46 protein-coding genes and 11 pseudogenes are annotated in these 42,585 nt (G+C 68.0%); 29 read left to right on the top strand and 28 right to left on the bottom strand.

The window, feature by feature from the left end; genetic code table 11:
• The 3 genes and pseudogenes from ACZ6C1_RS35635 to ACZ6C1_RS35625 all read left to right on the top strand — a co-directional run.
• A pseudogene (locus tag ACZ6C1_RS35635) lies at positions 1-351 on the top strand (transposase); the annotation flags it as partial.
• Positions 352-405: 54 nt separating this feature from the next.
• A complete protein-coding gene (locus ACZ6C1_RS35630; RefSeq protein WP_469246990.1) occupies positions 406-669 on the top strand; it encodes a transposase in 264 nt (87 codons plus the stop codon).
• A gap of 640 nt (positions 670-1,309) precedes the next feature.
• On the top strand, positions 1,310-2,377 hold the full coding sequence (locus tag ACZ6C1_RS35625) for a ferritin-like domain-containing protein (RefSeq protein ID WP_469246989.1): 1,068 nt from the start codon (positions 1,310-1,312) through the stop codon (positions 2,375-2,377).
• Positions 2,378-2,865: 488 nt separating this feature from the next.
• Here the strand turns inward: ACZ6C1_RS35625 and ACZ6C1_RS35620 are convergent, their stop codons facing one another.
• Together ACZ6C1_RS35620 and ACZ6C1_RS35615 are read right to left on the bottom strand one after the other, a co-directional pair.
• Positions 2,866-3,030 (bottom strand): hypothetical protein, encoded by a 165-nt coding sequence (locus tag ACZ6C1_RS35620; RefSeq protein WP_469246988.1) that lies wholly within the window; start codon positions 3,028-3,030, stop codon positions 2,866-2,868.
• Positions 3,030-3,671, bottom strand: a complete 642-nt coding sequence (locus tag ACZ6C1_RS35615; protein WP_469246987.1) for an alpha/beta hydrolase family protein — start codon at positions 3,669-3,671, stop codon at positions 3,030-3,032. Before ACZ6C1_RS35615 ends, ACZ6C1_RS35620 begins: the two co-directional genes overlap by 1 nt.
• 152 nt (positions 3,672-3,823) lie before the next feature.
• Between ACZ6C1_RS35615 and ACZ6C1_RS35610 the strand changes: the two are divergent.
• Positions 3,824-4,651, top strand: a pseudogene (locus ACZ6C1_RS35610) (IS5 family transposase).
• Positions 4,648-5,070 (top strand): hypothetical protein, encoded by a 423-nt coding sequence (locus ACZ6C1_RS35605; RefSeq protein WP_469246986.1) that lies wholly within the window; start codon positions 4,648-4,650, stop codon positions 5,068-5,070. Before ACZ6C1_RS35610 ends, ACZ6C1_RS35605 begins: the two are co-directional and overlap by 4 nt.
• A 199-nt stretch (positions 5,071-5,269) precedes the next feature.
• On the opposite strand, the gene ACZ6C1_RS35600 is transcribed toward ACZ6C1_RS35605, so the two are convergent.
• Complete coding sequence (locus ACZ6C1_RS35600; protein WP_469246985.1) at positions 5,270-5,584, bottom strand: hypothetical protein; 315 nt, start codon at positions 5,582-5,584, stop codon at positions 5,270-5,272.
• 296 nt (positions 5,585-5,880) lie between these two features.
• On the opposite strand from ACZ6C1_RS35600, the pseudogene ACZ6C1_RS35595 reads away from it, so the two are divergent.
• A pseudogene (locus ACZ6C1_RS35595) lies at positions 5,881-6,509 on the top strand (transposase family protein); the annotation flags it as partial.
• 162 nt (positions 6,510-6,671) lie between these two features.
• Here ACZ6C1_RS35595 and ACZ6C1_RS35590 read toward each other — a convergent pair.
• Positions 6,672-7,431: pseudogene (locus ACZ6C1_RS35590) on the bottom strand (metallophosphoesterase family protein).
• A gap of 344 nt (positions 7,432-7,775) precedes the next feature.
• A complete protein-coding gene (locus ACZ6C1_RS35585) occupies positions 7,776-8,219 on the bottom strand; it encodes a hypothetical protein (RefSeq protein WP_469246984.1) in 444 nt (147 codons plus the stop codon).
• Between the two features lie 329 nt (positions 8,220-8,548).
• Between ACZ6C1_RS35585 and ACZ6C1_RS35580 the strand changes: the two genes are divergently transcribed.
• Together ACZ6C1_RS35580 and ACZ6C1_RS35575 are read left to right on the top strand one after the other, a co-directional pair.
• Positions 8,549-8,692: a hypothetical protein gene (locus ACZ6C1_RS35580; RefSeq protein WP_469246983.1), complete on the top strand. Its 144-nt coding sequence runs from the start codon at positions 8,549-8,551 to the stop codon at positions 8,690-8,692.
• A gap of 215 nt (positions 8,693-8,907) precedes the next feature.
• Complete coding sequence (locus ACZ6C1_RS35575; protein ID WP_469246995.1) at positions 8,908-9,225, top strand: relaxase domain-containing protein; 318 nt, start codon at positions 8,908-8,910, stop codon at positions 9,223-9,225.
• Positions 9,226-9,254: 29 nt separating this feature from the next.
• On the opposite strand, the pseudogene ACZ6C1_RS35570 reads toward ACZ6C1_RS35575, so the two are convergent.
• The 10 genes and pseudogenes from ACZ6C1_RS35570 to ACZ6C1_RS35525 all read right to left on the bottom strand — a co-directional run.
• A pseudogene (locus tag ACZ6C1_RS35570) lies at positions 9,255-9,695 on the bottom strand (transposase); the annotation flags it as partial.
• A gap of 393 nt (positions 9,696-10,088) precedes the next feature.
• Positions 10,089-10,622 carry a VOC family protein gene (locus ACZ6C1_RS35565; RefSeq protein ID WP_469246982.1) on the bottom strand — a complete coding sequence of 178 codons (534 nt, stop codon included), beginning with the start codon at positions 10,620-10,622 and terminating at the stop codon, positions 10,089-10,091.
• Positions 10,623-10,663: 41 nt separating this feature from the next.
• Complete coding sequence (locus ACZ6C1_RS35560; RefSeq protein ID WP_469246994.1) at positions 10,664-10,996, bottom strand: transposase; 333 nt, start codon at positions 10,994-10,996, stop codon at positions 10,664-10,666.
• 254 nt (positions 10,997-11,250) lie between these two features.
• The gene (locus ACZ6C1_RS35555) at positions 11,251-11,370 is read right to left on the bottom strand and encodes a hypothetical protein (RefSeq protein ID WP_469246993.1); all 120 of its coding nucleotides are present in this window, start codon (positions 11,368-11,370) and stop codon (positions 11,251-11,253) included.
• Positions 11,343-11,570: a hypothetical protein gene (locus tag ACZ6C1_RS35550; RefSeq protein ID WP_469246981.1), complete on the bottom strand. Its 228-nt coding sequence runs from the start codon at positions 11,568-11,570 to the stop codon at positions 11,343-11,345. The genes ACZ6C1_RS35555 and ACZ6C1_RS35550 overlap by 28 nt, the downstream gene beginning before the upstream one ends.
• A 64-nt stretch (positions 11,571-11,634) precedes the next feature.
• Positions 11,635-12,272: pseudogene (locus ACZ6C1_RS35545) on the bottom strand (aminotransferase-like domain-containing protein); the annotation flags it as partial.
• 213 nt (positions 12,273-12,485) lie between these two features.
• Complete coding sequence (locus ACZ6C1_RS35540; RefSeq protein WP_469246980.1) at positions 12,486-13,127, bottom strand: DUF998 domain-containing protein; 642 nt, start codon at positions 13,125-13,127, stop codon at positions 12,486-12,488.
• Between the two features lie 176 nt (positions 13,128-13,303).
• Positions 13,304-13,750: pseudogene (locus ACZ6C1_RS35535) on the bottom strand (ATP-binding protein); the annotation flags it as partial.
• 113 nt (positions 13,751-13,863) lie between these two features.
• Complete coding sequence (locus ACZ6C1_RS35530) at positions 13,864-14,643, bottom strand: SDR family NAD(P)-dependent oxidoreductase (RefSeq protein WP_469246978.1); 780 nt, start codon at positions 14,641-14,643, stop codon at positions 13,864-13,866.
• On the bottom strand, positions 14,640-15,131 hold the full coding sequence (locus ACZ6C1_RS35525) for a YbaK/EbsC family protein (RefSeq protein WP_469246976.1): 492 nt from the start codon (positions 15,129-15,131) through the stop codon (positions 14,640-14,642). Before ACZ6C1_RS35525 ends, ACZ6C1_RS35530 begins: the two co-directional genes overlap by 4 nt.
• Positions 15,132-15,251: 120 nt before the next feature.
• Here ACZ6C1_RS35525 and ACZ6C1_RS35520 point away from each other — a divergent pair, with 120 nt between their 5' ends.
• Complete coding sequence (locus tag ACZ6C1_RS35520; protein WP_469246974.1) at positions 15,252-15,770, top strand: helix-turn-helix domain-containing protein; 519 nt, start codon at positions 15,252-15,254, stop codon at positions 15,768-15,770.
• A 32-nt stretch (positions 15,771-15,802) separates the two neighbouring features.
• On the opposite strand, the gene ACZ6C1_RS35515 is transcribed toward ACZ6C1_RS35520, so the two are convergent.
• Complete coding sequence (locus ACZ6C1_RS35515) at positions 15,803-16,195, bottom strand: hypothetical protein (RefSeq protein WP_469246972.1); 393 nt, start codon at positions 16,193-16,195, stop codon at positions 15,803-15,805.
• 295 nt (positions 16,196-16,490) lie between these two features.
• On the opposite strand from ACZ6C1_RS35515, the gene ACZ6C1_RS35510 reads away from it, so the two are divergent.
• From ACZ6C1_RS35510 to ACZ6C1_RS35500, 3 genes are all read left to right on the top strand, one after another.
• On the top strand, positions 16,491-17,300 hold the full coding sequence (locus ACZ6C1_RS35510) for a TIGR04222 domain-containing membrane protein (RefSeq protein ID WP_469246970.1): 810 nt from the start codon (positions 16,491-16,493) through the stop codon (positions 17,298-17,300).
• 516 nt (positions 17,301-17,816) lie between these two features.
• Entirely contained in the window at positions 17,817-18,164 is a 348-nt protein-coding gene (locus ACZ6C1_RS35505; protein ID WP_469246969.1) for a hypothetical protein, read from the top strand.
• A gap of 81 nt (positions 18,165-18,245) precedes the next feature.
• Positions 18,246-18,794, top strand: a complete 549-nt coding sequence (locus tag ACZ6C1_RS35500; protein ID WP_469246992.1) for a DUF6745 domain-containing protein — start codon at positions 18,246-18,248, stop codon at positions 18,792-18,794.
• Positions 18,795-18,837: 43 nt separating this feature from the next.
• On the opposite strand, the gene ACZ6C1_RS35495 is transcribed toward ACZ6C1_RS35500, so the two are convergent.
• The 5 genes from ACZ6C1_RS35495 to ACZ6C1_RS35475 form a co-directional block, all read right to left on the bottom strand.
• Entirely contained in the window at positions 18,838-19,497 is a 660-nt protein-coding gene (locus ACZ6C1_RS35495; protein ID WP_469246967.1) for a DUF4158 domain-containing protein, read from the bottom strand.
• A 414-nt stretch (positions 19,498-19,911) separates the two neighbouring features.
• Positions 19,912-20,055 (bottom strand): hypothetical protein, encoded by a 144-nt coding sequence (locus tag ACZ6C1_RS35490; protein ID WP_469246965.1) that lies wholly within the window; start codon positions 20,053-20,055, stop codon positions 19,912-19,914.
• Positions 20,056-20,289: 234 nt separating this feature from the next.
• Positions 20,290-20,583 carry a hypothetical protein gene (locus ACZ6C1_RS35485; RefSeq protein ID WP_469246963.1) on the bottom strand — a complete coding sequence of 98 codons (294 nt, stop codon included), beginning with the start codon at positions 20,581-20,583 and terminating at the stop codon, positions 20,290-20,292.
• 309 nt (positions 20,584-20,892) lie between these two features.
• Positions 20,893-21,339, bottom strand: a complete 447-nt coding sequence (locus ACZ6C1_RS35480; RefSeq protein ID WP_469246961.1) for a VOC family protein — start codon at positions 21,337-21,339, stop codon at positions 20,893-20,895.
• 305 nt (positions 21,340-21,644) lie between these two features.
• Positions 21,645-22,616, bottom strand: coding sequence for a DUF1353 domain-containing protein (locus ACZ6C1_RS35475; RefSeq protein ID WP_469246959.1), 972 nt, complete (start codon positions 22,614-22,616; stop codon positions 21,645-21,647).
• 822 nt (positions 22,617-23,438) lie between these two features.
• On the opposite strand from ACZ6C1_RS35475, the gene ACZ6C1_RS35470 reads away from it, so the two are divergent.
• The 13 genes and pseudogenes from ACZ6C1_RS35470 to ACZ6C1_RS35410 form a co-directional block, all read left to right on the top strand.
• On the top strand, positions 23,439-23,960 hold the full coding sequence (locus ACZ6C1_RS35470) for a putative phosphothreonine lyase domain-containing protein (RefSeq protein WP_469246957.1): 522 nt from the start codon (positions 23,439-23,441) through the stop codon (positions 23,958-23,960).
• A complete protein-coding gene (locus ACZ6C1_RS35465; RefSeq protein ID WP_469246955.1) occupies positions 23,873-24,547 on the top strand; it encodes a zinc-ribbon domain-containing protein in 675 nt (224 codons plus the stop codon). Before ACZ6C1_RS35470 ends, ACZ6C1_RS35465 begins: the two co-directional genes overlap by 88 nt.
• Positions 24,442-24,672, top strand: a complete 231-nt coding sequence (locus tag ACZ6C1_RS35460; protein ID WP_469246996.1) for a hypothetical protein — start codon at positions 24,442-24,444, stop codon at positions 24,670-24,672. The genes ACZ6C1_RS35465 and ACZ6C1_RS35460 overlap by 106 nt, the downstream gene beginning before the upstream one ends.
• A gap of 293 nt (positions 24,673-24,965) precedes the next feature.
• Entirely contained in the window at positions 24,966-26,792 is a 1,827-nt protein-coding gene (locus ACZ6C1_RS35455) for a hypothetical protein (RefSeq protein ID WP_469246953.1), read from the top strand.
• 54 nt (positions 26,793-26,846) lie between these two features.
• Entirely contained in the window at positions 26,847-27,650 is an 804-nt protein-coding gene (locus ACZ6C1_RS35450; RefSeq protein WP_469246952.1) for a hypothetical protein, read from the top strand.
• Positions 27,643-28,965 carry a radical SAM protein gene (locus ACZ6C1_RS35445; RefSeq protein ID WP_469246949.1) on the top strand — a complete coding sequence of 441 codons (1,323 nt, stop codon included), beginning with the start codon at positions 27,643-27,645 and terminating at the stop codon, positions 28,963-28,965. Before ACZ6C1_RS35450 ends, ACZ6C1_RS35445 begins: the two co-directional genes overlap by 8 nt.
• On the top strand, positions 28,962-30,017 hold the full coding sequence (locus ACZ6C1_RS35440) for an NAD(P)/FAD-dependent oxidoreductase (protein WP_469246947.1): 1,056 nt from the start codon (positions 28,962-28,964) through the stop codon (positions 30,015-30,017). Before ACZ6C1_RS35445 ends, ACZ6C1_RS35440 begins: the two co-directional genes overlap by 4 nt.
• A gap of 137 nt (positions 30,018-30,154) precedes the next feature.
• Positions 30,155-31,533: pseudogene (locus ACZ6C1_RS35435) on the top strand (IS1380 family transposase).
• Positions 31,534-31,693: 160 nt separating this feature from the next.
• A pseudogene (locus ACZ6C1_RS35430) lies at positions 31,694-32,439 on the top strand (Tn3 family transposase); the annotation flags it as partial.
• Between the two features lie 208 nt (positions 32,440-32,647).
• Positions 32,648-32,815 (top strand): hypothetical protein, encoded by a 168-nt coding sequence (locus ACZ6C1_RS35425; RefSeq protein ID WP_469246946.1) that lies wholly within the window; start codon positions 32,648-32,650, stop codon positions 32,813-32,815.
• Between the two features lie 377 nt (positions 32,816-33,192).
• The gene (locus ACZ6C1_RS35420; protein ID WP_469246944.1) at positions 33,193-33,768 is read left to right on the top strand and encodes an RNA polymerase sigma factor; all 576 of its coding nucleotides are present in this window, start codon (positions 33,193-33,195) and stop codon (positions 33,766-33,768) included.
• On the top strand, positions 33,765-33,992 hold the full coding sequence (locus ACZ6C1_RS35415) for a hypothetical protein (protein WP_469246943.1): 228 nt from the start codon (positions 33,765-33,767) through the stop codon (positions 33,990-33,992). Before ACZ6C1_RS35420 ends, ACZ6C1_RS35415 begins: the two co-directional genes overlap by 4 nt.
• Before the next feature lie 205 nt (positions 33,993-34,197).
• Positions 34,198-34,308, top strand: a pseudogene (locus ACZ6C1_RS35410) (NAD(P)H-dependent glycerol-3-phosphate dehydrogenase); the annotation flags it as partial.
• Positions 34,309-34,682: 374 nt separating this feature from the next.
• Here the strand turns inward: ACZ6C1_RS35410 and ACZ6C1_RS35405 are convergent.
• Positions 34,683-34,967 carry a hypothetical protein gene (locus ACZ6C1_RS35405; protein WP_469246941.1) on the bottom strand — a complete coding sequence of 95 codons (285 nt, stop codon included), beginning with the start codon at positions 34,965-34,967 and terminating at the stop codon, positions 34,683-34,685.
• Between the two features lie 444 nt (positions 34,968-35,411).
• Between ACZ6C1_RS35405 and ACZ6C1_RS35400 the strand changes: the two genes are divergently transcribed.
• Entirely contained in the window at positions 35,412-35,726 is a 315-nt protein-coding gene (locus ACZ6C1_RS35400; RefSeq protein ID WP_469246939.1) for a hypothetical protein, read from the top strand.
• 266 nt (positions 35,727-35,992) lie between these two features.
• The gene (locus tag ACZ6C1_RS35395) at positions 35,993-36,604 is read left to right on the top strand and encodes a DUF6233 domain-containing protein (protein WP_469246937.1); all 612 of its coding nucleotides are present in this window, start codon (positions 35,993-35,995) and stop codon (positions 36,602-36,604) included.
• Here the strand turns inward: ACZ6C1_RS35395 and ACZ6C1_RS35390 are convergent.
• The 4 genes from ACZ6C1_RS35390 to ACZ6C1_RS35375 form a co-directional block, all read right to left on the bottom strand.
• Positions 36,544-37,035, bottom strand: a complete 492-nt coding sequence (locus tag ACZ6C1_RS35390) for a hypothetical protein (RefSeq protein ID WP_469246936.1) — start codon at positions 37,033-37,035, stop codon at positions 36,544-36,546. The two genes, ACZ6C1_RS35395 and ACZ6C1_RS35390, sit on opposite strands and share 61 nt — an antisense overlap.
• A gap of 4 nt (positions 37,036-37,039) precedes the next feature.
• Positions 37,040-38,179 (bottom strand): hypothetical protein, encoded by a 1,140-nt coding sequence (locus tag ACZ6C1_RS35385; RefSeq protein ID WP_469246935.1) that lies wholly within the window; start codon positions 38,177-38,179, stop codon positions 37,040-37,042.
• The gene (locus ACZ6C1_RS35380; protein ID WP_469246934.1) at positions 38,179-38,739 is read right to left on the bottom strand and encodes a hypothetical protein; all 561 of its coding nucleotides are present in this window, start codon (positions 38,737-38,739) and stop codon (positions 38,179-38,181) included. Before ACZ6C1_RS35380 ends, ACZ6C1_RS35385 begins: the two co-directional genes overlap by 1 nt.
• A 514-nt stretch (positions 38,740-39,253) precedes the next feature.
• Positions 39,254-40,126, bottom strand: a complete 873-nt coding sequence (locus ACZ6C1_RS35375) for an alpha/beta fold hydrolase (RefSeq protein WP_469246933.1) — start codon at positions 40,124-40,126, stop codon at positions 39,254-39,256.
• Positions 40,127-40,250: 124 nt separating this feature from the next.
• On the opposite strand from ACZ6C1_RS35375, the gene ACZ6C1_RS35370 reads away from it, so the two are divergent.
• Positions 40,251-40,670, top strand: a complete 420-nt coding sequence (locus tag ACZ6C1_RS35370) for a MarR family transcriptional regulator (RefSeq protein ID WP_469246991.1) — start codon at positions 40,251-40,253, stop codon at positions 40,668-40,670.
• A 5-nt stretch (positions 40,671-40,675) separates the two neighbouring features.
• Here the strand turns inward: ACZ6C1_RS35370 and ACZ6C1_RS35365 are convergent, their stop codons facing one another.
• A complete protein-coding gene (locus ACZ6C1_RS35365) occupies positions 40,676-41,035 on the bottom strand; it encodes a hypothetical protein (protein ID WP_469246932.1) in 360 nt (119 codons plus the stop codon).
• A gap of 470 nt (positions 41,036-41,505) precedes the next feature.
• Between ACZ6C1_RS35365 and ACZ6C1_RS35360 the strand changes: the two genes are divergently transcribed.
• Positions 41,506-41,937, top strand: a complete 432-nt coding sequence (locus tag ACZ6C1_RS35360; protein WP_469246931.1) for a hypothetical protein — start codon at positions 41,506-41,508, stop codon at positions 41,935-41,937.
• A gap of 367 nt (positions 41,938-42,304) precedes the next feature.
• On the opposite strand, the pseudogene ACZ6C1_RS35355 reads toward ACZ6C1_RS35360, so the two are convergent.
• Positions 42,305-42,585: pseudogene (locus ACZ6C1_RS35355) on the bottom strand (transposase); the annotation flags it as partial.

Raw genomic sequence — 42,585 nt, 5'->3', positions numbered from 1 at the left:
GACCTCGCACGACACCGACGCGGGTGCTGGGCGACAAGGCATATTCCAGCCGGGCGATACGCCACCTGCTGCGGCGCCGGGGCATCGTTGCCACGATCCCCGAACGCCGCGACCAGGTGGCCAACCGCCTGCGACGTGGAACCCGCGGCGGCCGCCCACCCGCCTTCGATAAGGAGATCTACCGCGATCGCAACGTGGTCGAACGATGCTTCGCCCGCCTCAAGCAGTTCCGTGCGATCGCGACCAGGTTCGACAAACTCGCCACCCGTTACCGGGCCGGAGTCGTTCTGGCCTCGCTGATCCTCTGGCTTCGCGAAGCAACCAGGTGATCATTTGTCAGACAGGCCCTAGGCCGTGTTTTAGATCGGGGTTCCGGACTGCGCCTCGTGCCGTGATGATCATGGTGTGGGGCGTGGGGATCTTTCTGATGAGCATTGGTCGGTGCTGGAGTCGTTGCTGCCTGCGGCGGGTGTCAGCCACAAGTCTGGGAAGCGGCGGTTGATCGATGGGGTTCGGTGGCGGGTGCGGACCGGTGTTCCGTGGCGTGATCTGCCGCGTGAGTACGGCCTTGGCAGACCGTGTACGGGCTCTTTCGGCGCTGGCAGCGCGAGGGCGTCTGGGCCCGGCTTCTCACCTTGTTGCAGGCGCGGGCGGATGCGGCCGGGCTGATCACGTGGAGGTGAACGTCGACTCCACGGTCTGCCGGGCCCATCAGCACGCGGCCGGTGCCCGCCGGGACGCGACCGGGCAGAAGGAGCCCCCGGGAGGGGTCGGGACCGAACCGGAGGATCACGGGCTGGGCAGGTCGCGGGGTGGGTTCTCCACGAAGATTCATCTGGCGTGCGAGCAGGGTCAAAAGCCGTTGTCGTTGCTGGTCACGGCGGGTCAGTGGGGTGACAGCCCGCAGTTCGAGCCGGTCCTCGAAGCCATCCGGGTGCCCAAGGCCGGCGGGCCGCTGCTTCGGCGGCCGTCGGCGGCCTGCGCTGGGGCGCTCCTTGTGCGGACACTCCCAGTCTCGCCCTGGGCGCTGGGGCCCGCAAACGCGGTCCGCGCCGGGCTCGGCTCGCTCGGCGCGCCGCCACCGGTCTCCTGTCGTACGGTGGAAGACGCCTGCTCGGCTCGGTCGTGCCCGCCAACGCACCCGGGGAGAAGGGCAGATGTCGACCGTGATTCATGAGGCCTGTCGATGACAGCCCATCGCTGACAGCCCATCGACGGCGGCCCCAAAGACGACAAGGCGCTGACGGCGCCGATCTATGCCCTTCCTCATGGACGAAAGGGCATGAAAGCGGCACGGAAGGATCTATCCATGACGTCGCTTCTCGAATACCGGAGCAACCGGATCGTCGAACTGATGGAGGAGCCCGCCGAGCGCCGCGACGCCGACTGGCTGAAGGAGTCGCTCCAGCAGGCGATGATGCTGGAACTGGCCACACTGCCCCCGTACTTGTCCGCGATGTGGTCCATCGAGCCCCAGAGCGGGGACGTGCTCAAGGCGATCAGGCGGATCGTCTTCGACGAGATGTCCCACCTCGCTCTCGCCGGGAACATGCTCACCACCATTGGCGGCGTCCCCCGCCTCGCCGACGCGCATACGGTGCCGAAGTACCCCGGTCCGCTGCCCGGCGGCGTACGTCCCTCGCTGACCGTCTTCCTGAGCGGTCTTTCGAAGCAGTCCCTGGATCTGTTCGCGCAGATCGAGAAGCCCGACGACCCGATCGCGGAGGCCCGCTCGCACACTTCCATCGGCGCGTTCTACACCGCGATCCTGGAGACGTTCCAGGACCACGCGGAGCTGATCACCGGAGCCCATCAGCTCACCCTGGACATGGAGCACCACGGCGCGGGCAACAGCGTCGCGCCCCTCACCTCGCTCGCGGAGGTCGAGGCGGCCATCGACGTGATCAAGGAGCAGGGCGAGGGCACCTCCGCGTCGCCGGAGAACCCGCACCCCCAAGCGAGCGGCGAGCTCGCCCACTTCTACGTCTTCCGGGAGCTCTTCCACGGCCGCAAGCTGGTCAAGGTCGCCGAGAACCCGGACCGGTGGGAGTTCACCGGGGACGTCATCGCGATGCCCGGCACCCGCCCGATGGGCGCGGTGCCCGACGGCGGCTGGGGAGCGCCCGGGCAGCCGACACCCGACCCCGAAACGCAGGCCCTGCTGGACCAGGGCAACCAGACGTACAGCAGGATGCTGCGCTTCCTGGAGGACGCCTGGCAGGCGGACGACCCGGACACGGCGAACGCGCTGCTCGCGGACGACGCCGTCGGCGAGATGAGGGGCCTCAGGGGACCGGCCCGGGCCCTGATGCTCCGCGAGGTCCCGGGCGGCGGCGGCAAGACCTACGGACCGGAGTTCCGGTTCGTCGACACATAGGCCGAGCGGTCGGCCTGGTGAGGAACGAGTGCCATGAGCGAACAGGGCTTGGGCTCAGGTGAGGGCCCCTTCGAGGTCCCGCCGGATCTGCCCGCCGAGGGGACTCCGGGCCAGGAACCGGAAGGCTTCCGAGTCCCTCCTTATCCGCCGCCGGAGGACAGGGGGTCCCAGTAGTTCTCGCCGAAAAACAACGGAGTGGCCTCTGGCCTGAGCAGATCCGTAGATCAAGCAGTGGGGGCGGTGGGCCGGGGAAGTTCTGCGGCGGATGCGTCGGCGAGCGCGACTCGGCCGTCCCTCAATTCGGGTACGTACTTGTAGATCGTGTTCCTGCTGACACCGAGGAGCTAACCCTCCGTCCCGTGGGTCGAGGCCGAGCGAGAAGCGGGCATCGGACATGATCACGACTTATCAAGAGTCGGCCGTGCTCACGCCGGGGCCCGGTGTCGGCCGGCCCCGGCTCGCCCGCGTGTCACCCGAGGCCCGAGGCCTCACTCCCCTTCCGCCAGCACGCCGTCCGTGTCCATGACCCAGCTTCCGCGCTCGACGCCATACACCTTCTTGCCTTCGAGCCACTTCCAGGACATGTGCTGCAGGACCTGGGAGGGCTTTCGTTCCCAGACCGGGTCGTGGTCCCAGCCCTCGACACGGAACATCAGTGGAGCACCGGCCCCATCTCCTCCGGCGTGTTGGCCGCTCTGTCCTGGTCCCCGTAGACAATGCACACCGGCACGGCGTTGCCGAGCGTGGAGGCGTGCGGCACGGTGCTTGTGTTCCAGCCCCACCAATAGGAGTTGCGCCACCGCATGACGCCTTCGGGTGCCCCCGCGGTCGGGCCGCCCCACTTCTTGCCGATGCTGTCGCTGTCCATGATGGCCCGCCACAAGTGGTCGGCCAGCTCCTTGTCACTGATGGTGGCTTGGAATGCCGCCTTGCTGGTCAGGTTCATCGGGAAGCCGAAGACCGCAGGCGGCTTGGCCTCGGGCTGCGTGGGCAGGGGCGTTCCGGGAGGCGGATCGAAGGGTGCGGCGGTGTTCGTCGACCATCGGCCGTTCGGGGGAAACACGGGTGCGAGAAGGAACAAGCTCGCCACGTCCTCGGGATTCTGCAGCGCGTACGGACCCATCACGTACGCGGCCGCGGACCAGCCGATGAACGCGACCTTCTCGTTGTCGCACAGCCCCCTGATGTATTCCACGACGGCGCCCAGCTCGTCCCATTCACTCCTGGAGTTGCCCAGTTGGTGCGGGTAGTCCGCTGTCGGGGAGCAGTGCCCCGTACCGGGATTGGTCTTCATGCAACAGCGAGTCCTCATCAAGCAAAGCCACTGGACCGAGAGAGCTTCTCAGAGTGCCGGATGTGGCGTTCTGTCAGTCTTGCCATCGCTCGATGGTGTGACGTTGGGGCATCGTCGCCGGTCAGGCGTTCGGGGTTCGCTTGAGTTGTGGCATGAGCATGCGCAAGCCGTACCCGAGCGATCTCACCGACGGGCAGTGGGAGCTTGTCGAACCCGTGATCACGGCATGGAAGGCCCGGCATCCGTCGGTCAGCGGGCAGGGGGAAGTACGCGATGCGGGAGATCGTGAACGCTATCCTCTACCAGAACCGCACGGGTTGTCAGTGGGAGTTCCTGCCCCATGACATGCCCCCGCCCGGAGCGGTGAGGTATTACTTCTATCTCTGGCGTGACGAGGGCACCGACCAGGACATTCACGACCTGCTGCGCTGGCAGTTGCGGGAGAAGCGGAAGCGATTAGCCGACCCGAGCCTGATTGTCCTGGACACGCAGAGCGTCCACGCTTCCGTCGGAGTCCCGGCCACGACGACGGGCCGGGATGCCGCGAAGAAGGTGCCGGGGAGGAAGGGTGCCTGGCCGTGGACGTGTTGGGCCTCGTCATTGACTGCGTCGTCCTGCCCGCCTCCGCGCATGAGAACACCGCCGGCATCGCCCTGCTGGACGGTGTCGCCGGGCAGTGAGACACGGTGAAGAAGGCCCTGGTCGGCCAGGGCTTCAAGAAGAAGGTCGTCGAGCACGGCAAGAACGTGGGCATCGACGTCGAGATCGTCGAGCGCAACCCGGACGATAAGGGCTTCGTTCCGCAGGCCAAGCGGTGGATCGTGGAGCAGACGAACGGGATCCTGATGTTCTACCGCCGTCTCGTACGCGACTACGAACACCGGCCCGCCTCCTCCCGCTCCCGCGTCTTCTGGGCGATGACCTCCGTCATGAGCCGCCGCCTCACCGGAGCCACCATCGCCTCCTGGAGGACTGCATGAGCGAGAACCCACAGGTCAAAGTCATCCTGGAACACATCGAGACCCGTGAGCGTGAACTGGCCGACCAAGCCGGGCAGTTCCGGGTCCGCATCGAGGAGCTCACTCGGCAGCTCGGCGAACTCGACGCGGAGAGCGAGAAGCTGCGCATCACCCGCAAGACCCTCCTCACTCTCCCGGTGCCCTCACCCACCACCGGGCCGGACCGCCCCGGCATCCCGGACCACCCCGCCTACCAGCAGATCCTCACCGCCCTGGCCGACGCGGGCCGGCCGATGCGCGCCCGCGACCTCTGCCAGGCCCTCGACCTGCCGCTCCTTTCGAAGAACACCGAAGGCATCCGCTCCAAACTGAAACGTCTGGTCAGCCGGGGCATCCTCATCGAACCCGAACCCGGCCTGTTCGCCCGCCCCGACGTCTGAGGACCATCCCCCACCCGCGACCAGCGATCCTTCCCCAACCTCAACCACGAAACGGACAAGAGCCCACGTTCCGCACTCTCACAGCCCCGGTTGGCCATTGAGCGGTTCGGTCACCCGCTCCTGCGCTCAAAGTTAACCGATGTGGCCCGGGCGCCGGCAGCACCCGAGAATCTCGAGGCTGCTCGCCCCCTGGTCCGCGTCACATCGAGAATGCCAAGCTCAGGATCAGCGCGAGGGGAGGCAGGAGCAGTGTGGCCAGGTGGCTGAACAAGGTCCGCATCATCCGCAGCACGGAGAACAGCATCAGGCCACCCGCGAGCCAGTATCCAAAGATCTGGGCCACAAGGTGCTGAGCGGCGGTCTCCTGCTCCCGGGTGGTGGCCTCGAAGATCAGTACTCCTCCGATCATCATCAGGAGGAGCAGGCTGCACAACAGAAGGTTCCCGAGTCCGACGATGACAGCGGCCGACTGGTCTTTCTCACGTGCTCGTTTCCACAACTGGGCTGCGTTCATGGGCACGAAGCGTATCCGTACGGTCTACCGACGACGGGCAGCCAATACCAGCGGTGTCGGGCATCGCCCCTGGCCGCTGGGGCGCGGGCTTGCCTCCGTGTCCGTACCCGACCCGGCTCCCTTCCTCCCACTCCGGAAGGAGGCCTGGTGAACCGTGTGTCCGCTGCGGGGGCAGCGGGGGCAGGTGTCGACGCGGATGACGAAACCGATCAGGACGAGCTGGTCGCGGCAAGCAGGACGTTGCGCGGTCCCCAACGCCGGGCAGGGCGGGGACGATTATCGCGTCACGGCGTAGGGCCGTCGCCTGCTCGACGCGGGTGCGGATCAACCACGGCCGCACCCCTGTCCGCGCGGACACGGTCGCCAGCCGCCTGCCCTCCACCGCCTGGCAGCGGCAGAGCGCCGGAATCGGCGCGAAAGGCCCGCGCTACTACGACTGGGCCTGGATCCACATCGGCACCGACGAGCACCGCCACCTGCTGATACGCCGCAACCGCACCACCGGCGAACTCGCCTTCCACCTGTGCTGGTCACCACCGAAGTACCCCTGGCCGAACTGGTCCGCCTCGCCGGTATCCGATGGAGCGTCGAGGAGTGCTTCCAGGCCGCCAAGGGGCAGGTCCGATTCGACCACTATCAGGTCCGCAACTGGACTGCCCGGCACCGGCACATCACGCTCGCCATGCTAGCGCTGGCCTTCCTGGCCGCCGTCGCCGCCGACGCCGCACCGAAACGGCCCACCGATTTGTGCCACCCAGCTCGCAGCAGCGACGCGATCCCCTTGACCGTCCCAGAGATCCGCCACCTACTCGCAGCCGCCTTCGGCCCACCAGCCCTGTCAGTGGTCAGTCTGCTGCACTGGTCAATCTGGCGCAGACGCCACCAGGCAACAGCCCACCGCAGCCACTACCGACGACGGTCGACTGACGAACCCATCGGACAGATCGCTAAACCAGACTGGAGTACTAGGCGATGTTTCTCGGATCTCCTGACGTCAGTGGGGTGGTGGGGTGCCGGACACATGGTCGTACGAGACACCTCCACCGGCCGAGACGCGCTGCGGCGCGCGCACGGACACCAGCTAGTGTCATGGGCTGTGGTCGCGTCCGTCCCGAGGGGCGAAGGCTGCGAGGGCGTCGGCGTCGGTAGCGCGAGCGTGCAGGAAGTAGTCGGCCCACTCGGTGATTTCAGGGTAGGACGATTCCTGGGCGTTGGGTGGCTGCGGCCTGAAGGTCGAAGTGCGTGGTGCGGAGTTCGACGCCCGGGCCCAGCAGGGCCCAGTGTGCTCCGGTTCGTCCGTAGGGCATGCCGATGCCGCCGGGGTTGATCACGAGTCGGCCGTGGGCGAGGCGGACGAACGGCATATGGGTGTGGCCGTAGACCACGGTGCGGATGTCGGCATCGAGTCCACTCAAGACTTCCTTCCAGCGGCCGAGGTGGGAGTCGACCAGGACGACCTCCTCCTCGTCGCCAGGGGTGGCGTGGCAGAACAGCACCATTCCCAGGCCATTCACGGACAGGGAGAGTGATCGTGGAAGCAAGCCGAGAAGATCGAGATGGTCCTCGCGCAGCTGTTCGGCTGCCCAGGGGGTGATCGGATCGGGGATCGCGTCGCGTTGCCCGCAACGGTATTCGAGGAGTTCGCGGTCGGCGTTGCCACTGATCCAGATGACGCGGTCGCCGAGACTGGTCAGCAGGTCGAGAACCTGGGCCGGTTGCGGGCCGGCGGTGATGTCGCCGGTGAGCACGACGTGATCGGCGGTGCTGACGTCTGGTTCGGCGAGTACTGCCTCCATGGCCGGCAGGACTCCGTGGATGTCGGACAGGACGGCTACTCGGTTCAGCATGGTCACCACTGTGGGGTAGAGGCAGCCGAGTGGTGTCGTCTTTCGCCCGGCGCGTGGTTCAAGGGGGCCGTTCGGTATGTGTGGTCGCCGGATGCGTGGTTCTTCCAGGGGGCTCCGGCTTCGGTGTCGATGCGCCTGGTGCTCTTGTCGTGGTAGCCCGGTGCCGGGGCGATGACGGGCGCCGGGACCCGGAGGACGAGTCGGCGGATGGCCGAGGCGCGGCCTTTCTCGACCGAGATGCCTGAAACGCTCAGTCACACGTATGCGTGAGCCGAAGCGCGATGGTCCTCACCAAGGCAGACGTGATGTCACGAGGCGCGCTGAAGGGCGCGCACGTAGGCGCTTCACCGGCGGGGATGACGTCGACGCACTGTCACGAAAGCTCCTGTGACGAAGGCCAGCAACAGCAGCGCAAGGCCGGTGAAAACTACTGGATTCACCCAGCCCGGGACCAGCTCGGTACCCACACCGTTTGACGTGACGCACTGAGCGCTGACCGGCAACGTCCATCGCGTCACCACATGATCGCCCGATACGCCCACCGACGCGCACATCTGACCCGGGTCCAGGACGTAGGACCCCGACATCACACCCCACGAGTACGCGCCGTACGCCGCCGCGCCAGCCAGGACCTCTACCAGAACGCAGGTGGCGACGTTGGGCAGGTGTCCGACCAGGACCGGCTGCTGCTTACAGACCCGGCGGCCGAGCGCGACGGCTGCGCCCAGGCCAATGCAGGGAGCCAGGAACGGCCCGAAGGTTAGGGCGATAAACAGAAGATCATGCATGCCTGTCCAGACATCACCCGGACAGGCCCGGTTCCACGATCCGTCCGAACCGAACTGCCTGAGCGTTCTACGTGGCGACCGTCTCAACTGGACTGCTCAGCCACACACGAGGCTGGTTTGCCGGGCTGGCGACCAGCAGAGGGTGGGAGCCGGTGACAACCACCATGCTTCACACGCCTCGGATACAGGTAGCGGGCCGACTTTGTGACAACCGCTGTGCTTCACGTGATCAAAGCTTCAGGTCAGTGGACCTACTGGTGAGACCTATCGTGCTTCGGCACAATTCGCGGGCTGTCATAGAAGCGCTCTGGCGGCGGCTCGCACCCTCTTTGACGCTCCGAATACCCGCCGCCGCGCCGGGCACCGTGTACGCCCCCGACACCGACGCCGTCGTTCAGGCCGAGCTCGCCGCCGAACGGGAGGCCGCCGTACGCGAAGCTGCCCGGATCGCGGCCCGCGCCGACGAGCTCTAGGCGCTGCGCGAGCTGGGCACGCTGGAGCAGGCCGGGCCCCGCGAGGGCGACGAAGCCGTCCGTGACGGACTGACCCGCCGTACGGCTCGAGGCCGACCGGCTCGCCGCCGGGAAGAAGTCCGCGGCCGCGAGCCGGGGCCCTGGCGGCTCGGGGATGAGGAGACGCTGCGGGCGATCGAGGCCGCGCACGAGCGGGCGTTCGCCGCCGTGCTCGCCTGGATCGAGGACGAGGCCGCGATCACCGCGTCGGCGCCCAGGGCGTCTACAAGGTCCGCCCGGTGCACGGTCTGGTCGCCGCGCGGTTCCGCCACTACGAGGCGCGCTCCGGGATGCCGCTCCTGCACGACCATCTCCTCCTGTCCGTCAAAACCCAGCGTCCCGATGAGCAATGGGGATCGGTTCACTCCGAGGTCCTGTACGAGCGCGCGGTGGCCGCATCCGCGCTCTACAACGAGCTCGTGGCCGCTGAAATCTGCGAGGCGCTGGGCTGGCCTCGGAGCCGCGTACCGCCACCCCGGGGCGCCGCCGCGTGATGGACGTCGCCGGGGCGTCACACGAGCTGAAGTTCGGTCTGGCCGGGTTCATGCCGGTGCAGGATGACCAGGCCGGTGCTGCGGTAGCCGCCGTCCGCGATGACCGTGGTCCTGCCAACGGCGTCCTTCGAGCCGGACAGCTCCCACGCCTTGCAGTCGTTGCGGTTGCCGGGGCACGGGCCAGCCGACGGCGACGACGAGGCGGGTGTCGGCGTCGGCGACACCTAGTGGTTGGTGGATTGTCGGTAGTTCTTCGACTGCTCGGCGATCGTGTGATCCCGCGTGGGGACCAGGGTGCCGTCGACGTTCAGCACGGTCTCCTCGCGGAACCGCTTGCGGGACTGAAGGGCGAGCGCGGAGCCGAGATGGTCGACGATGCGGTCAGCCGCCAACTTTGAGAGCTGGAACAGCGGAGCGAGCTGCCGCAGTGTCAGGTTCGTCCGCCAGTAAGCGGCGACCAGCAGGACCCGTCCTCGAGCGGCAGGCCTTGCTCACCGAATCCCCGCGCTGGTCGGCCGGACCCATTGCGCCCAGCAGAGCTACTGGTACTGCACCCCGGCGGGCCTCGCTGAAGCCGCCGCCTCGGGCGAGCTCGCGCCAACGGCCAGCCGCACGCCGCCCTGTATGGAAAACTCGAACCTCTCCACCACGCGGCGCCCGAAACGCCCTGATCACAGGTGACCGACCCCGCCAGGACCGGGACGCGGCGGAGGCCGGACGCAAGGCGCGGTGAACGGCCGAGGCAACAGACGGTTGGAGCGCGAGCCGCAGCACACGGCTCCCGTCGGCTGCCGCCGCGAACCTCATGAAGGCTCAGTGTGGATGACCGAACCCAGCCATCTGCGGTCAGGTCGGAAAGGTGCTCAGTGGGCCGGGCGTCGTGGGGGACTTGCCACCCCTGACCTCCGGCCACTCAGCGCGGCATCCAAAGTCTCTTGGGCCATGCGCATCGCTTCGGCGTACTTCGGCTCGGACATGCGCTCCCAAGCCCGGTCCGGTGCGACGTCCTCGACCCGGTTCATCACCCACCAGATGTTGCCGAACGGATCCCGCACCCGGCCGCCGCGATCCCCCCACGCGCTGTCAGCGGTCGCAGTGATCACCTGCCCCCCATGCATGACCGCGGCCGCCATGGCGGCGTCCGCGTCCGGAACGTAGACCCGCAGCAGCGAGGGCATCACCGGCCAGTCGGGCCGTCGGTCGAAGGCCAGCACAACCGTGTCGCCGACACGGATCTCGCCATGGCCGATGGTGCCATCCTCGACCGGCACCCGTGCAAGTTCCTCGCCATTGAACGCGGCGGTGATGAAGTCGAGCAGTGCGCCGGTGTCCTCGGTAACCACCCACGGTGCAACGCTGGTGTAGCCCTCGGGTGCAGTCTGACTCATCGATCTCATCCCCTCGTCTGATCCTGCGATGTGGCGACCCTAGGATCCAATTAGGACAACCACGGACCTAGATCACACACAGGTGTGTGGCTGATGCGTTCGCGCGGGTCCTGACCGGCTTGGTGGCGAACTGCTCCGTCTCGGGTCTCCCGGCCGCATTGCGGCGGTCGGGATCCGTGTACCAGGACTGCTGTGGGAGGTAGAGCCGCCGGTCGATCAGGCCCGTCCCTGCTGGCGGCCAAGGCGAGGAACACGCCGACCTGGGCGTTCTCGATGCGTCCTGCGGTGTCGGTGTACTGCCGCCGTACCCCGGCCGAGGTTCGGCCCTTCTTCAGGAAGCCTGTCTCGTACCCACATGTCGTGCCAGCCGGGTCGCTCTGCACGCTCACGAATGACCACAACGGAAGGTGTGCGAGGAGCTCGGGCTGGCGACCGTGCCGCGCGAGGTGACGCCGGGGAACGTGCCCTCTCGGATCCACCCTTGATCAGACACCTTGCGGAGGCCGTCTTCCCGATCGCGAGCAGGCCGGATGCTGTCCGGAAGCCCGTGGCTAGAGCGGGTGGGGGCATGGCGTAGGTGACCGTTGCGGTGACGGCCAGGATGCCGGCGCTGTCGCGCAGTTCAGTGAGGACGACGTCAGGAGCGGTTGCCGAACTTGGCTATTTCCGCGTGGGTGCGGAGCAGACCGGGGTGGGGGCGGCTGAGGTAGTTGATGTGGATGGAGCTCGTCAGCGCCATGAGGGTTGGGGGGCCCAGGCGGGCGTTGACAAGGAGGAAGGCGGCCAGGTCGACGAGAGCGGCCTGTTCGGACCGGAGATCGTTCCGCCAGGGCGGGTGCGGAGGAGGGCGCCGTCGGCTTCCATGGTGAGGCTGGTTCCGGTGGCCTCGGTGACGTGGCAGGCGGCGTAGTCCTGGAAGTCCCGCGCGATCATGTCGTTGAGCGCGGCCGTTGTCATCGGGGCGTCGTCAACCAGGGTGGCCCACTCGGGTGGGCATGGGAATCCCTTCTGTGCGCGTGGGCTACGCGAACGTCTTGGCCAGACGGCGCAGGCCCTCAGTGATCTCCTCGGGGGAGTGGGGGGTGAAGGAGAGGCGCAGGGCGGCGGGGAAGGGGGTGCCGGCGAAGAACGGGGCTCCGGGGACGTAGGCGACCTCGTGGGCGATGGCGACTTGGACAAGCTGGGTGGCGTCGTGGCCCGCGGGCAGGCTGGCCCAGATGAACATGCCGCCGGCGGGATGGTTCCAGCGGCTGCCGGCGGGCAGGGTGGTGGGCAGGCCGTGGAGGAGGGCGTCGCGGCGTTCGCGGTAGGCGTCGCGGATGGTAGGTGCGTCCAGGTCGTTGTCGCGCAGGTACTGGGCGACAACGGCCTGGTCGACGGTGGAGGTGGGAGGTCTGCGGCCTGCTTGGCGATGAGGCAGGACCAGCGGATGGCCGCGGGGGCGCGGAGGTAGCCGAGGCGCAGGCCTGGGGCCGTGATCTTGGAGAAGGATCCGAGCAGGATAGTGCGGTCGGACGCGGCGGGGGATGCGGCGATCCAGGGCAATTGCTCGCCGTCGTAGCGGAGTTCGCCGGAGGGGTCGTCCTCGGCGATCCAGAAGCCGTGCCGGGCGGCGGCCTCGGCGACGGCGGTGCGCCGGGCGGCCGGGAGTGTGCGGCCGGCGCTTCCTCGGCGGCTCGCTCGGCGCGGGCCCCGGCACTGGTCTGGTGTGCCGGTAGTAACCGGAGTGGGAGACGCCCAGGACCCTGCATATCCGCTTGACGCCGAAGCCGGCGCCGTTCTCGGAGCTGAAGTCCCAGCGGCAGGGGCTCACGCCACCCCCGGGCAGAGTAGGCGGCCGCCAGGCGCAGTAGTCGGGCCCATTCCTAGGCGTTACTCGCTGAGGTGTCGACCCGGGTGAGGGGCACCGTGACGCGTGAGGTTGCTCAGACCATGCGTTGCGATGAGCAGCGTCCACACTAGGAGAGGAAACGCCGCGACCCTCTCCATACCCCCCATGCCGAGGCCCAGGTAGTGATGGGAAAGGAAGAGAGCGAAGGCTGCGATCGCTGTGACGCCAAGCGGACTGGTCAGTCGGCGCAGGGGTCCCCGGATCCAGCGCGCGAGGGCGATTCCTGCCACCAGAAGGCCGAGGTTGCCCACCCCCATGACGAGCAGAGCGCCGATGAAGTGCTGGTTTTCATCCACATCGGCGGGCGCCAGCCCGACCAGTACGAACCCAGCGCCAGCGCTGGCGATCAGGAGTCGTGAGACGGTCCCGGTGATGCCCCTGCTCCAAGTGTGGCCGAGGACTGCGCCGACCACGAGCAGTATGCCCAGCACGACGAATGACGCGTTCATCATCTCGTGCGCGGGCGAACAGACGTACCGCGGCTCGGGTTCTGCCTGCATGGCGCAGTGAACGTTGCCTAAGTCACTGATGTTGTTCCGCGCCCAGCTGTAGGGTTTTGCCCACGCGGATTCAACGATTCCATGGAACACGAAGAACTGTGCCGCACCCACGATCCATGCCAAGTACCCGATTCGGTCCCTCAACTGCTCGCCCTTCCGGTCGTTCCAACGCGACCAAGTCGATCACGTGGTGGCATGCGCGGGCATTAGGGCAAGCCACCGGATAGGGGGTGGGGTAGACCCCCCGTCGGCGTACGATCTCAGCTCCCCAGCCGCGTACGTTTGAAAACCCCCACCTGTCAGGCCAATTCGGTCTCCCGCTCGATGACCTTGGGGCGGTTGTTCAGCCGGTAGTTCGGCCGTTGATGGCAACCACGTCGCAGTGGTGGAGGAGCCGGTCGAGGATCGCGGTGGCGAGGACCTCGTCACCGAAGATCTGTCCCCACTCGCTGAAGGCCTTGTCGACGTCAGGATGATCGAGCCCTCTTCGTAGCGCTTGGAGATCACCTGGAAGACCAAATTGCCCTCCGCCCGTTCGAGGGGCTGGTAGCCGACCTCATCGACGACCAGAACGCTCGGCCACAGGTAGGTGCCGAGTTTGCTGGTCAGACGCCCGGCGGTTTTGGCTGCTTTGTGGTTGCGGATCATGTCGTCGAGGGTGGTGAAGTAGATTGAGTAGCCGGCCCGGCAGGCCGCGACCGCCAGCACGACGGGATATGCGTCTTGGCGACTCCCGGCGGCCCCGCAGGCCCCGGCGACGACGTCGCCCTGCTCGCGCTGTCCGTACCCCTGGAGCCGGCCACCGGGCAACCGCCCACCGCGTCGCGGCTTGGGCCGGGGCAGCTGAGGACCGTCGCTGTCAGTGGGCGGTCCAGCCTCCGTCGACCGGAAGTACGGCACCCGTGAGGTAAGAGGCCGCTGGGCTGGCCAGCAGGACTGCCGCGCCGACCAGTTCTTCAGGGTCGGCCCAGCGCCCCATGGGGACTTGGTGATCGAGGAAGTCCCGTACGTGCGGGTCGTCATCGATGCCGTCGTTCAACGGTGTGCGAAAGGGACCTGGAGCCAGCGCGTTGACACAGATACCGGTGCTGGCGAGTTCGGCACCAAGGCTGCGGGTGAGTTGGACGACCGCGCCCTTACTGGCTGCGTAGCCTGCCCGACCTGCGGCACCGACGAGCCCGAGAGCACTGGCCAAGGTGACGATGCGGCCATACCCGGCACTGCGCATCACCGGCACGACCGCCTGGCATGCGAGGAAGGTTCCGACGACATTGACATCCAGGCAGCGACGCAACGTGACAGCGTCGAGCGCCCCGAGCTCGCCTCGCGCCTGGATCCCGGCGCTGGTCACCAGCACGTCCACACGACCGTACTCGGTGACGATCTCCTCGACGAGGTGGTGAACCTCGTCCTCCTCGGTTACGTCGCAGGCGAGGCCCAAGGCAGCATTGCCCGTCTGGGCAGCGATCTCGGTCGCCGCCTGACGGCACACCTCTGGCCGCCGGCTGGCCACCACCGTCGTGCATCCGGCGGACGCCAGGCCCAGCGCGATGGCCCGGCCGAGCCCGGTCGAGCCCCCGGTGACCAGAGCCACCTGCCCGGACAGATCCGTCCCCGGACCGACGGAGCCCTTCGTCATGGGCCTACGGGGAGCAGAAGTCCACCTGTGAGCCGGACGAGTTCGCCAGCGGTGGTGGGGAAGACCGTGCGGGGAGTTCCGGCGGCGGCCCAGACCCGGGTGTAGTCGGCCAGCGCTGCATCGACCACGGTGGGAAGCGCACGGGGGTGGCCGACGGGTGCCACACCTCCGATCGCCTGTCCGGTGGCCTGGCGTACCTGCTCGGGGGTGGCGCGCCGGAGCTTGCCACGCCCCCACCGGGCGGCGAGTGCCGTGGTGTCCACCTTGTGCTGACCACTGGCCAGAACCAGAACGGGTTCATCATCGGAGATGAACACGAGACTGTTGGCAATCGCACCCACGTCGCACCCCAGGGCCGATGCAGCCTCGGCGGCCGTGCGCGTCGACTCCGCCAGCTCGCGCACCTGACCCGCGACGCCGGCCGCAGCGAGGACGCGGGCCACCTGCATACTGCGAACGGGCAGGGACGCGTTTTCCTGAGGCCCCATGAGACTCCTTCATACGAGGTCGCATCATCACGTGTTCCATGTACAGAACGTTCCGTATGTGGAACGATAGAGCTCGCGTGGCATCGGATCAACTGGCCTCGGCAACAAGGAGGGCTCACCATGGACCTGGCCACTCGCGTCGGATTGCGCCTGCGGGAATTGCGCGAAGCGCAGGGGATGTCACTGTCCGAGCTGGCCCGCAGGTCCAAGATCGGCAAGGGGACGCTCTCCGAGCTGGAGAGCGGCCGACGCAATCCCACCCTGGAAACGCTCTACGCTCTGACGACGGCCCTCAAAGTGCCCCTCAGCACAGCGATGCACAATCTCGCGTTTCCCACCAAGGTCTCTGGTCACGCCGTGGACGCCGTCCTCACCGAGCGATTTGAGACTGCTGCTGCGGTCACGGAAACCTACCGAGTGCGCATCCGCGCGGGAACGACGCAGGAGTCCGCCGCCCACACCCCCGGCACAACAGAGCACATCGTCGTCCTCGCCGGCACCGCGCGCGTCGGCGTACTCTCCGCTCCTGCCCTGATCGGCCCCGGCATGCACGGCAGTTGGGACGCCGACGTTCCGCACTTGTACCAAGCACCGTCCGGAGACGTCGAGGCTCTGCTGATCGTGCGCTACCCACAGTGAACCTTCATCGCCCTACACCGGACCGACAGCGGTCAGCGCCTGCTGTCGCCGGGCGCGAGCGGCTGGCCGACCGGCTCATCGCCGCGGGCAAGGACGTCGACCTGCTCGTCGTGCCTCCCGGTCATACAGGCAACGAGATTCCAGTGCCGTGTTCCCACCCCCCGGGCGGGCACGGCAAATGAGGAAGGGCATGCAATGACCCACACGATCAGCGCCGCCTCGGCCGCACCCACCGCGTCCGCATCCGTGCCCGCGGCCCGGTCGGCGGGGTGGGTGCTGCTGGCCTGCGGTGTCGCGGCGGAGCCTGCGGCTCCAGCGCAAGGACGGGGGACAACCCGGCCGCGCTGCACCGCAACGACATCGTCGCCTTCTGCAACCGGCTGGCCTTCCTGGCCGAGAACGGCACCATCAGCGCGCGCACCCACAGCCACATCGTGCGTGACGTGGCACTCGTCCTCACTCGGATCCGCACCCTGGGCCTGACCCACCCGGGCCAGGTGATTGGAAGGACTGCCCCCGGACTTCCGGCTGCAATGAGAGAACACTCCGGACGAACCCGGGACCGGCGGCCACGGCCGGATGCCGGGCCTTCGCGGTCTTCCGGCACGTGGCCCGGCAGCAGGCGTCTGCCTCCGTCTCCCCCTGATTGGCGCGCCGTGCGTGGGGGTATTCCCAGCGTGTCCTGAGAGGCTCCGCCGCTGCATGCTGAGGGGGAAGGCCATGGTGTGGTTCGGGGTGCTCGCCGTGCTGTGCCTTCTGGTCGGTGCGGCCGCCGTGCGTTTCCGCCGGGCCTATCGGCGCCTCGTCGACGCACCGGTCACCCCGCGCCCGCAGCACGAGGAACTGAGCCTGTACGAGTTGGCGTTCCTCCACGGACAGGGTTGGCGCGTTGTGCTCACGGCCCTGTCCGCCATGATGCTCGGCGGGCGGTTGACCGCGTACGGCAAGGAGGTCACCATCACCGGCCCCGTCCCACGTGACGAGGTGGAGGCCGATGTCATCGAGGTCATCGGCCTGGGACCGCGCTGGGGCGTGTGGGACCGCATGCACCGGCTCAGCGAGAGCGCCAGCGTCGACGCCATCGGCGACCGGATGGCCGGACAGGGGCTGGTGGGCAGCCCCACCCGTTGCCGCGCCGCGGACGCGGCCTTCGTCACTCTGCACGTCTGGCTGTGGTGCACCGTCGCCTTCACTCTGGTCGCCGCCGTGTTCGCCGCTTTGGGCGACCGTGCGGCCCTGATCGCCCTCGCCGCCGCCGTGCCCGTGCTGGCCGGTGGTTTCCTCGCCCAGCGGCACTCCGAGAAGTGGGATCCCGGCGTGACCGAGGCGGGACGCCGGCTGATGGTTTCGGGCCAGAACGGTGACCGCTTGGTGCCGCGTACGAACGACGACCTGTCCCTGTACGACGTCAGATGCCTGGGAAGAGTCCTGTACGACGGGGTGTTGACCGGGTCTCTGAGCAAGCTCCACGACGCCCTGATCGCTCCCCCGGAAACGTGGGACGACCCGCCGGGCCTCGGCGGTCTGTAGAGGGCGCTCCGCCCGGCTGTCGCCGTGCCGGCAGGTATCAGTCACCACCGCCGCTGCCGCAACCGTCGCCGCCACCGTCACACCCTCGGCCACCCTCGTCGGTCACCCAGGCGCTCTCCGCGTGTCCGCGTGCCGTGGGTGGCGAGGCGTACCGGTTCGAACGGCCGGTCAGGTACCAGAAGAGGCAGGTCACGAGCGCGGACACTCCGATAAGTCCGATCGCGGCAGCGACTCCCTCTTCGCGCACCCAGCAGGGTCTGTTGATGTCCTCGCCCTGACCGGGGCCGGAGGGCGTTCGTGTCTGTTTGAGCAACGCGCCGGATGTGAACCATGCTCCAACCGCACCATCAACGGTGTGTGCAGGCTTGCGAAAGCGCCCTGAAGGTCCGTTGACGACGCCGGGCCATGTGAAGGATGCTGCCCGGGCAGGTCCTGCCCGGGGCGGGGCGTCTGTCCGTCACGGAAGCACGGTCGGCCGTGCGGGGGCACGGACGGGGTGGGCGGGAGGGGGAGTGCGTGAACCAGGACGCCAGGGCTCGGTTGCTGCCGGAGCAGGAGGCCCGGCTGCCGGACCTGTGCGCGCCGTGGCGGTCCGCGGCGGCCATGGACACACCGGTGGATACGGCTCTCGCCGAGGCGGCGCTCGCCGACATGTACGACCACCTCGGCCTGGTGATGCCGCGCGTGGTGTGGGGGGACTCCCCGGGAGCGGCCGCTCGGGTGCTGCGCGAGGCGGGTGTGGAGGCCGAGGAGCCGGTGCAAGCCCCCAACGGTTACAAGGGACAGCTGGTCGGTGGTCGAGCCCGTTTGGGTGATGCCGGGCGATCAGTGGCTGGTCAGTGCGTTGGGATGGACGCTCGGTGAGGACGTCCACGAGTCGGCGCTGCGGCGGGTGCCGGCGAACTCGGGCTGGCGCTCTCCAGTTGGTATGCGCCGCCGGTGGAGATGTGTGAGGGCTGGGAGGCGCGGTCGCTGCCGGGGGAGTCGCTGCGAATCTGCCTGGACGCTCACCGCGAGGTGCCGCGAGGCTACGGGGCGTGGAGTGCTGCCCAGTGGATCGGCTTCCACAACGAACTGCGGCAGTTGGGGCTGCTGGACGTCGGCGATCACGTGCACCACCAGCTCGACCTGCTGGCTGGTATGGCCCGGTCCGGCTGCGGGTGGTGGTGGCCGCGCCGTCGCCTGTGCGTGGTGTCGCGGCGACCGGTGGCGATGGCCGCCGAGGAGGCGCCCGGTCGACACCGGGGCACAAGGCTGCACGGCGCGGACGGCCCCGCGCTGACGTTCGCCGACGGCTGGACGTGCCACGCCTGGCACGGGAAACAGGTCAGAGATCCGACCTCAAGGTCCGTACTCAACGAGTACGTCCCGCCACGGAACATCGGTCCGAATCCGGAACCGTATGCCGTCGATCAGCCGCCGCCGCGGCCAGAACGGCGGTCGGCCCACCTTCGCCCCCCACGGCCTCCGACACCGCCCACTGTTCATCCGTAAGATCTCCCCGCCCGATGAACCCAGATCACTCAGTGCTGAAGAGCTACTTTCCATACACGGCCTGGACGCTGTGGCGGACCCATCGGCCAACCATGTTGAACGAACGGATGTGTGGCATCTGCTTGAGCCCATACAGTTCGCCCTGGCGCAGCATGCGTATCCGCTCGCCATCCGGCAGAAAGGTTTCCATGGACTTGAGTCCCACCGACCGCAGGGAACTACGGTCAATCGCCGACGACATCATTGGCTGCGCTGCCCTCCTTGAGTACGCCGGCGGCTCGATGCGGTCGTTGCGGCACCGGGCCACCACCGCGCCGCCCGCCGCGAGTCGGTCACGCGACGGCTCCACCGGGCACAGCTCGGTCGCCAGCCACGCGGCCAGCCGGTCCTGGTCCTCCTCGGTGTTCGCCCGAAACCCGTACGCCGCCCGGATCTCACCGCGGTGCCGCTGGATCGCCTTGCTCTGCCAGTCGTAGTCCCCCCACGCTCCGGCCGGAACCTTCACCTGCTGGGCCACGTACTCCACCGCGGCAGCCGGCACCTCCTTGGCCGACTCCGGGAACCGGGCCTCCACATCGAAGAACTTCAGCAGCAGCGCGAACCCAAGCCGGGTCGCCCCGGACTTGTTCCGCACCCGCTTCATATCGTCTTCGAGCAGCGTCCAGACCTTGATCAGGTCCTCCGGCTCCCAGGCCTGCCGCACCTGCGCTCCTCCGGCCCGCCCGCGATCACCCGTTCAGCTCAACGAGACGTCCAGCGAGGGGAAACGATGATCCCAGCAGTCACGCAGGGCTACATGTCCGTTCGCCGTAGCTATACGAACAGGGCCTTGTCAGGGCAGCTGGTTCCCAGACTGGGAACGCGAGATCGCCAAGGGCGACGGAGAAGACCTGGCTGGTAGCCGTCAGTCGGCCGAGCGGCCGCCGCGTGTCCGGCGCCGTCCGCGCTGTGCTCGGTTCCCAGATTGGGAATGCTCGACCTGGCGTGGGATCGCGGGGCGCTGCTGGTAGGTGAACTCGGTGGCCAGCGCGAGAGCTCGGCGGGCTTCTTCCGTAGTGGTGGAGGGCTGGTTGCGCTCACGGGCGTGCCCGTGGACGGCCCTGACGAAAGCCTCGACTCACCCGGTGAACCGGGCCCGCTTGGCGGCGTCGTCGCGGTTGTCGATGGGGCCGGCCAGCTCCCCGAGCCAGTACCTTGCCATGCTGTCCATGACGAAGCCGTCACGGTGCTCCAGGAGCAGCCAGCCGATCTGCCGGGCCATCCGGGAAGCGGCGTTCCTGCAACAGGATCTGCGCGCGCTCGGCCCGTTCTTCGGCCGCGGCACGTTCCTCATGCTCGCAAGCCACCTCCGGCGTCCGTCGCTCACCCGGCTCGCGGACCTGCTCGGCCTTCGACCTCCTGGCCTTCTAATAGGCGCCCTGCTTCGACGCCACGCACAGCGCTTCGCTGAAGTGGTGCCACGGCACCCCGGCGGCCCGGCCTGTCTCGATCGCCTTCAGCTGCCGGAATCGGCCTGCTCGCGCAGGTACTGCCACAGCTTCGCCCGCAGCACCGCCGTCTCACCGACCACGTTGACCGGGCACTGGCCGGGCTGCTTCAGCTCGCTCGCCATCCGCTCCACGTGTCGCAGCACCAGGAACAGCTCGGCCGGATCCGGGAACCGCTCGAACTGAGGATCACCGCCCACGCGGTGCAGCTCACGTAGACGCTCAGCGATTCCCACCACATCGATCGCCCCCAGACGGATCGACAGCCGCTTCCTATGGGCCTCGCCCGCCTTCTTCGCCACGCTCGAAGTCTTCGCCACCAGCGGGTTCCCAATCCGGGAACCCGCTCGAACCACCCACACCGGTGATCAGCCGGAGCCTCAATGACTGGTTCCACGACGACGTCCTCACTGGCTGCGTCTCTCCAGGGAATCCGACGGCCTCAGCACGGGACCCTCACCAGCTCAGAGCCACAAACCCGCGGGTAGACGCATTTCGTCGGTAGCCCCCTGGCTACGGGCGGGGCTTACGCGCGCCCCGCGCACCACAAGAAGGGAACCAAACCACGACGCGCGGGGTGAACAACACCAGCGGCCCCGAGGACCCTGCTGTCATCTCTCGTCGATCACAGGCATTGAGCCTCCGTCGCGATGCCACTTCTGAAGGAAGCTCGCTTGCCGTGTCACATCCACCAGCTCGACGCGGCCGCCGATGCTGTCCAGGCGGTGGTAGGCGAAGGGCCAGCCATAGGGACAGCCGGAGAAGTCGGTGGCGAAACCATGGTCCTCCAGCCGCTGAGAACCCCGCTCGACAGAGCTGGTCCAGTAGCCCAGATGGTCGAACCGAGCTCCGTGCGACGCATCCCAAGGACTCCCAGCAGGCCCCTCGATCAGCTCTATGAACGGTGGTCCGCCGTGGGTGAAGGCGATGCGATAGTCCCACTCGCCAAGCCGATCAGCTACAGGAGCACTCCAGTCGGCTCCCACGGCCCTCCCAAGATCCTCCATAGCCCTCTCGATGTCCGGCACGACGAAGCACACATGGTAGAAGGCAGTCATCAGTTCATGATCGCGCAGGTACCGAAGCCGTGTCTGCTGGTTTCATGGCCGGACGTTAAACGACAAGGTAAGTGCCTGTTCGGGCGCTTCGGCTCCGCCGCCCGCTCCAGCAGCGCCGCCTTCGACCCCAGCGCGTACCGGGCGCGCCGACAGCCGGTTCGGCCTTTACACCGCCTCCTGCACCGCGTGCGGCGGCTCGTACGACAAGCCGTGGCGCCGCACTCAGCGCCCAGGCAGTGAGGAACATCAACGTCAGAACGTGCGCCAGGCCCTCCTGGGCCGATGCAGCAGATGACAGGGCGGCATCATCGCTCGAAGAACGCCCAATCGACCCCTAGCTGGTAGTACGCCAAGACGAATAGGACGAATAGGAAGAGCAGTCCAGCTACTGCCACGCCGGCCAACAGCTTGGCCACCTTCGGCACACACGACGTGAGCCCCTCCACCGCCAGGTAGATCCCCGTAACGAGGAGCACCGCGAGCGTGACCGGCAGCAGCACCGCCAGGCTCACCCCCACAACCGCCCCGGCGATCCGGAAGCGTCCCCAGAACACCAGCGCCAGCACTAGCGAGATCACGACCGCACCCGACAGCCCCCCGACGAGCTCGATCCACCAGGGCCGGTCGCCCATCCAGGGCAGCTCAGTGATGCAGGTGACGTCGAAGAGGTCGAGGCCCGCCCAGATGCCGAGGCAAAAGATCACTCCGAGAGTCCCACCCGCGATCAAGCGGTAGACCCACTCCCGTGTTTTCGACCAGCCCGTTCCCTTGCCGTGGAGCATCGTCATCAGCGCAACCCCCGACCACACCAGCCACCGCCGGATTGGCGCGGTGCCAGCGTCCGCCATCGCGTCGCGCAATACGCGGTCGGCCTCCACACGCAGCACCTTTTCGCCCCTGACAGAGGTGTACGTCAGGTCTGCTGTTTCGTGGACCAGTCCGTCGTGCAGCAACGTGGCAGCAAGATGCCTCCCGGTCTTCGGTACGAGCCAGGTGAAGCAGGCGGGTACCGAGGTCAGATCGCTCTTGAAAGTGCGGGTGGCCGAGGGCACCAGAAGAACGCCGACGTGCCGGTCGTCGTAGGCGATGCGGCGCTTCATCTTGAATCGCTCGCGGTCGCCATCGTAGGTCCGGATCAGCTCGATCCGGACAGGGGAGCCGGGGTGGGGTGGGACTTCCTCTTCCTGTTCCTCTTTGCAAGCGTCGATGCCACCGTCGTAGAACCGCGACGGGTCCGGGGTCAACGGTTGCGTGCCATCCCGCCTCACCTCGCGCATGCACCTCTCCCTCTCACCACACCGGGTTCACCCCCCCTTCCCTTCCGCCGATTGCTGCCGCTATCCATGCTCCTGGCGCTTTGTCACCCATGTGCCTCACCGCCGCTACTTGTCACTTCGCCGCAGCTTCGGGAGAACAGGGCCAATTCAACCGCCGGCCGCAGCGCGCCAGCGGGACGGGGACCTCGCTGCGGCCAAGCCCTTCCGGCTGGTCCCGCCTCCTTCTCGACGAGGGCCTGGCCGACGCTCTGCGGCAGAGGTCGTGATCGAGGCCCCTACTCCGGGCGGCGCCCACAGTTCGGGCAGGGGAGGGAGAGCTCTGGCTGTAGACGGTACGAGAACAGGGCCGTTCAGGACGAGGTCGGTGATCGTGCTGGCGGTGTGCAGCATGGGCGCCCCTGGTGTGCTCCGTACAGCGGGGTCACCATCGCTCACTGGGTGGGCCCCGAAGGGCGTCAGCCTTCACTCGATAGAGACGCACCAGCGTGGGGTTCAATTACATTGCCCCAGCTCTGCGCAGTCTCGGACACCGTCCCTGAAACGGCGCGGTTTCACGGCCCCGCCGTTCAGTGGCCTAACCAGTGCTGGGCAACTGCGGCTCGCCCGCCCTCCAGAGGAGGCTCATGACTGCCTCACAGCGCATCGAGAGAACGGCGCAGGCTCTATTTCGGTGGGTCAGAAGAGAGACACAGAACCTCTAACGTGCTCGGCCATTACAGCTTCACCCCGTCCGTCCCGGCCGACGGCCTGCGCCCGCTGCGCGACCCGGACGCCCCCGGGCTGGACGACGAGGACGACGACGGAGCGGAGGACTGAACGCCGATGCCCTCGCCGAGTGCTGACGGGCCCGCGAGCCGGGCCGGCCTGCCGCCCCCGAGGGGGCCGGGGTGGACTGACCGGGTCCGTGCCCCCGACGATGTCGACGAGGGCCTGGACGAGTTCGGCAACCGGGTCACGGGCAAGTGGATGCCCAAGGGCATCGACCAGGACCTGTGGGAGCGGATCCGGGGCGCCACGATCGCGGGCTGCCTCGGCTTCGGCGCGAAGGTGCTGAAGGACTTCACCCGCGCCTGCATCTACACCCGCGACTACCGCGACCTTGACGACCTGCGGCGCGTCCTGACCGTGCTGCGCGAGCTCGGCGTGAGCGGCTGGCTTGACTACGAGCGGGACTGCGACACGGGCAGGGGGCTGTACGGGCGTGGGGCTCTGTACTGGTACTCCCCGCCGGGCACCGCCACCATCGAGGCACCGCGGTGGTCGGTCGGCCGGGAGATGGACGCCGAGTCGGCCGCCGCGCCCGGTGGCGTCGCTTTGGGGCCGTCGGGATCGTTCACCCGGTGAAGGTGCCGGGCCGGGGAGGGTCTGGCCGTGAGCTGGGAGGGGGGACGGGTGTGGTTAGGTGTGTCGCTGGCCGAGGCGTATCCGCAGGTCGCCGCGATGTGGTTGCAGCTGCGCAACGGAGGGCTGACACCGGAAAGGCGACGCCGAAGATGCAGGTCGCGGTGTGGTGGCGGTGCGCGGCTGGCCACGAGTGGCAGGAGAACATCTTCACCCGCACCACGCTGCCGAAGTGGAAGAACGGCGACGTCGCGGCCTGCCGGGAGTGCGTCGGCTACAAGGTCTTCCCCGGCGACTCCGGGGAGCTGGCCCATTTCTATTGCTTCCGTGAGCTTTTCCACGGCCGCAGACTGATCCGCGTGTCGGAGGACCCTCAGCGGTTCGACTTCCAGGGGGACGTGATTCCCTTGCCGAGCACTTTCCCTATGGGAACGGTGCCTGTGCAGGAGGCTGGGCTCAGGGCGGGCTACCGGTCTCCGGTGAGGTGCAAGAGCTCCTTGAGTTCTTCAACCAACGCTACAGTTCGCTGCCGTGTTTCCTGGAGCAGGCCTGGCAGGCGGATCAGCCGAGCACGGCGGCGCAGCGATTGAACCAATCCATCGGACAGATGTTCCAGCTCCAGGAGTCCGCACAGCAGCTTATGCGGATCCCGCTGCCTGACGGCAGCGGGAAGACCTACGGTCCGGAGTTCCGGTACGTCGAAGCCGACACCTGACCAAAGGCAGCATGGCCCAGCCGCCCACCACTCTCACCAAGACGGGCGGGATCGAGTCTGTTGACGGCTCTGGTCGGCCGGCGCGCCCCACTGAACGTCGGCTGCGAACGTTGCCCTGTCGGTGTGCGAAATCGCACGATTGGCGGATCGTGGTCTGGGTGCGCATTGGGAAGTCTGGTCAGAGGAGATGACCAGGACAGCGGCACAGCAGGGGGACCAGCCTCTTCCCACCTTCCGAGAATCGTGAATCCGCACTTCGCGTTGAGGGCAGCCGACGCAGGAAATGAGGACCCATGGAATCCCCTCGCCGGGTACGTCGGGACGTGGCGCTGGGCGCACGGCAGAGCCTTGAGGAAACCACGGCGGCGGACGTCGAAGAGCCTCGGCCGGTGCGGGACACCGAGAGCCGATCGGTGACCGACGACCAGCCGGACAGGAGCGGCATCACGGAACTGCGGATCCTTCCGCCACTGGCGATCGGCCGGTTCGGGTCGTCCAACGAACCGATGGACAACTACCACGCAGTGGTCCGCGAACCGACCGGATATCGCGAGTTGCAGCCCGCGCCGACCTTGCACGTCGACCCGGTCAGCGGAGCGATCTCGGAGGAGACGCAGCCGGCGGAGGTCCGGTTCAGGGACGCCACCGGACGGATCCGTCCCGTGGCGCCCTTCCTGGAGGTGTGGGCCCGGTTCGGCGACGGCGACCTGGAACCCCTCACTACCGCGCGCCTCGAAGCCGTCGGCCTTACCCCCGCCGACCTGCGCTGGCAGGTCGTGGTGGCCAACCTCAAGGCGGCGCGGCGTACCGGGGACGTCAAGGACGGGATCCACGCCGACACCGGGTCGTTCAGCGACCACGCCGAGCACCCGCTCACCGGTCGCGCCGACAATTTCAAAGCAGGCAAGTCGGTCTCGCTCGGCACGGTCCGCTTCGTCAGGCCGACGGACGAGTTCCCCGAGATCCGGATGCGCTTCATGCCCGGCCGGGGCGAGGTGTTCGGGGTACGAGCGGGGGATCCGCAAATCAGCGACGACGTGTACGACCCGGCGGCCGGGCGCTGGGACGACCACTTTGACGGCGACCCGGCCGCGCCACTGGTGACCTTCCCGGCCCAGACCTACGAAGGCACGCTCGACCAACAGGGGCAGCGCTACATCTCCAAGGGTTACGTCGACGACGCCTGCGACGGAATCGTGAGCGTCGAGGTCACCATCGGCGGTCAGGTGCTCAGCGCTTCGGCCCGGATCTGCTCCGGAGTGCCCGACTTCGCGCCGGACAGTTTCCATGTCCGCACGCTGCAGGACGACCTCGTTCAGGCGCTGCTCGGCCCCGCCGTCTCCGGTGAGCTGGACCGGGACGAGGTGGAGGACACCCTGCGCCGCGCCCTGGAGACGGTGCGCCTGATGAACACGATGGCCATGAACGCGGACCAGGGGATCGGCGGCGTCACTACGAACGCCACCAACCAGGCGCGGCATGAGACCGCCGAGTACGGGCGCGCCTTCGAACCCGTCTTCGGCCAGGGCGAGGCCCCCTACCACCAGGCCTTGGCGATTCACGAGCAGCTCATGGCGAGCTGGCAGAAGGGCGTACTGCCCATCCCGCGTGATCTGATCCGTTCCTACGACGAAGCCGGTGATTTCTCGACCATGGCACGCCAGAAGATGCCAGCGCTCATGCGAGGCAGCGACACCCTGGAGTTGACGCTCACCCGCCGTCAGATCGAGCTCCTGCGTCGTGCAGCCCTGGAGACGCAGGCCACGACCGAGCCCGAGCGCATGATGCTCCGCCTGGTGGAGTTCTTCCGCGCGATGGCTCCCCTCCATGAGCACATTCCCACGGAGTCGGGTTCGCTGTCGGACCTCTTCGTCCATCCCCTGGAGCTACTGGACCACCTCCGTACGGCGAACGCCCAGGGACCGCTCGCGGACGCAGAGGCCGGGCAGAGGCTGGTGACCCCGGGCGACCCGGAGGCCTCGGCGTTCGTACGCCTGCTGCGGCGCGAGGACCACCCCATGCACGGACCGTTCAGCCGCACCGTGCCCAACACCGACAAGACCGGCCTCGAGATCGTCGAGGCCTGGATCGCCGCGATGCCGCCGGACGGGGACGAGTGACGACCGCCCCCAACGCCGTCCCCAACGCCGTCATCGCAGATCCCAGGAGTAGCCGTGGAACCGATTGCGCCCCGGAACCTGACCGCCCAGCTCGCGTACCGGGCGCGTGGCAACCCTCCCGGTACGACCCCGGCGTCCTCCGTCGGCAACTTCTACCCCGGCCTTGAACTGGACCTGCGCAATCTGTGGCGTCGCGTCTTCGCCGGAATCGAGCTGCACGAGGCGGTCGCCCTGGTCCTGGCCGCCGACGACGATGCGCCCGAAGAGGTGCGGGGGCTGGTCGGCGAGATCCTTCTCGCCGTCGACGGGCATCCGGTCTGGATCGAGGTCACCGGCCCGCGCTCACCCGGAGGGGCCAGCGAAAGTCTGGGTAACTGGTCCTTGGAATGGTCGAACGCCCTTGCCGACGTCGCACAGAAGGCAGGACAGGAAGTCCGGTGCACCTTCACCAAGGGCGACGACGACCAGCAGGACGTCTCGCTGAGGGTCCGGAAGATCTTCGAGGAGTCCGGGCCTGAGGGCGGGGACGATGCCCGCACGGCGGTGCTCAGCCGCGAACTCGCCCAGCCCGGTGAGCTGACGCAGAGCCTCTGTTCCCCCTGGCAGAACGACTTCATCGGCTGCGGCTGCTACTACTGGGCCGCCAGTCGGCCCGACTACGTCAACGTCGAGCCGGACGAGGCCGACGGCAGCCGAGGCCACAACTGGCTGCAGCGTAATCGGACACCCACCACCCCCAAGGTCTACACGCTTCGTCAGGCGGACCTGCTCCAGCACGAGGACATCATCGCCAGCTGGGAGGACAAGCTGAGCTTCGTCCTTGAGGGAAAGGACGACCATGAACGCGACGGTGACTGAGCCTCGGGTCCGCGGCTATCACCTGTTCGACGGAGGGACCGGCCCGCACATCCTCGTCTCCGCCGGCTCGCTCGTCTACGCGATCCCGCCAGAGGTCCGGGAGCTCTTCGAGGACGCGGCCGTGGCCCGGGACGAGGCCGCCGCGAGCGCCCTGCTCGCCCGGTTCGGCCTGGACGTCCCCGTAGCGCTTGATGAGGCCCCCGGAGAGGTCCCCCTGCGCTCCATCTCCCTCGCCATCGCGCAGACCTGCAACTTGGGCTGCACCTACTGCTACGCGGAACAGGGCGACTTCGGCGGTGCCGCCAAGCTCATGTCCGAGCAGGTCGCCCACGCGGCGGTCAACCGCCTGGTGGACGACGCGGCCACCGGGGAGCAGGTCACCATCGCGTTCCTCGGTGGCGAGCCGCTCGCCAATCGCCGCGTACTGCGGTCCGCCACCGAGCACGCTGCCGCGCGCGCCGCCGAGCGCGGAGTCCGCGTCGGATACTCGATCACGACGAACGGCACCCTGGTCAGGCCCGACGACGCCGAATTCTTCGCACGGCACGGATTTGCCGTCACTGTCAGCCTCGACGGTGTGGGCGCCGTCCACGACCGCCTACGCCCCGCAAGGAACGGACGGCCCACCTACGAACGGGTGCTCAGGCGTCTGGAGCCGCTCCTGAACGACCGACGGCGGACCATGAATGTGTCCGCCCGCGTCACCGTGACACCGCGGAACCTGTCTCTTCCAGAGACGCTGGAGGAATTCATCTCCCTGGGGTTCGACAGCGTCGGGTTCTCGCCGATGCTCAGCTCGCCCACAGGCGCCGACGAGATGGCCGGGACCGACCTGACCGCCATGCTCGAACAGATGACTGCCTGCGCCGAGCGTTTCGAGGAGCGGGTCGAGAACGGCATCGCATATCCGTTCCTCAACGCCGTCAATGCGCTGCGGGAGATTCACCGGGGCACCCACCGCCCCTACCCGTGCGGTGCCGGAGCAGGATATCTGGGCGCGTCCGCCGACGGTGAACTGTTCGCCTGCCACCGTTTCGTCGGAGACGACGAGCGCAAAATGGGCGACGTCCTCACCGGGGTGGATCCAGCACGGCAGCTGAAATGGTTGGACGACCGGCATGTGCATCGCCAGCAGCCGTGCTCCGACTGCTGGGCGCGGTACCTGTGCGGCGGGGGATGCCATCACGAGGTGATCGGGCGTGGCCGCCCGGCCTGTGACTACATCCGGGGCTGGCTCCACCACTGCCTGTGCATGTACGCGCGGCTGAGGGAGAAGCGGCCCGAGTATCTCGACATGATCGCCCGCGGCCGGTGACGACGACCGTCAGGGCGGACATCTGCGTGATCGGCGGCGGCCCCGCGGGCTCGACCGCCGCCCGCCAGCTCGCCCTGCTCGGGCACTCCGTCCACCTCGTGGAACGCGCGGTGTTCCCCCGTCGGCGGCTCGGCGATTGCCTGGCACCAGGAATCGTGCAGGTCTTGGACGCGCTGGGCCATCCCGCCCCCGCCGGTCTGCGCCCCGCGGAGCTGCTCGCGCGGTGGGCGGGCACCGAGCACTGCGCACCCACCTTCGTCGCCGACCGCGGCGTCTTCGATACGTTCCTGCTGGACGGGGCACGGACAGCCGGAGTGCAGGTGTCGCAGCCCGCCCTCGCCCGCCGCCCGCGCCGGCACGACGACGGCTGGCGCATCGAGGTGCGGCAAGCCGATCAACGGTTCGATCTGGACTGCAGGTTCCTCATCGACGCCGGCGGACGGACGGGTTTGCTTCGCCAGAACCGCCGCCGCGCAGGAGCGCGTACCACGGCTCTCTACGGATATTGGCGACCTGAGGTGTGGGACGGGCCCGGCGTCCGTGTCGAGGCTGGCTCCGACGAGTGGCTCTGCGCCGCGCTGCTGCCGGACGACACGATCAACGCGATGGTCTTCGTCGAGCGCGCACGGTGTACCGCGCTGGACAGGAACGCAAGGCGTCGGCTCTACCGCTCGCTGCTGTCCGCCTCCGGCCTGGTTGGCCCCTGGCTGGGCACACAGATCACCGGAACGCTCGCCTGCGATGCCACGAGCTCGATCGCCGAGGGCACCGTCGGCTGTGACTGGATCAAGATTGGTGAGGCGGCGCTGACCCTCGACCCACTGTCCGCGCAAGGCGTTCAGACCGCGATGACCACCGCCATGCAGGGCAGCATGGCCGCCCACAGCATCCTCCGGTGGCCTGCCACCGCCTCCACGGTCGCCTCCTTCTATCAATCGCACCTGCGGCGCCTCGCCCGACATCACGACGGTCTCGCCGCCGAGCACTACAAGCGTCAGTGCCACGTACAACCCCGGCAGTTCTGGATCCCGCGGGCTGTCGCACCATCCTGAGAACCCATCCACCTAACCGCACGCTTCACCAAGCGGGCTGTCCGACAGGTGATCGTTTAAGTGAAAAGTGCTTCTGACCAGTGAGAATGAGGATTGCCTAGGCCCTTGTTCACGCGTCCGTCGGAGGCACTTCTCAGGTGAGTAAGCGTATCGGGTCGTACCCGCGTGTGCTGGTGTCGGGTGGCGGTCGTGGGGTGGTTGCGCAGGCCGGCGGGGTGCTGCTGGTGGAGACGGCCCGTCGGGCAGGTTGGACGCTGCGCTGTCCGCTGCTCTCGCGCCGTGGTGCAAGCCCAGGGCGGTGCACGATCCGGGCAAGGTCCTGCTCGATCTGGCTCTGGCGACCGCGCTGGGCGGTGACTGCCTGGCTGACATCGCGGTGCTGCGTGCCGAGCCGGTCGTGTTCGGCCCGGTGGCCTCCGATCCCACCGTTTCCCGGCTCATTGACGCCCTGGCCGCAGCCGGTCCGCGCGCCCTGGCAGCGATACGCCGGGCCAGGGCGGATGCCCGTGAGCGGGTCTGGAAGCTGGCCGGGCACCAGGCCCCGGACGCGGGTGGTGAGGTGGTCGTGGACATCGATGGCGTCCTGGTCTTGGCGCACTCCGAGAAGGAGGACGCGGCCGCGACCTGGAAGAAGACGTTCGGGCATCATCCTCTGTTCGCGTTCGTCGACCACGGCGCCACCGGATCCGGAGAGCCCGTCGGCCTGCTGCGATCAGGGAACGCGGGCAGCAACACCGCCGCCGACCACATCACCGCAGCCCGGATCGCGCTGGCCCAGCTCCCGCCCAGGTATCGGCGCGGGGCGCCGGACTCTGATCCGCACCGACTCCGGCGGCGGCACTCACGAGTTCGTGAACTGGCTTGCCGCCCGCGGCCGCTGGCTGTCGTACTCGGTCGGCATGACCATCACCGAGGCGGTCCACCAGGCCGTACTCCTGGTTCCGGCCTCGGCCTGGACCCCGGCCGTCGAGCCCGGCGGCGAAGTTCGCGATGGCGCCTGGGTCGCCGAGCTCGCCGGTGACGTCCTCAAGGGCTGGCCGAAGGGCATGCGGCTGATCGTGCGCAAGGAACGGCCGCATCGGGGCGCGCAGTTGCGGCTCACCGACGCCGACGGGATGCGCCTGACCTGCTTCGCCACCAACACCGCCAACGCGCCGATCGCCCAGCTGGAGCTGCGGCACCGCCAGCGGGCCCGGGCATGGGACCGCATCCGCGCCGCCCGCGACACCGGCCTGCGCAACCTCCCCCTGCACCGCGCGGCGCAGAACCGGATCTGGCTGGAGATCGTGCAGATCGCCCTGGACCTGCTGGCCTGGCTGCCGATGCTCGCTCTGACTGACTGGCGAGGCCCGCCGCTGGGAACCCAAGCGGCTCCGGCTGGTGGCTGTTCTCCGCCGCCAGCCAGCTCGCCACGACCGGCCGCCGCCGCTACCTCCGCCTCGCCCGGCACTGGCCCTGGACCCACCTGATCACCACCGCGTTCGACCGCCTGCAAGCCCTCCCGAACCCCGGCTGACCAGCGACAACGCCCCATCCCAACGAACCCTCCCACCCATCCGGAGTAGTGGAACCCGGCGCCCACCCGACGCGACAGCCGGGCCACCAGCCTGCCCACCACCCGCCTCACAAGACGAAACGGCCCGCCAGAGAATCCGACGGACCGTCACGCAAGATCGAGGCTAATGGTGTTCGGCCTGTTCAAGATCCTCGGCTACAACCTCAGCCCGCGGTTTCGTGACCTGGACGACCAGCGGTTCTGGCGGGCCAGCCTGTCCGGGGTGGAGACGGGGACGTACGGGCCGCTGGAGGACATCGCCCGCAACCGGAAAACCTGAACAAGGTGATCACGCACTGGCCGGACATGCTGCGGGTGGCCGGTTTTCTGGTCACCAACCAGGTCCGTGCCTACGACCTGCTGCGGATGTTCGGTCCGCAAAGGACGCTCACCCCGCTGGGGCAGGCGTTCGCCGAGTACGGGCGGATCGCCAAGACCCTGCACCTGCTGGCCGTGGTCGACCCGGTCGACGACACCTACCGCCGCCAGTTGAACCGGCAGCTCACCGTGCAGGAGTCGAGGCACAAGCTCGCCCGGGACGTGTGCCACGGCAGGCGCGGCACGATCCACCAGGCGTATCGGGACAGGATAGAGGACCAGCTCGGCTCGCTCGGCCTGATCCTGAACGCCGTGGTGCTGTGGACCACGAAGTACATCGACGCCGCCGTCGCGGCGCTGCGGGCCGAGAGTCACGAGATCCGCGACGAGGACATCGCCCGGCTGTCCCCACTCAAGCACCGCAACCTGAACCTGCTCGGCCGCTACAGCTTCACCGCCTCTACCCCGGCCGCCGGCGCCCTGCGCCCGCTGCGCGACCCGGAGGCTCCCGAGCTGGACGAGGACGACGACGAGTCGGCGGCCGACTGAAGCCGGCCTGTCAGCGAGGCGGGCGCGAGCGCGGCGTCGTACTGCTCGACGGGCCCAGGGCAGCACCACGCAGGAGAGCAGGAACCAGTCGCTGTATCGGTGCAGGTCCCAGTCGCGCACCGGGACGTGGAACGCGGAGGCCATGAACTCCTCCAAGGAGTCCCCAACAGGACGGTCGGCTTCAACACGGCCCTCGAAGCGGCCCAGCGTGCGCATCAGAGCCGCCTCGGTGTCGAACTCCGCCCAGGCGAAGGTCGGACCACAGCCACTCCTCGGCGTCCTCGGCCCGGATGTGCTCGTGCCTCTCCACCGCCTCGGCCACGGCCTGCTGCACATAGGCGCGGGTGTGGTTCTCGGCATGGTGACCGCGCCATGAAGCGGGGCGGTGACGCCGCCACCGTACGGTCGTGCAGCCCCGAACCGGTACGAGTCGAGCTGGGATGTCACGCCATGGGCCCTTGGATGCACTACTTGGTGTATCCGGGTGCTGCGCACCGCCGACCGCCTGCACGGATGGAGACCTGGCCGTCATGGACCCTGTATTGAGCGGCGTGCTCGTTGCGCTGGCTGGCGCGGTTGTGCGTCTGCTGTATCAATGGATCGCATGTCGCACTGTCGTGCGACTGGCCCAACTGCATCAGAACGGTGCGAGTGGGCGCGCCCGGTGCCTGCCCGCGGGAAGCCGAATGACAGAGCGCCTGGCAGGGCAGGAAACCACCATCGAGGTCGGCATACCTCACACGGGCGGCAGTCATGGATGAATCCACGACCACCGAATACGCGGTGGCCAAGAGGGTCAAGAAGGTCGCCCCCCGACGGCCCACAGAGGGAGCGCAACTCCTGGGACAGCGCGCCGAATTCGCGTTATTCTACCACCGCCACGTGGCGGGCATGATCCGGTTCGTGATGCGGCTGGGCGCCACCCCACATGAGGCAGCTGACGCCGTCCATACCGCCTTCACCGAGGCCTTTCCGCGCTGGGCGCAGATCACCGCGCCGAACGCCTGGCTACGCACCGTCGCGGCTCGCAGCTACCTTCGCCAGACCGCAGGACGGGAACACCCGACCGCGCTGATGCCGGATCTACCCGGCGGCGCCTCCCCGTTTGAGGCCGTCACTCTCAAAGAGGAAGAGCAGCGCGTCTATACCGCGCTAGCCTCACTGCCCCCGCGGCAACGACACGTCATGGCCTGGCACCTCGATGGCTTCACCCATTCAGAAATCGCCAGTGCCCTAGGCACCACACCCGAAGCCGTCCGCCAAAACTACGCTCGCGCCCGAGCAGCCCTGAAGCACTCCCTCGGCCTGGCCTCCAAGGAGGGGCGATGACCGACCACACCACCGAAAACGGGTACACCAGCGACGACGTCCTGCTTGATGAGATTCTCGCCCGCGCCGAGGAGGGCGTACTAGAGACGTTGTCGTCTCGCGTGGACCCGGACGCGGGACTGGCGGACATCTTCTCTCGGCACCCGCTGCGAAGCACCTCAAGGCGCACCCGTCGCCGTACTACGCAGAAAACAGGGCAGGCGGAAGAAGCGCGACGTCCCTGACCGCTGGACGCACACCCGGCCTGTCGTCATTCGATCAGGCTGGCACCTCCAGCCGCCTCCACCCGCTTGAGCGCCCGAACCCGGCGGCCTGGGGTGCCGCTCACCGCGAGTGATTCGTCACCGTGGTTGGGCCCCGGTCCGGCAGCCCCACCAGTCCACCACCCCGGCCGGGGCCGCATGCAACGGCGCCCGGCAGCACCGCGAGCGCGCCAGCCAGGTCATCGCCGAGGTGACCGGCCTGAGCGCGGGCCGGATCGCGGTCCTCTCCGGGCCGAACTTGGCCGCGAACCCGGCGGCCAGGGCGGGGGCGGCCGCTGGTCGCGGCCGCCGTCGTCGCAGCGGAATTCGCTTTGCCCGCCCGCCCTGCTCATCCCGCAGACGATGCCCTACGCCGTTGCCGCCGGCATCGCCATGCACGCGGCGTTCTCACTGCTGAGACCCCGCCAGCTCATCACCTTCTCCGGCCTCACCCTCGGCACCTACTGCGCCTTCACCGCGTGATCGGACCCTAGTTGGGGCATGAAGCCGCCAACTCACCGCTTGAGTCTCACCTCTTAAGAGGTGAGACTCAGCTAGGGTAGAGCCACGACCCACACTGTGTACGAACGCAGTCTCCTCAGTCGCGGGAAACGAGCCCGCTGAGCACGGCTCGTTTCCGTCAGACCGGTCTCGATGCTCAGGTCCGGGAACTTACTGGCGATCTTCCGACGCAGCCCTTTTGGCCTGCCCAACATGAAAAGCGCTCCTCTCGTGAAACTTCAGGCAAGCGAGAGTGCCGTAGAGCCCAAGGCCAAGCATCGGCAACGTCACGACGAGCATGGACGTCTGCAGGCCCTTCTGTGCGAGGAAGCCCAGACCAGCCCGCATCAGCACGATGATGATGTTCGTGAGTGTCGCCCTTTGACTCTCCACCTGGCGGTCAGCCGCCCAATGATCCTTCCAGAGTTCTAGCAGGACATCGATCCCATCAGCCATGGCTCCCCTTCGCGGTAGGGACATTGTTCCGTGCTGCGGCCATTAGCGCTCAGCATCCGATCCTGTAGGCAACTGTTGACACGCTCGATGTCCCGGCCGGCAGCATCTACCATCAGCCACGGCAACGACGGCGACGTGCCCTCCACCATGGCCCCTTCGGCTGCGGCGCGTTCGAGGACCCGGACGGAATCCGGGCCGCCTGTCAGGCCGCTGGCGGCTGCATCTTCTGTGAAGAGCGCCGCCTGGGGTTCGGCAGTCTGCGCAACCGGTCGGACGCGCCATGGGAACGCCGGTTTCGCAAAGCAGCTTGCGCAGCAGTGGCATCACGTTGCCGCTTCAATAGAAGCATCGACTGTTGACATGTATCCCATTTTTGACAAATCGTGCTACGGGGCGGAGGGTTGGAAAGGTGAAATCTTCTGGCTCAAATGGAGGGAGAGAAACATGTCAGCCACCGCACACCTCGTTCGCCTCAGCTGCGAGGAAACCGAAGACAGCGGCAATGACGAGATCCTTCTCATTTACGACGGCGAACTGCTGGTAAGTGATTCCATAGGGGCCGGCCATGCCACCGAGATCAACATGACCCGCCCCGTCAACGGAACCTCACTGGTCGACCTGCAGGAGCACGACTGGCCGGACGACAACGACTTCCTCGGTAGGATCGCCATCCGTGAGTCGGAAAAGGGGCAGGGAATGAGGCATCAAACCTTCACGCTGGACGATGCCCACTACACGCTGCACTACCAGGTGGTGTAGGTGCAGCCAAGGGCTCTCCCCGTAATCCGCGGTGGACGAGTGCGGCGTCGGATGCGATGCATCTCAGGGCGGAGAGGGCCTCATGAAGCTGAAGGTCACGCGCTGGAAGCGTACGGGCATGCCCACCTGTACGTGAACCTGCCCGGGCGCCTACCTCAGGACGGGGGACATCTATGGTCTGTCCCAAAAAATGAGCCTTTTCAGCGTGGCCACCGATCGGGTGATGACCTTGGTGCCCGCAACGGACAGGGCTCCCGTGCCGTTGGGTGAGGTGTGCGAAGTCTCAACCAGCCGGTCCAGGAGCCCTGTCCCAGCAACGTACGGCTCCGCCCGCCCCGCCGCCGTACCTGATCCAGCGCGGCCTTGACGCCACCCGGACACCGGTGAAGGTGCACATCGGGACCTGCGCGCTGGCTGGAAGAAGGGCGGCCGGCGCGTCGGAGGAAACAGCGCGGCGGGCGCTGGTACAGCAGGTGGAGGCCTGCTCGATATGCCGCCCCAACACCGAGCTGGGCGTGCTGAAGGCTAGGGCAAGCCGTGGTCCTGGTTGGCCGGTGAGGAGTCGCTCGGCGATCTGTAAGCTGCACGAGCGGGTGACGGCCCAGGTGTGGGCCGCGAGCACGAGTGGGGCATGTCCGCGTGGGGCATGTCCGCGCCCGGAGGGCCGCCGCGTGCGAAGGACCGCGGCGGCCGAAGCTGCGGCCGTGCAGGTCGCCGCCGTTCCGGCCGAGCCCGTGGTGTCGGTTGTCATCCCCCAGCCGGTGAGGGCCACGCGGGGACTGGAACCCCTCACCGGCTGCCGCGCGTTGCGTCGGGATCAGCCGCCCTGGAGCCGCAGTCGGAAAGCGGGGCAGACATCCGGGTCGTCCTCCGCGTAGAGATGGATGCGTCCGTCACCTTCGGCGATCGACAGGGAGTCGAGGGTGTCCCCGTCCAGGAAGCGCTTCGGTGTCGTGAAGGAGAGGGACAGGTGCGCGAACTCGGTGGCCGAGGTGCCGCCCTGCACCATGGACCAGGTGCCGGACCCGTCGAAGGACTCGCCGAGTTCGCTCCGGTACCAGTCACCGGTCGGCCAGTCACGTACGGTTACCGTGCCGCTGCCCGGCTCGCTCTCGGACGCCTTCAGGGTGAGCGTCACGCCCTCCGCGTCGCCCTCGCCCCGGTAGGTGCCTGCGAGTTCCCCGGAGGTCGCGCCGACCGCCTGCTTCCCCATGCAGCCCTCGACAGCGGTGGACGCCGACGAACAGCCCGGCAGGCAGGTCAGCAGAGCCAGCACGGCGGCGGCCGCCAGCGGACGTGCTCGGGACATCTACTCACTTCTCCTTCGCCGGAATGCGCTCGGTCCAGACGATCTTCTGGTCCACGGACGAGAAGACGCCCTCCTCGCGGTTGACCTTCTCCAGCCAGTCGTAGTAGCCGATGTAGTGAAGGAACGACTCGTTGCTGGTGTTGTTCTTCATGGTGTACTCGACCACCAGGGAGCCGTCGGGGTCGTGGCCCTTGACCGTGTAGTTCAGGTTGTACGAGCCGGTGAACGCCTCGCCCAGATGGTCCTCATCGCCGGTGACGATCGCCGGCAAGTCCGTGGTGATGAGCTTCTTGAGCGCGCCCAGCTTGCCGCTCTCCGAGATCGAGTACGCCACGCTGCCTTCCGGCTGGCCGGTGGACCGCCACTGCTCCAGCGTGTCCAGCCGCAGCTGCTCCATGCTCTCGCTGGACCGGATCAGCTCGGTCATCTCATCACCGTAGTAGTAGTCGCGGTGCCGAGGGCCGTCGCCGCTCACCCAGTCCCAGCCCAGCGAGTACGGATCGTCCGAACTGAGCCCCGGATAGGGGTCCTTGCCCTGGAAGGCGAGGTCCAGCGCGTTGTACGCACCCTCGCTGATCTTCTTAGTGGAGTCGATGTCGGTGAGCTCCGGGTCGCTGTTGAACCACTGGCCCAGGCCGATGTCCGCCATCAGGCTAAAGGCGAGGTTGCGGTCGGCTGTGACCCCCCGTCTGAGGATCTGCGCGAGCTCCCTACCCGCTGCCTCGATGGTCTTCTTTTCCTCGTCGGTCAACTCGACCTTGCAGACGTTGTCGATGACGTCTGGGGAGAGCGTCCCGTCCGCGTTGATGTGCAGGCCCTTCTCCTTGGCCCGCCGCGTGGCGTCCTTGAGGTCCTTCTGGGCAGACTTCAGATCTCCCACGCCGTCCTCGACGACGCGTCGGGCCGCGTCCGCCACCTTCGCGGCGCTCTCCAGCTGGCGCCCGATGTCGTCGATCATCTTCCAGGCGTACGGGGCCGCCGCCCCTTCCCAGTAGCCCTTGTCGCGCAGCGGCGTGAGCGCCTCGTCGTGCATGCGCTTGCCGAGGCCCTTGATGTCCCGGTGGATGATCTCCCAGCGATCCGCCAGGCCGTCCAGCGCCGACAGGTCCACGGCCAGCAGGGAGAGGTAGAAGGTCTCCGCCATCAGTAGTCCTCCAGCGCCGAGCGGATCCGCACCTGACCTGTGGTCTGACCCACCGCGATGTCGGTCCGGGTGTAGGTCCCGTCGCTGGCCCGCAGGCTCTCAGCGATGTGCGCGAGCCAGGCCGTGACCGTACCGGCCTGCCGCTCCCACTGCCGGTGGGCGAGCCGGACCGCCCGCGCCGACTCCAGGCCCTCCAGCGCGGCCACCGCCCTCAGCGCGGGCTCCTCCAGTGACGCGGCCGGCTTGTAGAAGTGGTTGTAGATGTCGTCGATCTGGCCGGCGGCCTTCTTGAGCACACCTGGTGCGATGTTCAGGTCGACCGACCGTCCGCCGGAGGGCGGCGGCTGGAGGCCGGGAGGGCCCGGGAGCAACTGCGGCCGGCTCAGCGGGTCGGCGGTGCTGCCTGCGTGCGGCGCGGTGTAGTGGCCCTCCCAGCCTGGGAGGACCTTGTGGCGCTCGATCTCGTCCGGGGACAGCGGAAGCTTCGCCCCGTCCGGCTCCGGAAGCCGGTCGTCCCCTGTGGCCTTGCCGTCGCTGCCTGCTGCTTTGCCTTCGCTCATGCGTGATTCCCCCGTTCGGTGTCACCCTTCAGGTAATCATGGCGAGGGTCGGATGATCACATCAGGATGGAGACCCGGTAGCGTTGGTCGAGGAATGTCGTGCGGCAGCTTCTTGTGCGGTGCCGGCCAGACGAGTCGAACGCCTTCCGCGCCTCCGCCACGTCACGCCGTTCTTGCGCTCAGGCTCGCGCATCGACGTGCCATCGCGATGGTCACGCCGTTGCCGCAAACAGCTCGGCCTTCGACATCCGCGGCATGAGCGTGGCGGCGGGGCATCGAGCGGCGGAAGCCGATCGGGTGTGGTTCGACAGGCATCCTGGAGCCTCGGTGCGCGCACGGCAGGCGCTGTCCGGCGAGTACGACCACCAGGTGTTTGGCCCTGAGCCCTCGCCCCGAAATGGGAGGATCGCCGTGGTCGTGGTACAGGCCGCCTTAGGCCGTGTATCGGAAGTGCTATTAGCGGAGCTAAACGAGGGTTGATTTTCAGGGTGCGGTGCCCGGGGCGGGCTGAGACTCAGTCACCGGACCGTTCCAGGAAGCCGGCGAGGCTACGGTTCGCCTCGGGCGGGATGGCGTGCGGAAGCGCGTGATGGGACACATCCGGCAGCACGGTCGTTGCGACGCGTGGCAGCAGCGCCTCGGCGCGGGCGGCCACCTTGGAGGGGTCATGGGTCCTGCTGCTTCCGGCGAGGAACAACAGGACCGGCAGGTCCAGGCCGCGCAGGGCGTCCGGTGCCGGGCGCGGCCCGGTTACGGGTCGGAGAAAGGGGAAACCGGCGGCCGCCTCTTGGAGGGCCAGCCAGTCGGGATCGAGGGCGGAGCCTTTGGTCTCCCACTCCAGGAAGGCGCGGACCCGGCGGGGTGTGTTCCGCAGCAGCATGGGCAGTGCGTGCAGCAGGTAGGCCGGGCTGAACCCGGCGAAGCACTGGGTCGGGTCCAGAAGGGCCAGGCGGCGTATCCGGTCGGGCGCGCGCATGGCGTGATGCAGCGCGATCCAGGCGCCGTACGAGTGTCCGCCCAGGTCGGTCTCGGCCACTCCGAGGCCGTCGAGGAGCGCGTCCAGCCAGGCCGACAGGTCGGCGACCGTACGGGGGCGGCGGTCGCCGTCGGGAGTGCTGCGTCCGGGGGCGCCGATCAAGTCGACGGCGAACACCCGGTGAGTGCGTGACAGTTCGGCGGCCTGCGCGTACCAGGACGCGGAGGTTGCGCCCCCTCCGCCGGGCAGGAGGACGAGCGAGGGCCTGTCGGCCGGGCCACATACGTTGACGTGTGTCGTGCCGAAGGGCGTGGGAACGGTCGCCGTCTCGCGAGCGGCAGGCCACTTGGTCATGACTTTGTCGTAGGCCATGAGGAAATTGTCGGCGTCGTAGTTATCGCGAGCGTTCATGAACGGCGACTCCTCTATTATCTCGCTCAGCAAGATACTTGTTGGGCGAGATGATACGTGGAGGTGCTCCGTGCCCGATCAGGAGGGTGAGGAACTCGTCGAACGAGCCGAGCCGGGGCCCGAGATGGAGATCGTCCACCTGCTGCGTGCGGTGGCCGTCGACCTGGGCAGGCACAGCACCCGGTTCGCACAGCGCAACGGCATGCACCCCACCGACGTGCGTGCGCTGATCGCCCTGATGGACGCTGCCCGCGCCGGCGTGGAGACCACAGCAGGGCACCTAGGCACCACTCTTGGGCTCAACTCGGCAGGAACCACAGCACTGGTCGACCGCCTGGAACGGGCCGGGCATGTGCGGCGGGTGCGCGATGCGCGGGACCGCCGCAAGGTCACCATCGAAGTGGACGAGCGGGCGGTCGCCCTCGGCTGGTCCCACTTCGGACCGCTCATCGATCGGGCGGTGGACCTGCTGCGGGGATACGACGAGCGGGAACTGGCCGCGGTCAGGGGCTTTCTGACTGGGATGCGGAAGGCAGCGGTCTAGGCGCCCTACGTGCCGCTGGACATCACCCACACCAGCTGGCCCTCCCCCCACCGCAGGCACCTTCCGCCCATCCAGGCACCGTACCGGGCGAGGCTGACCGCCGTGCGGCTGCCGACGACCTGACCGCGCTGTGCGAGACGGTCGTCAGCGACGACACAGCCGTCACTGCCCTGGGTGACTTCCTCACCGAGCCCTCCGGAGCCCGCGTCCTTGGCTGCATCCTCCAGCTCACCGACGCCGAAGACTCCGCCCGTTTCTGGTGGCAGTACGCCGCCGGCGCCGGGGACACCGCCGCCTCCTACTGCCTCTACCTGCACCACCTCGCCCTCGGCGAGCACGACCAGGCCACCTGGTGGCAGCAGCAAGCCACCCCCACCTCGCCACCGAGTTCGGACGAAGACCGCCCAGCGCAGTTCGTCGACCAGGCACGCATCATCGCCACCGACGCAAGCCTCCCCACCACCCTCCGCGTACTGAAAGCCCTCAAGATCCACACCGACCACGCCAAGGGCGAGACACACACCGTCGAAGCCGTCATCGACTACGTCTCCGCCGCCGTCAGCTACGTCGACGACGACGTCGAGCTGCCTCTGCCCGACCCCGACTTCACCGACCACATCCGCGCCCTGACCACCCACACATCCCACCGTCCGCCCAGCTCGCGGACAACGACCCCCCCCTGCCCGCCCGCTCGCCTCGCAAGACCTCCGCGATCGCTGCGGCCAGACGCCGCACACTCCGCCACACCGACCAGTTACGTTCGGCCCCCCGCACCAATCTGTGACCGGTCAGGGCCGCCGACCGGTCTGCGTGGCGACGGGGTTAGGTTCCCAGGATGGATATCGATATCGAGCAGTTCGCGACGGGAGCTGGTCCGGCGATCCGTGGCATGGTCGAGGCCCTGGGCGGTGACCTGGAGGCCTTCGAACGTGACCCGCTGACGGCTGTGCCGCTCCTGGACGACTTCGTCTCCCGCTCACCATGGCGGGAGTTCGAAGAGGACGACTGGATCTGGTTCCACGCCCAGCTGACGGCCTTCGTCGCGGAGGTACTGGTCCGCGTCCACGGCGGCGTCTGGAGGGCCGTCTCCAACCCTGCCGCGCCCAGGGGGTGGGCTCCCGTCATTGAGGTCCTCGGCGCTGACAGGCAACTGCGCCACGTGGACGTCATGTCTCTGGTGCATGAGGAACTTCATCCGGTTCCCCAGCGGATTCCGCGCCTGGTCCAACGCGCCGTGGACCTGGCTGGCCACGCACCGCACGCGTGAACCGGCTGCCGGCTGGCTTTAACCCCAGGTTTCGCCGCTGATGAGGGCGGGGCCGACGTGAGGGGCGGCGACGTCCGCGGTTCTTGTCCCTTCCGCGGTCGCCGCTCGTCGTCCCGGCTCGAGCGCGTCGTTCCGATGTGCCCTTCGCATGGCCGCTGCCGTCCAGCCGCCGTTGCCACGGCCCGCGCGCCGTCGGCCCGGTGCCGTCGCCGGTCTCGTCCGGCCGAGCGGCCGCCGCCGATCCGCCGTCGGGCCGTTAGGTGGTCGGACCGGCCGGGGGGCCCTCGGATGACCAATAGCACGCGGAAGCGTGGTCAGACGTAGAATTCGGGGTCGTCATCCATCTTGGTTGCCTTAAGACCGTGTCCTATGTGGTGAGGCGGACGAGCCGTTTGTAGCAGCACAGGGCGGCTGCCAGTCCGAGAAAGGCCAGGTAGTTGCGGGGATCGCGCTCGTAGCGAGGACTCAGAGGTCGGTACCGGACAGCCAGGACATCGTCCGTTCGATGACCCATCTGCGGCGGCCCAATCGTTCGCTGGACTCGATGCCTTTGCGCGCGATCCGTACTCCGATGCGTTTGCCACGTAACCATTTCCGCAGGTCGGCGCGGTCGTAGGCTTTGTCCGCGTGGAGGCGCTGGGGCTTGAA

It is taken from the genome of Streptomyces sp. NPDC041796 (assembly GCF_055590785.1).
Note: the sequence above shows the minus strand (reverse complement) of the source record. Positions and strands in the feature narration are given on the sequence as shown.

Bases quoted from the DNA above. Each gene is read 5' to 3' on its own strand.
- ACZ6C1_RS35625 (WP_469246989.1), top strand. From the start codon at position 1,310: ATGACGTCGCTTCTCGAATACCGGAGCAACCGGATCGTCGAACTGATG.
- ACZ6C1_RS35620 (WP_469246988.1), bottom strand. From the start codon at position 3,030: ATGTTCCGTGTCGAGGGCTGGGACCACGACCCGGTCTGGGAACGAAAG.
- ACZ6C1_RS35615 (WP_469246987.1), bottom strand. From the start codon at position 3,671: ATGAAGACCAATCCCGGTACGGGGCACTGCTCCCCGACAGCGGACTAC.
- ACZ6C1_RS35605 (WP_469246986.1), top strand. From the start codon at position 4,648: ATGAGCGAGAACCCACAGGTCAAAGTCATCCTGGAACACATCGAGACC.
- ACZ6C1_RS35600 (WP_469246985.1), bottom strand. From the start codon at position 5,584: ATGAACGCAGCCCAGTTGTGGAAACGAGCACGTGAGAAAGACCAGTCG.
- ACZ6C1_RS35585 (WP_469246984.1), bottom strand. From the start codon at position 8,219: ATGCATGATCTTCTGTTTATCGCCCTAACCTTCGGGCCGTTCCTGGCT.
- ACZ6C1_RS35565 (WP_469246982.1), bottom strand. From the start codon at position 10,622: ATGAGATCGATGAGTCAGACTGCACCCGAGGGCTACACCAGCGTTGCA.
- ACZ6C1_RS35550 (WP_469246981.1), bottom strand. From the start codon at position 11,570: ATGACAACGGCCGCGCTCAACGACATGATCGCGCGGGACTTCCAGGAC.
- ACZ6C1_RS35530 (WP_469246978.1), bottom strand. From the start codon at position 14,643: ATGACGAAGGGCTCCGTCGGTCCGGGGACGGATCTGTCCGGGCAGGTG.
- ACZ6C1_RS35525 (WP_469246976.1), bottom strand. From the start codon at position 15,131: ATGGGGCCTCAGGAAAACGCGTCCCTGCCCGTTCGCAGTATGCAGGTG.
- ACZ6C1_RS35520 (WP_469246974.1), top strand. From the start codon at position 15,252: ATGGACCTGGCCACTCGCGTCGGATTGCGCCTGCGGGAATTGCGCGAA.
- ACZ6C1_RS35510 (WP_469246970.1), top strand. From the start codon at position 16,491: ATGGTGTGGTTCGGGGTGCTCGCCGTGCTGTGCCTTCTGGTCGGTGCG.
- ACZ6C1_RS35500 (WP_469246992.1), top strand. From the start codon at position 18,246: ATGTGTGAGGGCTGGGAGGCGCGGTCGCTGCCGGGGGAGTCGCTGCGA.
- ACZ6C1_RS35490 (WP_469246965.1), bottom strand. From the start codon at position 20,055: ATGGCCCGGCAGATCGGCTGGCTGCTCCTGGAGCACCGTGACGGCTTC.
- ACZ6C1_RS35480 (WP_469246961.1), bottom strand. From the start codon at position 21,339: ATGACTGCCTTCTACCATGTGTGCTTCGTCGTGCCGGACATCGAGAGG.
- ACZ6C1_RS35475 (WP_469246959.1), bottom strand. From the start codon at position 22,616: ATGCGCGAGGTGAGGCGGGATGGCACGCAACCGTTGACCCCGGACCCG.
- ACZ6C1_RS35470 (WP_469246957.1), top strand. From the start codon at position 23,439: ATGCCCTCGCCGAGTGCTGACGGGCCCGCGAGCCGGGCCGGCCTGCCG.
- ACZ6C1_RS35455 (WP_469246953.1), top strand. From the start codon at position 24,966: ATGGAATCCCCTCGCCGGGTACGTCGGGACGTGGCGCTGGGCGCACGG.
- ACZ6C1_RS35420 (WP_469246944.1), top strand. From the start codon at position 33,193: ATGGATGAATCCACGACCACCGAATACGCGGTGGCCAAGAGGGTCAAG.
- ACZ6C1_RS35415 (WP_469246943.1), top strand. From the start codon at position 33,765: ATGACCGACCACACCACCGAAAACGGGTACACCAGCGACGACGTCCTG.
- ACZ6C1_RS35405 (WP_469246941.1), bottom strand. From the start codon at position 34,967: ATGGCTGATGGGATCGATGTCCTGCTAGAACTCTGGAAGGATCATTGG.
- ACZ6C1_RS35400 (WP_469246939.1), top strand. From the start codon at position 35,412: ATGTCAGCCACCGCACACCTCGTTCGCCTCAGCTGCGAGGAAACCGAA.
- ACZ6C1_RS35390 (WP_469246936.1), bottom strand. From the start codon at position 37,035: ATGTCCCGAGCACGTCCGCTGGCGGCCGCCGCCGTGCTGGCTCTGCTG.
- ACZ6C1_RS35385 (WP_469246935.1), bottom strand. From the start codon at position 38,179: ATGGCGGAGACCTTCTACCTCTCCCTGCTGGCCGTGGACCTGTCGGCG.
- ACZ6C1_RS35380 (WP_469246934.1), bottom strand. From the start codon at position 38,739: ATGAGCGAAGGCAAAGCAGCAGGCAGCGACGGCAAGGCCACAGGGGAC.
- ACZ6C1_RS35375 (WP_469246933.1), bottom strand. From the start codon at position 40,126: ATGAACGCTCGCGATAACTACGACGCCGACAATTTCCTCATGGCCTAC.
- ACZ6C1_RS35370 (WP_469246991.1), top strand. From the start codon at position 40,251: ATGGAGATCGTCCACCTGCTGCGTGCGGTGGCCGTCGACCTGGGCAGG.
- ACZ6C1_RS35360 (WP_469246931.1), top strand. From the start codon at position 41,506: ATGGATATCGATATCGAGCAGTTCGCGACGGGAGCTGGTCCGGCGATC.